The sequence below is a fragment of the Streptomyces sp. NPDC029836 genome, assembly GCF_055574495.1.
The window spans coordinates 2,518-58,825 of sequence record NZ_JBVHZI010000012.1 but is presented as its reverse complement, the minus strand read 5'-3'; the positions used below and the strand labels follow the sequence as shown (position 1 = coordinate 58,825).

The window sequence follows — 56,308 nt, the reverse complement described above, 5'->3', positions numbered from 1 at the left end:
CGTTCGGCGGGACGAACATGCCGGGGTCGAGGAAGGTGGCGTCGCCCTCGCCCTGGTAGCGCTGCTGGTATTCCAGCTGGACCCGGGCGTCGAGGTCGACGGCGTGGGGGTGGTCGTAGGCGGCGGTGCGCAGGTGTATCCCGTGAGACATCAGGACATCGTACGGAAGGCTCCGGCTATGGTGCGGGGATGCTCACTGTGACCTCCGTGAATGTGAATGGGATCCGCGCCGCCGCCAAGAAGGGCTTCGGGGAGTGGCTCGCGGGATCCGACGCCGACGTCGTGTGCCTCCAGGAGGTACGGGCCGAGGAAGGGCAGATTCCGGACGAGGTGCGCACGCCCGCGGGCTGGCACACGGTGTTCGCGCCGGCCGCCGCCAAGGGGCGGGCCGGGGTCGCGCTGTACACGCGCCGGGCCCCGGAGCGGGTGCGCGTCGGCTTCGGGAGCGAAGAGTTCGACGCCGCCGGGCGGTACCTGGAGATCGACCTGCCGGGCGTGACCGTCGCCAGCCTCTACCTGCCCTCCGGCGAGGCGGGGACCGAGAAGCAGGACGAGAAGTACCGGTTCATGGACGAGTTCCTCCCCTACCTGGCCGCGCTCAAGGTGTCGGCCGCCGCCGACGGCCGCGAGGTCGTGGTGTGCGGTGACTGGAACATCTGCCACCGGGAGGCCGACCTGAAGAACTGGAAGACCAACCGCAAGAACGCCGGCTTCCTGCCGGAGGAGCGGGAGTGGCTGGGGAAGGTGTACGCGGAGGCCGGTTACGTCGACGTCGTGCGCGAGTTGCACCCCGACACCGAGGGTCCGTACTCCTGGTGGTCCTACCGGGGTCGGGCCTTCGACAACGACGCCGGCTGGCGCATCGACCTCCAGGTCGCGACCCCGGGGCTGGCCGCGAAGGCCGTGAAGGCCTGGGTGGAGCGCGCCGAGACCCACCCGGAGCGCTGGTCGGACCACGCCCCGGTGTCGGTGGCCTACGCGCTCGGGTCCTGATTCGAGGCCGTCAGCCGGTCCATCGCCATGGTGAGCTCCGCCTCGACCACGCTCTTCGCGAGGGGGCGCAGGCGGGGCAGGGACTCCTCGGACAGGTGCGTGGAGATGAGCTCGGTGAAGAGGGCGGCCATGGCGTCCGCGTGCTCGCGTACCCGACGGCCGGTCTCCAGCACGGCCGCCAGCGGTACGCCCTCGCGCACCAGCGCCGAGGAGACGTCCAGCAGGCGGCGGCTGACGTGCACGATGGCCTCGCCGTCGACGGCGAGGTAGCCGAGGTCGAGGGAGGTCGCGAGGTTCTCCGGGGTGACCTCGCCCTCGAAGTGGTCGGCGAGGGCCTCGGGGGTGAGGCGGACCGGGGTCTCCTCGGACCAGCCCATGCCGAGCAGCTCGCCGAGCTGGCCGACATCGCGGCCGTTCTCGAAGGCGGCGATCAGTTCGGCGATGCCGCCCAGCGTGTGACCGCGGTCCAGGAGCGCGGCGATGGTGCGCAGGCGGGCCAGGTGGTGGTCCTCGTACCAGGCGATCCGGCCCTCGCGGCGGGGCGGCGGGAGCAGCTTGCGCTCGCGGTAGAAGCGCAGGGTGCGCAGCGGTATGCCGGCCGCGTCGGCCAGTTCCGCGGTCCGGTATTCGCGTGCCATCGCGGGCCCGTCCTCCGTCGTCACTGCTGTCTCTTCGTGCGCCACACGCGCAGCCTAGGCCGTACATCGGGTCGTACCCGCAGTAACTTTCCCGGCGCGACCCCTACCCATGGGTACGGAGCTGCTCTACTCTCCCGATTGTGCCAGTGATTGCTGGCAGTGTTGCGGTGTGGTGGCTGGGACTGCGGAAGCGGAAGGCGGCGGGCATGGGCGGCATGGCAGAACACGGACGCGAGCACGTACGAGTGGCGGTGATCGGATCCGGATTCGGCGGGCTGGGGGCGGCCGTGAGGCTGCGGCGCGAGGGGATCACGGACTTCGTCGTCCTGGAACGGGCCGACTCCGTCGGCGGCACCTGGCGCGACAACAGCTATCCGGGGTGCGCGTGCGACGTCCCCTCGCACCTGTACTCCTTCTCCTTCGCGCCCAACCCCGACTGGCCGCGGACCTTCTCCGGGCAGCCCGCCATCCGGGAGTACCTGGAACACGTCGCCGACGTGTTCGGGCTGCGCCGCCACATCCGACTGAACCACGAGGTCGAGATGATGCGCTGGGACACCGAGGAGCTGCGCTGGGAGATCGAGACCTCCGCCGGCGCGCTCACCGCCGACGTGGTCGTCTCCGCGACCGGGCCGCTCTCGGAACCGAAGCTGCCGGAGATCCCCGGGCTCGCCGAGTTCCCGGGCAAGGTCTTCCACTCCGCCCGCTGGGACCACGACTACGACCTGCGCGGCAAGCGCGTCGCGATGATCGGGACCGGAGCCTCCGCGATCCAGATCGTGCCGGCCATCGCCCCCGAGGTGGAGCGCCTCACGCTCTTCCAGCGGACCCCGCCGTGGGTCATGCCGCGCACCGACCGGGCGATCGGCGGCGTCGAGCGGTGGCTGCACCGTCAGCTGCCCTTCACCCGCGCCGCGCGCCGCGGGCTGCTGTGGGGGATCCGCGAGCTCCAGGTCAGCGCCTTCACCAAGCGGCCGAACCAGCTCGGGCTGGTCGAGTCGCTGGCCAAGGCCAACATGGCGCGCTCCATCAAGGACCCGGAGCTGCGGGCCAAGCTGACGCCCTCGTACCGGATCGGCTGCAAGCGGATCCTGCTGTCCAACGCGTACTACCCGGCGCTGGCCCGGCCCGACGTGGACCTGGTGGCCTCCGGGCTGGCCGAGGTCCGCGGTTCGGTGCTGGTGGCGGCCGACGGGACCGAGACCGAGGTCGACGCGATCATCTTCGGCACCGGCTTCCACGTCACGGACATGCCGATCGCCGACCGGGTCGTGGGCGCGGAGGGGCGGACCCTCGCGGACACCTGGAAGGACGGCATGCAGTCGCTGCGCGGCGCGACCGCGGCCGGCTTCCCCAACTGGATGACGATCATCGGTCCCAACACCGGGCTGGGGAACAGCTCGATGATCCTGATGATCGAGTCGCAGCTGAACTACATGGCCGACTACATGCGTCAGCTGGGCGTGCTGGGCGGGCGCACCGCGCTGTCCGCGCGGCCCTCCGCGGTGAACAGGTGGAACCGGAACGTGCAGGCCCGCATGGAGCGGACCGTGTGGAACACCGGCGGCTGCACCAGCTGGTACCTGGACGCCCAGGGCCGCAACACGACCGTCTGGCCGGGCACGACCGGCGAGTTCCGCAAGGAGACGCGGACCGTCGACCTGTCCGAGTACGAGGTCATCCGGGGGCGGGACCGCGAGCGGGTCCCGGCGGTCGCCGTCGCCGTCGCCGCCCCCGCAGCCGCCCCCGTGGGAGCGGCCGAGCCGCGCCGGGGCGCGAAGGCCGCCGCGGAACCCGCCCCGGCCGCCGCCGAGGAGGGGGCGGCGTGAGCCGGCCCGCGTACGTCACCACCGGGCGCTGGGCGCCCCCCGTACCGGCCCGGGTGGTGGCCGTGACCTCCGCCGACGGGGCCCGCCTGCACGCCGAGGTGCACGGAGCCGAGGGCGCCCCGGCCGTGGTCCTGGCGCACGGCTGGACCTGCTCCACCGCCTTCTGGGCGGCGCAGGTGCGCGACCTGGCGAAGGACCACCGCGTCATCGCCTACGACCAGCGCGGCCACGGCCGCAGCCCCGCGGCCCGCGCCTACGGCACCGACTCCCTCGCCGACGACCTCGCCGCGGTACTGGGGGCCACCCTCGCCCCCGGCGAACGGGCCGTCGTCGCCGGGCACTCCATGGGCGGCATGACCGTCATGGCCGCAGCCGGCCGGCCCGCGTTCACCGAGCACGTCGCGGCCGTCCTGCTGTGCAGCACCGGCAGCTCCGGGCTGGTCGCGGAGTCGACCGTACTGCCGCTGCGCGCCGGACCGTTGCGGACCCGCGCGACCCGGGGGGTGCTCGGCGCGCGCGCCCCCCTCGGGCCCGTCACGCCGGTGGCCCGCGCCCTGCTCAAGTACGCGACGATGGGCCCCGGATCGGCGCCGGACCGGGTGGAGGCCTGCGCCCGCATCGTGCACGGCTGCCCCAGCGGGGTACGGCACGCCTGGTCGCGGGTGCTGGCCGCCCTCGACCTGGACGCCGAACTGGCCCGGCTGACCGTCCCCACCGCCGTGATCGGCGGCACGGCCGACCGGCTCACCCCGATCCGGCACGCCCGGGCGCTGGCCGCCGCGCTGCCGAACTGCGTGGGCCTGACCGAACTCACCGGGGCGGGCCACATGACGCCCATCGAGGCGCCGGAGGCCGTCTCGGCCGCCCTGCGCGAACTCACCGCCCGCCACCTGCCCGCACGACAGGCCGCCCCGGCCGCGGGAACCGCCGCGGCCGCAGAGGCCGAGAAGGAGAAGACGCCGTGAGCCGCAGCAGTCTCGAAGGACAGGTCGCCGTCGTCACCGGAGCCGCCCGCGGGGTGGGCGAGCTGCTCGCCCGCAAGCTCTCCGCGCGCGGCGCCAAGGTCGCCCTGGTGGGCCTGGAGCCGGAGGCCCTCAAGGAGGTCTCCGAGCGCCTCCACACCGACAGCGCCCACTGGCACGCCGACGTCACCGACCACGAGGCGATGGCGCGGGTCGCGCGGGAGGTCAAGGAACGCTTCGGCAAGGTGGACCTCGTCGTCGCCAACGCCGGCGTCGCCGCCGGCGGGCCGTTCGTCGACTCCGACCCGGTGGCCTGGCGCCGCGTGATCGAGGTCAACCTCATCGGCGGGGCCGTCACCGCCCGCGCCTTCCTGCCCGTCCTCACCGAGAGCCGCGGCTACTTCCTCCAGATCGCCTCGCTCGCCGCGATCACCCCGGCCCCGATGATGACGGCGTACTGCGCCTCCAAGTCCGGCGTCGAGGCCTTCGCGCACTGCCTGCGCGCCGAGGTCGGCCACAAGGGCGTCAAGGTCGGCGTCGGCTACCTGTCCTGGACCGACACCGACATGGTGCGCGGGGCCGACCAGGACGAGGTCATGCGCGACCTGCGCCGCAGCCTGCCGTGGCCGGCGAACCGCACGTACCCGCTCGGACCGGCCGTCGACCGGATCGTGGCGGGCATCGAGCGGCGCTCGGCGCACGTCTACGCGCAGTGGTGGCTGCGCGGCATGCAGGGCACGCGCGGCTACCTGCCGGGGATCATCGCGGCGGTCGGGCAGCGCGAGATGCGGCGGTTCGAGCCGCGGCTGTCCGGCGTCTCCACGGGACTCGTCGGCGCCGGCGGGGCGGCCGACGAGAAGGAACGCACCTACCACGGATAGACCGGAATGCGAGGAACGTCCCCTCGTGCCAGGCTGGTCGGCATCACGCCCCACCCTTTCCAGGAGGGAACAGCATGGGTCTGAGGGACCAGTTCCAGGACAAGGCGAGACGGCTCGCGGAGCAGGCCGAGGCGCGGGCCGCCGCGCAGGGCGCCGAGGCGGAGGCCGGCCGGGCCCCGGCCCCGGCGCGGGAGGCGGGGTCACCGACCGGCCAGGTCCGTGACGCACTGGACGACGCGCTCGACAGGTAGCGCGTCCCGACACCGAGGGGCGCGGTCCGCACCACGCGGGCCGCGCCCGTTTCGCGTGCCGGCCCGCCTACTCCCGCGGCGGCAGCTTCGGGCGGCGCCGGTCCGGGACGTCCGTGTAGCCGGGCGGTACGGCCGCCGGGTCCTGTTCCAGTAGCTCCAGCGCCAGGTGGACGGCGTCGTCGAGCTGGGCGTGCCGGCCCTCCGCCCAGTCCAGCGGGGTCCGCAGGATCGAGAGGTCGGGCTCGACGCCGTGGTTCTCCACCGACCAGCCGTACTCCGGGAACCAGGCGGCGTTCATCGGCACCGTGATCACCGTCCCGTCGCCCAGGGTGTGCCGGCCGGTCATGCCGACGACCCCGCCCCAGGTGCGCTGGCCCACCACCGGTCCCAGGCCCAGCAGTTTGAACGCGGCGGTGATCATGTCCCCGTCGGAGGAGGTCGCCTCGTCGGCCAGGGCCACGATCGGGCCGCGGGGGGCGTTGGAGGCGTACGAGACCGGCTGGGCGTCCCGGGTCAGGTCCCAGCCGAGGATCGAGCGGGTCAGCTTCTCCACGACCAGCTCGCTGATGTGTCCGCCCGCGTTGCCGCGCACGTCGACGATCAGGGCGGGCCGGGACATCTCCATCCGCAGGTCCCGGTTGAACTGCGCCCAGCCGGAGCCGCCCATGTCGGGGATGTGCAGGTAGCCGCAGCGCCCGCCGCTGACCTCGCGGACCACGGCCCGCCGCTTGGACACCCAGTCCTGGTAGCGCAGCGGCCGGTCGTCGACGAGCGGTACGACGGCCACCCGTCGGGCCCGGCCGGACCCCTCGGCCGGCTCGAAGGTGAGCTCGACGGTGGTGCCGCCGGCCGCCGCGAGCAGCGGGTAGGGGCCGGTGACCGGGTCGACGGGGCGGCCGTCGACGTGGGTGAGCACGGCGCCCTCGCGGATGCCGGTGCCGGCGAGGGGGGAGCGGGCCTTGGAGTCGGAGGATTCGCCGGGCAGGATCCGGGCGAGCATCCAGGCGCCGTCCCGGGGCACGAAGTTGGCGCCGAGCAGCCCGATGGCCCGCTGGTAGTGCGGCGGGCCCTCGTTGCGGCGGGCGGGGGAGACGTAGGCGTGCGAGGTGCCGAGTTCGCCGAGGACCTCGCGCATCAGGTCGGCGAACTCGTCGGGGGAGGCGACCCGTTCGACCAGCGGGCGGTACTGGCGAAGCACCGCGTCCCAGTCGATCCCGCACATGCCCGGGTCCCAGAAGTAGGCGCGGATCAGTCGGCCCGCCTCCTCGAAGGCCTGGCGCCATTCGGCCGCCGGGTCCACCTCGTGCAGGATGCGCCGCAGGTCCAGGTAGACCGTCGAGTCCCCGTCGCCGGACTCCGTCGAGGGGACCGCGCGCAGGTCGCCGTCGTCGTTGACGACGAGGCGGGTGCCGTCGCCGCTGACGGCGAACCAGTCCAGTCCGGTGGCCAGTTCGGCCTTGCGGGCCTTGGTCATGTCGAAGTGCTCCAGCGTCGGCTTGCCGCTGGTGTCGGCCGGGTTGGCGAAGGTCTCGCCGAGCGCGCCGGAGATGGGCCAGCGCAGCCACACCAGCCCGCCGCCGCTGACGGGGTACAGGGCCGAGTACTTCGACGCGGACACCGGGAAGGGGGTGACCCGGCTCTCCAGCCCCTCGACCTCCACGGTCACCGCGCCGTCGCCGGACTCCGAGTCCCCCTCGGCCGGGTCGAGTCCGCCGGCCGCCGGGCGTCCGTCGGGGGAGAACGCGAAGGGGGAGTTCGTCGCGGAGGACAGCGGCACCAGGTACGGGCGGCAGCCCAGCGGGAAGGAGAGGTCGCCGGTGTGCACGTCGTAGACGGGGTCGAAGCCGCGCCAGGACAGGAAGGCGAGGTAGCGGCCGTCGCGGGTGAAGACCGGGTTCTCGTCCTCGAAGCGGCCGTTGGTGACGTCGACGACGGTGTGCGGGCCGGGGCCGGCGATCTTCGCCATCCTGATCTGCCGCAGTGAGCGCCCGATGCCGGGGTGCGACCAGGTCAGCCAACAGCCGTCGGGGGAGAAGGCCAGGTCGGTGACGGGCCCGTTGATCGACCGGACCAGCTCGGTGACCTCGCCGTTGGACTCCTCCGTCGCGTCGAGGAGCAGCAACCGGCCGTCGTTGGAGGCGATCGCGAGGCGTTCCCCGTCGGGATCGGACAGCAGCTCCAGGACGCGGCCCACCGCGCCCGAGGCCAGCCGTCGGGGTTCGCGTTCGCCGGAGGCGCGGGGGAGGTAGGCGATCTCGATCGCGTCCTCGCCCTCGGCGTCGGTGACGTAGGCGACCTGGCCGCCGCTGCCGAGCATCTCGGGCAGCCGGACCCGCACGCCCGGGGTGTCGGCGATGGTGCGGGCGGGCCCGTCGCGGTGGGTCAGCCAGTAGAGGCTGCCGCGTACGACGACGGCGCTGGCCCGGCCGGTGGCGTCGACGGACAGCGAGTCGACATGGCTGGCGGCCGGCACCTGGTACGGACGGCGCCCCGCGCGCGGCCCGCCGAGGCGGACCCGGAGCTTGCGCGGGGAGGCGCCCGGGGCGAGGGAGTCGACGAGCCAGATGTCGCCGCCGCACTGGTAGACGACCCGGGAGCCGTCGCTGGAGGCGTGCCGGGCGTAGAACTCGTCGTGATCGGTGTGCCGGCGCAGGTCGGTGCCGTCCGGCAGGCAGGAGTAGAGGTTGCCGATGCCCTCGTGGTCGGAGAGGAAGGCGATCCGGCCGTCGACGAACACGGGGGAGTCGAGGTGCCCCTCGATGTCCTCCAGCAGCCGTTTGCCGTGCAGCCACAGCCGGCCGGTGGCGCCGCCGCGGTAACGCTTCCAGGCGGCGGGCTCGTGCGGCGGCTTGCCGGTCAGCAGCAGGCTGCGCCGCTCGCCGTCCGGCCCCTCCTGGACCTGTAGGTCGGAGACGGGCCCCCAGGGGAGGCGGCCGCCGGGGCTGCCGTCGGTGGGCAGGCTGTAGGCCCAGGCGAAGTAGGAGAACGGTTGGCCGTGCGAGGACACCGCCAGGATGTCGCTGCGGCCGTCCTCATCGGGCGGGGTCCAGCCGCAGACGCGCGTGTCGGTGGCGCCCCAGTGGCTCAGCTGCCGGGCCGGCCCGCCGTCCACGGGGACGAGGTGGATCTCTGGGTCGAGGCTGCGCCAGGTGGTGAAGGCGATGTGTCGGCCGTCGGGGGAGAACCGCGGGTGGCTGACCCGGGTCCGGTCGACGGTGATCCGCCAGGCCCGGCCGGGGCTGGCTCCTTCGGGGGCGAGGGGGGCGACCCAGAGGTCGTCCTCGGAGGCGAAGCACAGCAGGTCGTCGTGCAGGTGCGGGAACCGGAGGTACGCGACGTCGTGACTCACCCCCCAATGCTTTCCGCGACGGGGGGCCGCGGCAACTCGTACAGGTGATCCCCTTCGAGGGATTCGGGGCGTTCGCCGGTCGGGTGACCGACGCCACTCCCCCCAACGAAACGGAACGGTTTCGTTCCCTTGAGGGTGGAGGTATCGTCTTAACGGTACGGAACAGTTTCGCTCGGGCAGGGGGCACGGAGATGACCGAAGAGGCGTCGGAGACGTCGGCACGGCGTACCCGGATCACCCCCGAGCGGCAGGCCGAACTCCACGAGGCGGTCCTGGACCTCCTGCGCGAGGTCGGCTACGACGCGTTGACCATGGACGCGGTCGCCGCCCGTACGAAGTCCAGCAAGGCCACCCTCTACCGCCAGTGGGGGAGCAAGCCGGAGCTGGTCGCCAAGGCCCTGCGATGTACCCAGCCGGTCTCCCTCGGGGAGATCGACACGGGGACGCTGCGGGGGGACTTCGCGCTGATGGTGGCGCACTCCGATGACGCGCAGATGGCCAAGGACACCGCGCTGATGCGGGGTCTGGCCCATGCGGTCCACGAGAGCCCGGAGCTCCACAAGGCGCTGCGGGACCTACTGGTCGACCCGGAGATCAACGGGCTCCAGCAGATGCTGCGGCGCTCCGTGGACCGGGGTGAGATCCGGTCGGACTGTCCGGCCCTGGATTTCGTGCCGCACATGCTCATCGGAGCGTTCATCGCGCTCCCGCTGATCGAGGACCGGTCCGTCGACCGGGCCTTTCTCGGCGAATTCATCGACGCCGTGGTCTTCCCCGCCCTCGGCGTCTGACTCCCTCCCCACCAGCGTTCCGCACCGCCCGCTGCTCCTGACACGCCGCTCTCGTCGTCGGGCCGGCTTTCCACGCCCTGATCCGTCCCGGATCCATCCCACGACCTGAACGGGAGAACCACCCTCGTGGCCACCTTCCTCTACCGGCTCGGCCGCGGCGCCTTCCGGCGCCGCCGCCTCGTCGTCCTCGCCTGGGTGGCGCTGCTGTTCGCCGCCGTCCTCGGCGCCGCGACGGCCTCCGCGCCCACCTCCGGCTCGTTCTCGATACCCGGCACCGAGGCCCAGCGGGCCTTCGACCTGCTGGACAAGAAGTTCCCGGGCATGGCCGCCGACGGCGCCACGGCCCGGATCGTCATCAAGGCGCCCGAAGGTGCCAAGGTCACCGACCAGAACATCAAGACCGAGGTCGAGAAGGTCATCACCGGCCTGAAGACCGGCCCCGGCGCCGCCGAGGTCGCCTCCGTCGACGACCCGTACACGACGCAGGCGGTGAGCCAGGACGGCTCCACCGCCTACGTCAGCGTGAAGTACAAGGTCAGCGGGATGGAGCTGGAGGACGCCACCCGCGACGCGCTCAAGGAGTCCGGCCAGGACGCCCGGGCGCAGGGTCTCGGCGTCGAGATCGGCGGCGACGCCCTGATGGTGGCGCCCGAGACGGGCTCCGGCGAGATCATCGGCATCCTGGTCGCCGCGATCGTCCTCGTCATCACCTTCGGCTCGCTGATCGCGGCCGGCCTGCCGCTGCTGACCGCGCTGATCGGCGTGGGCATCGGCGTCTCCTCCATCACCGCGCTCGCCAACGTGCTGGACCTCGGCTCCACCACCTCCACCCTCGCGATGATGATCGGCCTCGCGGTCGGCATCGACTACGCCCTCTTCATCGTCTCCCGCTACCGCGCGGAGCTCGCCGAGGGCCGCGCACGGGACGAAGCCGCCGGCCGCGCCGCCGGAACCGCTGGTTCCGCCGTCGTCTTCGCCGGTCTGACCGTGGTCATCGCCTTGGTGGGCCTGGCCGTCGTCAACATCCCGATGCTGACCAAGATGGGCGTCGCCGCCGCCGGCACGGTGGTCATCGCGGTGCTCGTCGCCCTCACGCTCGTCCCGGCGATCCTCGGCATCGCGGGCAAGAGGGTGCTGCCCGCCGGCGAGAAGAGCAAGCTGTTCGGCAAGGGCAGGGCCAAGAACCCCGCCGACACCGACGCCAAGCCCAAGCCCAACGGCGGCACCCGCTGGGCCCGCTTCGTGCTCCGCCGCCCCGTCATGGTGCTGCTCGCCGGCGTCATCGGCCTCGGCATCATCGCCATCCCGGCGAGCAAGCTGGAGATGGGCCTGCCGGACGACGGCGCGCAGCCGGTGTCCACCACGCAGCGCAAGGCGTACGACCTGATGTCCGACGGCTTCGGCCCCGGCTTCAACGGCCCCCTGATGGTCGTCGTCGACGGCGACAAGGCGCTCGCCGACAGCACCGCCGAGCGGATCAAGGGACTGCCGGGCGTGGCCGCAGTGGCCCCGCCGATGCAGAACGAGGCCAAGGACGCGGCGATCGTCAGCGTCATCCCCAAGGACCGGCCCTCCTCGCACGCCACCGAGGAACTGGTCCGCGACATCCGCGACGGCAGCGGGGACGACGTGCTCGTCAGCGGTCAGACCGCGATGAACATCGACTTCTCGCAGAAGATGAACGACGCGCTGCTGCCCTACCTGGCGCTCGTGGTCGGTCTCGCCTTCCTGCTGCTGATGCTCGTCTTCCGCTCGATCCTGGTTCCGCTCAAGGCGGCCCTCGGCTTCCTGCTGTCGGTCGTCGCGGCCCTCGGCGCCGTCGTCGCGGTGTTCCAGTGGGGCTGGCTCGCCTCGGTCTTCGGGGTGGAGCAGACCGGTCCGATCATGTCGATGATGCCGATCTTCATGGTGGGCGTGGTCTTCGGCCTGGCCATGGACTACGAGGTCTTCCTGGTCACCCGCATGCGGGAGGCGTACGTCCACGGCGAACGCCCGGGCCAGGCCGTCGTCACCGGCTTCCGGTACAGCGCCCGCGTGGTCGTGGCCGCCGCCGTCATCATGATCGCGGTGTTCGCCGGCTTCCTCGGGGCCAGCGACCAGATGGTCAAGATGATCGGCTTCGGCCTGGCCATCGCCGTCCTCTTCGACGCCTTCGTGGTCCGCATGGCCATCGTCCCGGCGGTGCTCGCGCTCCTCGGGCGCAAGGCCTGGTGGCTGCCGAAGTGGCTCGACCGGATCCTGCCGAACGTCGACGTCGAGGGCGAGAGCCTGCGCAAGCACCTCGGCGAGGACTCCGGCCCCGCGGACGGCCCGGACAAGGACCGCGAGCTGGTCAACGCCTGACACCCGCGCCCGCGCGTCGCCCCGGCCCCGCACCCCTTCGAGGGTGCGGGGCCGGGGCCTTTTTCGTACCCGGCCGCTGCGCCTAACGGGTGGCGGGGGCGGCGGGGGCGTACGTACGGCGCAGGAAACGGCGCAGCGCGGCGATGTCGAACTGGACGACGGCGACCCCGTCGGGGGAGTGGAACTCCACGACCGCCTGCACCCGGCCGCACGGCCAGACGCGGACGTCCCCGGTGCCGGTCGGGGAGCTCAGGCCCGCCTCCAGCAGGGCGCGGGGGAAGACCCACTCGTTGTCGGTGCCCTCGGGGGACAGCTCGGCGGGGAAGACGATCCGTACGGCCAGCGGTTCGTCGGGGGCGAAGCGCAGCGCGACCGGGATCGTCCGGTAGAGGGGGTCGTCGGTGATCACGCGGGCGCGCACCCGCTCCTCGACGGCGGTCGTGTCTGCGGTCGCTGCTGGATTCTCCGCGGTGGCTGACATCGACAGGGCTCCTCGAAATCGGAACATTTGCGTCCGTTTGTCCGTCCAGACTCGCACATTCCAACGAAACCGCGCGCCACCATTTGTGACGTGACCGCTCTTGCCAACGATTTGCAACTGGGCACTATTCTTGAACGGTTAAAGATTTTGTGAGGTAAACAGGAAGCGGAGCCACTCCATGCATGTGCCCGACGGATTCATCAACGCACCCGTGTCGGTGGCCGCCGGAGTGGTGGCCGCGGCCGCCGTCGCCGTCAGCCTCCGCGGCGCCCGCCGCGAACTGGACGAACGCACCGCCCCGCTGGCGGGCCTCGTCGCCGCCTTCATCTTCGCCGTGCAGATGCTGAACTTCCCCGTCGCCGCGGGCACCAGCGGCCACCTCCTCGGCGGAGCGCTCGCCGCGATACTCGTCGGCCCGTACACCGGCGTGCTGTGCGTCTCCGTCGTCCTGCTGATGCAGGGCATCCTGTTCGCCGACGGGGGCCTGACCGCCCTCGGCGTCAACATCACCGTCATGGGCGGCGTCACCGTCGTCGTCGCGTACGCCGTCTTCCGCGGCCTGCTCAAGGCGCTGCCGGCCACCCGCCGGTCCGTCACCGTGGCCGCCTTCTGCGGGGCCCTGCTCTCCGTACCGGCCGCCGCGGCCGCCTTCACCGCCCTGTACGCCCTCGGCGGGACCACCGACGTCCCGATCGCCAAGGTGTTCACCGCGATGGTCGGCGTGCACGTCCTCATCGGCATCGGCGAGGCCCTGATCACCGCCGCGACCGTCGGAGCCGTCCTCGCCGTCCGGCCCGACCTCGTCCATGCCGCGAGCGGCGTGAGCACCCCGCTGAAGCTGCGCGTCAACGGCGAACTCGTCGACGCCCCGGCGCCCGCGCCCGCCGCGCCCGTCGCCGCCCGCTCCACCCGCGCGGTGTGGCTGACCGGGCTGGCCACCGCCCTCGTCCTGGCCGGTGTCGTCTCCTTCTACGCCTCGGCCGACCCGGACGGACTGGAGAAGGTCGCCGCCGACAAGGGCATCGACGCCAAGGTCGAGGACCACGCCGCCGCGGACTCCCCGCTCGCCGACTACGGCGTCAAGGACGTCGAGGACGCCCGCCTGTCCGGCGGCCTCGCCGGGGTCATCGGCGTCGGCGTCACCGTCGTCGTCGGCACCGGGATCTTCTGGAGCGTGCGTCGCCGCCGCGCCGAGGACCTGACCGCCACGTCCACGGCAGCGCCGTCGGCCCCGTCGGCCCGCTGACATGGGAGCCGGGCACGCGCACAAGCTCTACCGGCACGGGCACTCGCCCGTCCACGCGCTGCCGCCGCACTGCAAGATCGCCGCGGTCTTCGCCTTCGTGGTCGTCGTCGTCTCGACGCCGCGCGAGGCGATGTGGGCCTTCGGCGCGTACGCCGTCCTGGTCGCCGCCGTCGCGGCGGCGGCCCGGATCCCGGCCGGATTCCTGCTGCGCCGGCTGCTGATCGAGGTGCCGTTCGTGGCCTTCGCCGTCCTCATGCCCTTCGTGGCCGAGGGCGAGCGGGTGGAGGTGCTCGGCATGTCGCTGAGCGTCTCCGGACTCTGGGGGGCCTGGAACGTACTCGCCAAGGGCACCCTCGGCGTCGCCGCCTCCGTCATCCTCGCGTCCACCACCGAACTGCGGTCCCTGCTGCTGGGCCTGCAACGCCTGAAGCTGCCGCCGCTGCTCGTCCAGATCGCCTCCTTCATGATCCGCTACGGCGACGTCATCACCGGCGAGCTGCGGCGCATGTCCATCGCCCGCCGCTCCCGCGGCTTCGAGGCCCGCGGCATCCGGCACTGGGGCGTCCTCGCCAAGACCGCGGGCGCCCTGTTCATCCGCTCCTACGAACGCGGCGAACGCGTCTACCTCGCGATGGTCAGCCGCGGCTACACCGGCTCCATGCCGGTGATCGACGACGTGTCGGCCACCCGCGCCCAGTGGGCGTACGCGGCGGTGCTCCCGGCGGCGGCCCTCACGGTGTGCCTGCTGGGGTGGACGCTGTGACGGCGCGGGGCAGGGTCGGGGTGGGCGTGGGCGTCGGCGTCGTCGTCCCGCCGGCCGGGGTGGGCGCCGTGACCTCCTGCTGCGGGGCCGATGCCGTCAGCCCGTCCCGTGCGACGGGTACCCCGACCGCTCTGATGGGATGGACACCGTGACCGCTGCTTCCGCTTCCTCCGCCCCCTCCTCGCCCGCGGCCGTGCCCTCCCTGGAGGTGTCCGGTGTGGCGTACGCCTACCCGGACGGGCACCAGGCCCTCTTCGGGGTCGACCTCACCGTCGGCCACGGCGAGCGGGTCGCCCTGCTCGGGCCCAACGGCGCGGGCAAGACCACCCTGGTCCTGCACCTCAACGGCATCCTCGGCGGCGGCGTCGGCACGGTGACCGTGGCCGGACTGCCCGTCGAGAAGCGGCACCTCGCCGAGATCCGCCGCCGCGTCGGGATCGTCTTCCAGGACCCCGACGACCAACTGTTCATGCCGACCGTCCGCGAGGACGTCGCCTTCGGCCCCGCCGCCGCCGGGATGCGCGGCGCCGAGCTGGAGGCCCGGGTCCGCGAGGCCCTGGAACAGGTCGGCATGGCGGCCTTCGCCGACCGGCCGCCGCACCACCTGTCCTTCGGCCAGCGCCGCCGGGTGGCGGTGGCGACCGTCCTGGCCATGCGCCCGGAGATCCTCGTCCTCGACGAGCCCTCCTCCAACCTCGACCCGGCCTCCCGCCGCGAACTGGCCGACATCCTGCGCTCCCTGGACGTCACCGTCCTGATGGTCACCCACGACCTGCCCTACGCCCTGGAGCTGTGCCCCCGCGCGGTCATCCTCAGCGAGGGCGTCATCGCGGCGGACGGCCCGACCCGCGACCTGCTCTGCGACGAGGAACTGATGGGCGCGCACCGCCTGGAACTCCCCTTCGGCTTCGACCCCCGCGCCACCGCCGCCCCGGGCCGCCGACCCCGCTGAGCCCCGGCCCCCGCCCCCGGCCCGGACGGGAAGCAGGACCGGCCGGGCGGCGTTGCATCCTGGTGGGCGGCCCCGCACGGGGGCCGACGGAGCAGGCGAGCAGCACGCGAGGAGTCGGCCGTGGAGGTCCAGGGGACGGTGACGGAGGGCTTCGAGGCCGTCCGGGAAGCGTTCGTACGAAACTTCGAGGCCCGGGGCGACCGCGGCGCGGCCGTCGCCGTGTACCGGGACGGACGACGGGTCGTCGACCTGTGGGCCGGCTCCCGGGACGCCGACGGGCCGGCCGCCGAAGGCACGGCCGGCGGGGGCTCCGGGGCGTGGCGGGCCGGTACCGCCCAGGTGGTCCGCTCCGCCACCAAGGGCGTCGCGGCGGCCGTGCCGCTGCTGCTGCACCAGCGGGGCCTGCTGGACCTGGAGGCGCCGGTCGGGGCGTACTGGCCGGAGTTCAAGGCGGGCGGCAAGGAACACGTACGGGTCCGCGACCTGCTCGCCCACCGCGCGGGCGTACCGGCGCTGGAGCGGGGTCTGAGCCCGGCGGAAGCGGTCGACGGGGTGTCCGGGCCGCGCGCCGTCGCCGCGCAGGCCGCCCTGTGGGAGCCCGGCACCGCGCACGGGTACCACGCCCAGACCTACAGCTGGCTGCTGTCGGAGCTGGTGCTGCGCGTCACCGGCGTCTCCCTGGGGAGCTGGCTCGCGGAGCAGGTCACCGGGCCGCTGGGGCTGGACTTCTGGATCGGCCTGCCGGACGCGGAGGCGGGCCGGGTGGGTCGCGTGGCCCCCGTGGACCCGCCGGAGCGTGCGGGCGCGCTGAAGGTCCGCCCGCGCAGGAACGTTTCCGAAGCCTGGGCCGACCCGCACTCCCTCACCCGGCGCGCCTTCGCCGCGATCGACCCGCTGCCCGACGAGAACGCCCCCGCCTACCGGGCGGCGGAGCTGCCGGCCTCCGCCGGCATCGGCACCGCCCGGGCGCTGGCCGGCTTCTACGCGGCGCTGATCGGCGACACCGAGGACGGCGCCCGTCTCTTCGACCCCGCGACCACCGCGCTCGCCGGGACGGAGCTCTCCGCCGGGGCGGACCGGGTCCTGGTCGTCAACACCCGCTTCGGCCCCGGCTACATGCTGCACGGCCCGGCGTCACCGCTGCTGTCCCCGGCGTCCTTCGGGCACCCCGGGCGGGGCGGATCGTTGGCGTTCGCGGACCCGGAGGCGGGCATCGGCTTCGGCTACGTCACCAACGGCCTCGCCAAGTCCGTCACCGCCGACCCGCGCGCGCAGGCCCTCGTACGGGCGGTGGGGGCAAGCCTGTAGGGCCGGGCCGGGCCGGGCCGGGCCGGGCGGGGGTCGGGTCGGGCGGGCGCCCGGGGGCCTCGTCAGTCCCGTTCGCGTACGTCGGCCACGGTGGCCCCGGCCTGCTCGACGAGCTCCTTCGGGGCCATCGGGAACACCGAGTGCGGGGTGCCGGCGGCCGCCCACACCACCTCGTGGTCCAGCAGGCCGGGGTCCGCCAACACCCGGGTCCGGGTGCGGTGGCCGAAGGGCGGGACGCCGCCGATCGCGTAGCCGGTGGTCTCCCGGACCAGCGCCGCGTTCGCCCGCGTCACCTTCCCCGCGCCCAGCTCCCGCCGTACGGCCTCCATGTCGACCCGCGAGGAGCCGTCCATCAGCACCAGAACCGGGACCCCGTCGGCGGCGAAGATCAGCGACTTCACGATCTGGCCGAGCTCGCAGCCGATCGCGGCGGCGGCATCGGCCGCGGTCCGGGTCCCCTCGGGGAAGGTCCGGACGGGAAGGTCGAGGCCCAGCCGGGCCAGGGCCTCGGCGAAGAGGGGATGCGTCGTCGTCATGCGGGGACGCTAGCCGCCACTGGCAGCCGGGGCGAGCGCGTTTCGCCCCGTGGACCGGACGGGCGCTCGGGTTTCGCGGGCCCCGGGTACGGCCCCCGGGCCCCCGCCCGCGCCGACGTACGCGCACGAGGGAGCGTCGGCGCGGGCTGCGCACCCGGGGGCCGGGACGGGCGTTCGAAGGGGCAGCCGTCAGGAGGTGAGGACCCCGGCGACGATCCGGCCCGCCGAGTCGCCGCCGTGGCCGCCGCCCTCGACCATCGCGGCGGCGGCCAGGTCGCCGCTGAAGCCCGTGAACCAGCTGTCCGGGCTGCTCGCGCCGTCGACCTCCGCCGAACCGGTCTTCGCGCCCTTGTCGGAGCCGGGGACCGAGGCCATCGCCGCGGCCGCGGTGCCGCCGGGGGCGGCCGTCTGCTTCATCATCCTGACCAACTGCGCCGATACGCCCGGCTGGAGCGGCCGCGAGGCCGTGGCCAGGGTGCGCCCGTCCAGCGAGGCCTTGACGACCACCGGCTGACGGAACACCCCGGTCCGGGCGGTGGCGGTGATCGAGGCGAGGTTCAACGGGTTCATCTGGATCGTGCCCTGGCCGATGTACTCGGCGGCGGCCGCGGGGCCCGAGGTCACCGGGACGGACCCGTCCTGGGTGACGACGCCCGCCTTCCAGTCCAGACCGATGCCGAAGACGTCCTTCGCCTCGCGCGGCAGCGCGCCGTTGTCGTCGACCTGGTCGATCAGGCCGATGAAGGCGGTGTTGCAGGACCGGGCGAAGCTCGTGGAGAAGTTCTGGTTCTGCAGGCTGAAGCCGTTGAGGTTGCGGAAGGACTTGCCCTCCCACGACACGGTCGGCGCGCACTCCGCCGGCTTGTCCGCCGCCACCAGGCCCTTCTCCAGCAGCATCGCCGCCGTCACGATCTTCATCGTCGAGCCGGGCGCGCGCCGGCCCTGGAGCGCCGCGTCGAATCCGTCCTTGCGGTGGTTGGCGACGGCCAGGATGTCCCCGGTGCTGGGCTTGACCGCGACGACCGAGGCCTCGGCGTACGAGGTCACGGCCTTCTCCGCGGCGGCCTGCACCTCGGCGTCCAGCACGGTCCTCATCTCCCCGGGCTTGCCCTCCACCAGGGTCAACAGGGTCCGCTTGGGGGCGTCCGCGGCGGTCGGCTCGATCCACAGCTCGACGCCGGGGGTGCCGCCGGTCTTCTCCCCGTACGCCTTGCGGAGCTGGTCCAGCACCGTGCGCAGCGAGGGGTACAGCTCGGCCGTCAGCTCCTTGCCGTTGCGGTCGAGGGCCTTGACCGGCGGGCTCGACGGGGTGCCGGTGCGCAGCGCCTCGCCCTTCCGAAGCTGCGGGTGCACCACCGATTCCTGCCAGTCGACGAGCGGCTTGCCGCTGTTGACGCCGCGTACGACGGTCAACCGGGAGTCGTAGACGAGGGGCTTGGTCGAGCCCTCGTACGTCACCTCCGCCTCGACCTTGAACGGCACGGTGGTGCCGTTGGGGGTGCCTGGGGTGATCACCGTCCTGGCGACGTGGGCCTTGGTGCGGTAGTCGCCGACCGCCGTCCGCGCGGCCTGGGCGTTGTTGGTCAGTTCGGCCGCCGCGCCGTCGTCGCCGGCCGCCCACGCGGCGAGGAAGGCCTTCGCGGTGGCGGCGGCGTCCTTCTCCCCGACCGGCCCGGACCCCTTGGGCGCGGGGGCGGCCTTGCCACCGACCTCGGCCCCCTTGGCGCCGCCGCTCTCGTCCGCCACCAGCGTCCAGGCGCCGTACCCCGCCCCGCCGATCATCGCGAGGAACACCCCGCCGATGATGGCGCCCTTTGTCGCCCCGTTCATCCTTCGTCCTCCCCCGTGACCCCAGTTCCCTGAACATGTTCAAAGAACCCCTGGTGCGGACCTTACTCTGCGCGAACGGGTGAGGTACGTGTTGTTACCCGACCGGAACGTGGACGCGGGGACTCCGGATCCGCGCTCGGGGGGGGTGTCCGGGTCGGGGAAACGCGACGGGCCCGACACCGCGCGGTGCCGGGCCCGTCGTTCGCGCCGCTAGATCCAGGTGTCCAGCCACATCCTGTTGCGCCAGGAGTCCATCGGGAGGGTCTGGCCCGTGTAGATGGGCCAGAAGTAGATGAAGTTCCAGACGATCAGCAGGACCAGGACGCCCGCGCCGATCGCGCCGAGCGTGCGGCGGCGTTCCGTGGAGCCCGCCGGGCCCAGGAGGGCGCCGATCATCATGGCCACGGCCAGGCACAGGTACGGGACGAAGACCACCGCGTAGAAGTAGAAGATCGTCCGCTCCTGGTAGTTGAACCAGGGCAGCAGCCCGGCGGCCAGCGCGCACGCGATGGCGCCCGCCCGCCAGTCGCGGCGGAAGAACCACCGCCACAGCACGTACAGCAGCGCGAAGCAGCCCACCCACCACAGCAGCGGCGTGCCGAGCGCCAGGACCTCGCGGGCGCACTTGCCCGCCTCGGTCGCCGGGCAGCCGTCGGTGCCGGGGTCGGGGGACTCGTAGAAGTAGGAGACGGGCCGACCCAGGACCAGCCAGCTCCACGGATTGGACTCGTAGGTGTGGCCGGAGGTCAGGCCGACGTGGAACCTGTAGACCTCCGTCTCGTAGTGCCACAGGCTGCGCAGCCACTCCGGCAGGAAGGACAGCGAGCTGCCTCGGTCGTTCTTGGCGGCCCAGTCCCGGAAGTAGCCGCCCTTGCCGTTGTCGGGCGAGAGGATCCAGCCCAGCCAGGACATCAGGTAGACGCCGATCGCCACCGGGACCGTCGACAGGAAGGCCGGCAAGGCGTCGCGGCGCAGCATCGACGCGTACGGGGAACCCGCGCCGGCGGTGCGGCGCGCGGCCGCGTCCCACACGACGGTCAGGACCCCGAAGAACGCCAGCACCACGAGGCCGTTCCACTTGGTGCCGAACGCCAGGCCGAGGCAGACGCCCGCCAGGATCCGGTACGGGCGCAGGCCCAGCCGCAGCGTCTCGGCGATCTTGAGGTCGGGTCGCGTGCGGCCCTCCTCGTCCACCGGTAGGGCCGCCGCGAGCCGGGCCCGCGCCCGGTCCCGGTCGACGAGCAGCGCGCCGAAGGCCCCCAGCACGAAGAACATCAGCACCAGGTCGAGGAGCGCGGTGCGGCTCATCACCAGGTGCAGGCCGTCCACGGCGAGCAGGGCGCCCGCCAGGCAGCCGAGGAAGGTCGAGCGGAAGAGTCGGCGGCCGATCCGGCACAGCATCAGCACCGACAGGGTGCCGAGCACCGCCGTCATGAACCGCCAGCCGAACGGGTCGAAGCCGAACATCCACTCGCCGAGGCCGATCACCCATTTGCCGACGGGCGGGTGCACGACGTAGCCGGGATCCGTGGGCAGCGCGACGCCGTCGGGGTTGGCGAGGATCGCCTTGTCGATGTCCTTCGGCCAACTGGCCTCGTAGCCCTGCCGGATCGTGGCCCAGGCGTCCTTGGCGTAGTACGTCTCGTCGAATATCACCGCCTTCGGGCTGCCGAGGTGGGTGAACCGGAGTACCCCCGCCACCAGCGTCACCAGCAGCGGACCGGCCCAGGCCATGACCCGCTGCCAGGTCTGCGTCGCGGACGGCGCGACGCCGAGCGCCGTCCACAGCTGGGCGGACGGGCGGGCGTACGGGGGCACGAGCCGCGTACGGACGTCCGCGCGCGCCCCGCCCTGGGCGGGGCGCGGCGCGTATCCGAAGCCGCGCAGTCGGCGCAGCCAGACGGGCGACCCCTGTTCGAGGTCGCGGTCGCCGGTCGGCTCGGGCGGGGCCCCCGCGGGGCTGGGCGGCGGCGTCGCGGTACTGGTCACCGGGTCATCGTAGGGAACACCCCTGTGCGCACCCCAGCCCCCACAGGCGCGGCTCCGCCCGAACCCACCCGAAACTCCCGTCCCGCGCACACCGTTCGCGGTCCGGTACCCGGTCCGGGACTCCGTCCGCGCCCCGGGGGCGCGGGGACCCAATGAGAGGATGGTGGCGTGACTGATCAGCCCCGTTCTGCCGATGCCCCCTCCTCCGCAGGCGTCCTCGTCCTCGCCGGTACGCCCATCGGGGACCTCGCCGACGCCCCGCCACGCCTGGGCGCCGAGCTGGAGCGGGCCGATGTGATCGCCGCCGAGGACACCCGGCGGCTGCGCCGCCTGACGCAGGGCCTCGGCGTGCACACCACCGGGCGGGTGCTCTCGTACTTCGAGGGCAACGAGTCCGCCCGCACCCCGGAGCTGGTGGAGGCCCTGGAGGCCGGCAAGCGGGTGCTGCTGGTCACGGACGCCGGGATGCCGTCGGTGTCCGACCCCGGCTACCGGTTGGTGGCGGCGGCCGTGGAGAAGGACATCAAGGTGACGGCCGTGCCCGGGCCGTCCGCCGTGCTCACCGCGCTGGCCCTGTCGGGACTGCCGGTCGACCGGTTCTGCTTCGAGGGCTTCCTGCCGCGCAAGGCCGGCGAACGCCTGGGCAAGCTCCGCGAGGTGGAGGGCGAGCGGCGAACGCTCGTCTACTTCGAGGCGCCGCACCGGCTGGACGACACCCTGGCGGCCATGGCCGAGGTGTTCGGCGCGGACCGCCGGGCGGCCGTGTGCCGCGAGCTGACGAAGACGTACGAGGAGGTCAAGCGCGGCGGGCTCGGCGCGCTGGCTCTCTGGGCGGCCGAAGGCGTGCGCGGGGAGATCACGATCGTGGTCGAGGGGGCTCCGGCGGCGACCCCAGGAGACGTGGACGCCGAGGAGCTCGTACGTCGCGTGCGGGTGCGCGAGGAGGCCGGGGAGCGCCGCAAGGAGGCCATCGCGGCGGTCGCGGCCGAGGTCGGCGTACCCAAGCGCGAGGTATTCGACGCGGTGGTGGCGGCAAAGAACGCGGCACAAAAGGTGCCGTAAGTCGGTAAAGAGCTAACCTGAAAGGCAAAGCTCAGACCGCGCACCGGGCGCTTTGGGCATGAGTCGCCCAAGGACCGTCCAACACTCGACAGGGCCTGATGCGCTCCCGCCCGAAGAGGCGTCCACTGGCAGTGGCACCAGTGGAACAAGAGGAGCTGGCATGAGTGAGATCGCAGACACCCCGGCACCCGCCCCCGTGCACGTCCCGGTCGCACCGACCGTGCCGACCGTGCGCGAGGCGTACTCCTTCGCCTGCATGAAGTGCGGGTACGGCTGGGAGCAGGCCTACGAGATAGAGCACCACGTCGACGGCAGGGGCGAGGCGTTCATCGTCTACCGGGCGAACAGCGAGCGGGTGCCGTCGCCGCTGTCCAACCCGACCTGCCTGAACTGCGACGGCCACGTCGTACGGATCATGCGGGAGGGGCAGGTCTCGTCGGTGACCGGGATGCTCGACAAGCTCTACCACCACCCCGTCGCCCCCGGCATCGCCGGACCGGTTCCGGCGGGCGCCTCCCTGCCGCGCACGCCCCGACCGCGCGGGGCGAGGCCGCCGAAGGCGGCGGCCGCGAAGGCGCCGCAGCCGGCGCACGACGCGCCCGGGCCCGTGGCCGTGGACCCCGAGGAGGGGCGCGGCCCGATCGCCCGGCTGATGGGGTTGTTCCGCCGGTCATAGGATCGGACGCATGAGCCCCAGCCCTTCCTCCTCCGCCGCCGCCAAGGACGTCAAGGACGCCAAGGACACCCCGCCTCCGCTGCCCGAACCGCTCCGGGTGGCGGTGGCGGATTCGCACACCCACCTCGACATGCAGTTCGGCACGGTCGAGGAGGGCCTCGCGAAGGCCGCCTCGGTGGGCGTGACCACCGTCGTCCAGGTGGGGTGCGACGTGAAGGGTTCCCGGTGGGCCGCCGAGACCGCGGCCGCCCACCCGAACGTCCACGCGGCGGTGGCCCTGCACCCGAACGAAGCGCCCCGCATCGTGCACGGCGACCCCGACGGCTGGTCCCGGCAGGGCGCCCGGCCCGGCGGCGGCGACGCGGCCCTGGACGACGCCCTCGCCGAGATCGAGGCGCTGGCGGTGCTGGACCACGTGAAGGCGGTCGGCGAGACCGGCCTCGACTTCTTCCGTACCGGCCCCGAGGGGATGGCCGCGCAGGAGCGTTCCTTCCGGGCCCACATCGAGATCGCGAAGCGGACGGGCAAGGCGCTGGTCATCCACGACCGCGACGCCCACGCGGACGTGCTGCGCGTGCTGCGGGAGGAGGGCGCACCCGAGCGGACGGTCTTCCACTGCTACTCCGGGGACGCCGACATGGCCCGCGAGTGCGCGGCCGCCGGCTATTACCTGTCCTTCGCCGGGACCGTCACCTTCAAGAACGCCGCGCCGCTGCGCGAGGCCCTCGCGGTGGCCCCGCTGGACCTCGTGCTGGTCGAGACGGACGCCCCGTTCCTCACCCCGGCGCCCTACCGCGGTCGGCCCAACGCGCCGTACCTCATTCCGCTGACGGTACGGGCGATGGCCGCGGTCCGCGGTCTGGACGAGGACGCGATGGCGACGGCCCTCGCCGCGAACACGGCCCGCGTCTTCGGGTACTGACCCGCCCGCTCGCCCGTCCTCCACGCACCCCCACCCCTCGCTTCGCACGTCCGTTCGTTCGACACGCTGGGTAGTCGAACGACTTTGAAGCGTGACGCCCGCTCCGGCTAGGGTGCCCTGCCCCGACCACCTGGGGCCGGACCAGTGGAGCGAGCGACGTGAGCGAAACACAGGGCAGTCACCGCCGTGTCTCCTGGCCGGGGACCGAGCCGGACGCCGGTCCGGCCCCGGCCCCCGACCGCGCGCTCGACCTCGAACTCGACCCCGCGCTCGACCTCCCCCTCGACCCCGAGCTCGACTTCGCCCCCGACCGGGACCCGGACCCGGAGCTCGACCTCGCCTCCGCGCTCGGCCTCGTCGCCGACGGCGGACCCGACGGCGGGGTCCCGGCCCCCCGCGGCGAAGGCCGCCGGGGGGCGCGGCGGCGGGGTGCGCCGATCGTCCCCACCCCCGGGACCGGCCTGCGCCCCACCGGCCGCCGCCGCGCCTCGGACCCGGCGCCCCCGCCCCCGCTGCCGACTCCGGACGCGGACGCCCCGCCGGCCGGCCGCGCCGCCGGTCGGCGCCGGGCCGGGGACCCGGACGCGGAGGCCCCCTCGGGCGGCCGCAGCGCCGGTCGGCGCCGGGCCGGGGACCCGGTCCCCCCACCTCCGCTGCCGGGGCCCGACGGCGACGCCCCCGCCGGGCGGCGGCGGGCCGCGGATCCCGGGCCGGGGGCCGGTGTGCCCGGGACGCGTCGGCCCACCGGACGCCGTCGGGCTGCGGACCCCGTACCCCCGCCCCCGCTGCCGGGGCCGGACGGGGACGACCCGGACACCGGGCGGCGGCGGGCCTCCGTCCCCGCCCAGGGCGGCGGCGGGTCCGGGCAGCGGGCCGCCGCCCGCGGCCGGCGGGGCGCGGCGGCCCGCGGCAGTTGGCGGCGGATCGTCCCGCAGGCCCTCGTCGTGGCCGTCCTGGCCGGCGGCACCACCGCCTTCGTCGCCGCCGACAAATCGGTGCGGCTCACCGTCGACGGAGCGCCCCGCAGCCTGCACACCTTCGCCGGGAGCGTCGACGCCCTGCTCGCCGCCGAAGGACTCGGCGTCGGCCCCCACGACCTCGTCGCCCCCGCCCGCGGCTCCGACCTCGCCGACGGCGAGGAGATCGTCGTCCGCTACGGCCGCCCGCTGGAACTGACCCTCGACGGCCGCACCCGCCGACTGTGGACCACCGCCCGCACCGTCGAGAGCGCCCTGCGCCAGCTCGGCGTCCGCGTCGAGGGCGCCTTCCTCACGCTGCCCCGCACCGCCGCCGTCCCGCGCGCCGGCCTGACCCTGGGCGTGCGCACCGAACGCGGCGTCACCTTCATGGCCGACGGCCGCGAACGCACCATCCGCACCAACGCCGCCACCGTCCAGGAGGCCCTGGACCAGGCCGGCATCACCCTCGGCGGCCAGGACACCACCTCGGTCCCGCCCGGCGCGTTCCCGCGCGACGGGCAGGTCGTCACCGTGCTGCGCATCACCGGCACCCGCGAGGTCCGCGAGGAGCGCATCCCCTTCACGACCGAGCGCGTCCAGGACGGCGACCTGTTCGCCGGGACCGAGGTCGTCGAACGGGCCGGCCGGCCCGGCGCCCGCCGGGTCACGTACAGCCTGCGCACCGTCAACGGGGTCCGCCAGCAGCCCCGCCGGATCGCCGAGGAGGTGGTCCGCGAGCCCGTCGGACAACTCGTGAAGGTCGGGACGAAGCGGCTGCCGAACTCCGTCGCCGGCGCGGACGGCCTCGACTGGGGCGCGCTGGCCCAGTGCGAATCGGGCGGCCGGGCCTCGGCCACCGACCCCTCGGGGACCTACGGCGGCCTCTACCAGTTCGACGTGCGCACCTGGCAGGGCCTCGGCGGCAGCGGTCGCCCGCAGGACGCGTCGGGCTCGGAGCAGACGTACCGGGCCAAGAAGCTCTACGTGCAGCGGGGGGCGAGTCCGTGGCCGCACTGCGGCCGTAGGCTTTACCGGTGAGCACCGCAGAGCAGCAGCCCCACGAGACCCCTTCCGACGCCCTCCTCGGGCCGGCCGACATCCGGGAACTGGCCGCCGTACTCGGCGTCCGGCCGACGAAGCAGAAGGGCCAGAACTTCGTCATCGACGCCAACACGGTCCGCCGCATCGTCCGCACCGCGGAGGTGCGCCCGGACGACGTGGTCGTCGAGGTCGGTCCGGGACTCGGCTCGCTGACGCTCGCGCTGCTGGAAGCCGCCGACCGGGTCGTCGCCGTCGAGATCGACGACGTCCTGGCCGCCGCCCTGCCCGCCACCATCGAGGCCCGGATGCCCGCGCGGCAGGACCGGTTCACGCTCGTCCACTCCGACGCCATGCTGGTCAAGGAGCTGCCCGGACCGCCGCCGACCGCGCTCGTCGCGAACCTGCCGTACAACGTGGCCGTTCCGGTGCTGCTGACCATGCTGGACCGGTTCCCGACCATCGAGCGGACCCTCGTCATGGTCCAGGCCGAGGTCGCCGACCGGCTCGCCGCCGAGCCCGGCAACAAGGTGTACGGGGTCCCCTCCGTCAAGGCCAACTGGTACGCGCACGTCAAGCGCGCCGGGTCCATCGGCCGCAAGGTGTTCTGGCCCGCGCCGAACGTCGACTCCGGTCTGGTCTCACTGGTGCGCCGCACCGAGCCGATCCGGACCACGGCGTCCAAGGCCGAGGTCTTCGCGGTCGTCGACGCCGCCTTCGCGCAGCGCCGCAAGACCCTGCGCGCCGCCCTGGCCGGCTGGGCCGGTTCGGCCGCCGGCGCCGAGACCGCGCTCGTCGCCGCCGGGATCTCCCCGCAGGCGCGCGGCGAGTCCCTCACGGTCGAGGAGTTCGCGGCGATCGCCGAGCACAAGCCCGCCGCGGAGAGGCCCGCCCTGTGAGCGTGACCGTACGGGTCCCCGCAAAGGTCAACGTGCAGCTCGGGGTGGGCGCCGCCCGCCCCGACGGCTTCCACCCCCTCGCGACCGTCTTCCTCGCCGTCTCCCTGTTCGACGAGGTCACGGCCACCCCCGCCGCGGCACTGACCGTCACCTGCGAGGGCCCCGACGCCGACCAGGTGCCCCTGGACCGCACCAACCTCGCCGCCCGGGCCGCCGAGGTCCTCGCGGCGCGGGCCGGCATCGAGCCGGCCGTCCACCTCCACATCGCGAAGAACATCCCCGTCGCCGGCGGCATGGCGGGCGGCAGCGCCGACGGCGCGGCCGCGCTGCTGGCCTGCGACACCCTGTGGGGGCTGGACACCCCGCGCACGGAACTCCTCGACCTGTGCGCCGAACTGGGCAGCGACGTCCCCTTCAGCCTGCTCGGCGGCGCCGCCCTCGGGACCGGTCGCGGCGAACTGCTCACCCCGGTCGACGCGGGCTCCTTCCACTGGGTGTTCGCGGTGGCCGACGGGGGCCTGTCCACCCCGGCCGTGTTCCGAGCGTTCGACCGGCTGACCGCGGGGACCGCCGTCCCGGAGCCGCAGCCCTCCCCGGAAATCCTCGCGGCCCTCGCCTCGGGGGACCCCGACCGGCTGGCGCCCGCCCTGTCCAACGACCTCCAGGCGGCCTCGCTGTCGCTGCGCCCGGCGCTGGCCGACACCTTCGCGGCGGGCACCGGAGCCGGCGCGCTGGCCGCGCTGGTCTCCGGCTCCGGGCCGACGACCGCCTTCCTGGTCCGGGACGAGGAGGGCGCCGCCAAGGTCGCCGCCGCGCTGGAGGCCTCCGGTACCTGCCGCACCACCCGGACCGCCTCGGGGCCCGTCCCGGGCGCCACGGTCCTGCGGGGCTGACCCCGGAACCCGGCCGGGTACCCAGCGGGATCTGAGTATCCGTACCCTGTCGCGGCGGCCGCCCCGCCGCGACCGTGGTGGACATGACAGTCACCGCACGCGACCTGGCCGCCGCGACCCCCGCCACCAGGGACCGCTGGGTCGACCTGCTGCGGGTCGCCTCGCTCGGCACGGTCGTGCTCGGCCACTGGCTGATGGCGGCCGTCGCCGGCGACGGCATCGGGAACCTGCTCGCCCTCGTGCCCCCGCTCCAGGTGCTGACCTGGGGGCTCCAGGTCATGCCGGTGTTCTTCTTCGTCGGCGGGTTCGCGCACGCCCTCTCGTACCGCTCCCTGGCCCGCAGGGCCGACGGGCCGCTCTACGCCGCCTTCCTGCGGGCCCGCCTCCAGCGGCTGCTGCGGCCCACCCTCGTCTTCGTCCTGGTGTGGACCGCCCTCGCACTGGCCGTCCAACTCGCCGGCCTCGACGGCGGCCGGCTGACCGGCGCCGCGCTGCGGCTGGTCACGCAGCCGCTGTGGTTCATCGGGATCTACCTCGCGATGGTCGCCTTCACCCCGCCGCTGCTGAGGCTCCACGAACGCCACGGCTGGGCCGCCTTCGCCGCGCTCGCCGGGGCCGCCGCGCTGGTCGACGTCCTGCGCTTCGCCTTCGGCGTCCCGTACGTGGAGTTCCTGAACTTCGCCTTCGTGTGGTTGGCCGTGCACCAACTCGGCTTCCTGCGCGCCGACGGCCGCATCACCCGACCGGCCGTCCTGGCCGCCGCCGGGCTCGCCGGGGCCGTCCTGCTCGTCGCGGCCGGCCCGTACCCGCTGTCGATGGTCGGGATGCCCGGCGAGAAGGTGTCCAACATGGCCCCGCCCACCCTCGCCCTGCTCTGCCACGGCCTGTGGCTGGTCGGCGCCGTCCAGCTGCTCGCCCGGCCCGCCGCGGCCCTGCTGGAGCGGCCCCGCGTGTGGCGGCGGGTCGTCGCCGCCAACGGCGTCGCCATGACCGCGTTCCTGTGGCACCTCACCGCCATGCTCGGCGTGTACGCCGCCCAGCTCGCCCTCGGCCTCGCGCTGCCCGAGCCGGCCACCGCCGCCTGGTGGGCGCAGGTCCCGCCGCGGATCCTGCTCGCGGCGCTGGTGACGGCCCTGCTCGTCGCCTGTTTCCGCCGCTTCGAGGCCCCCGTACCGGCCGCGCCGACGCGGGGGAGCGGACCCGTCGCCGCCCTCGGGATCACCCTCGCCCTGCTCGGGATCCTCGGCCTCTCCCTGACCGGCCTCGGCGGGATCCTGGACGGCCACGGCGCCACCCTGATCGTCCTGCCGCTGACCGCGCCCGCCGCCATCGGCATGGCCCTCGCCGGCGCCCTGCTGGTGGATCGGTCGGGGTCGGCCCGGAGGGTCGGCGCTATTGGTCCTTCAGTTCACCCCTGTGAGTGATGGTGCGTTGGGGTGGGTGTCGTTACGGTCGGGTGCATGGACCCGAAGGAGAGGGCGAAGGCGCGGGGGTGTGCATCCGCAGACCGCGTATCGCTGGTTCCGTGAGGGCGTGTTGCCGGTCCCTGCCCGGCGGGTGGGACCGCCGCTCCGCGAACAGGCGGGCGACGAAGGCAGGGGAAGCGGCGGCTGCCGATGACTGAGCAGCCCAAGAAGCAGCAGCTACGCACCATCGACGCGCCCTTCGTGGCGTTGGGCCCGTCCGGTGTGGCGATACGCGACCGTCTCAAGAACTTGAGCGTCGAGGACGACAAGGTGTTGCGCCTGGTGGGCGAGCACCTGGGGCGTCTGGCGTCCCTCGACCTGGCGGCCCGGTGCGGGGATGGTAAGGGCCATGACGCGCAGAGGTGGGCGGCCCGCAAGCAGGGCCTGACCGCCTCGTCGTCGTCCCGTTGGGCCGGGAGCATCACGAGGGCCACCCACGATCAGTGGGCGCTCTCGCGCCGTTGTCAGTTCGCGCACATCCGAAACCTTGAGGCGGGCGTCCGTACGCTGATCGACCGGCTGTCCCGGCCGATCGGGCAGAAGGGCACGAAGCGGGCGCCGGGTGGATACCGCTCCAAGCATGAGTGGTTCCACAAGACACGGCGTCTGCACATCCTGGAGCACCGTCTCGACACAGCCCGAGCCGACCGGGACGAGGGTGTTGTGCACGTGGTGCGCGGCGGCAGAAAGCTCCTCAACAGCCGGCACAACCTCGAAGAGGCGCGGCTCACCGAGGACGAGTGGCGCCGGCGGTGGGAGGCGGAACGCTGGTTCCTGGCCGCTGATGGCGAGTCGGGCAAACGCTTCGGCAACGAGACGATCCGCGTCACCGCGGACGGTGAGGTGTCGATCAAAGTTCCCGCGCCGCTTGCGTACCTGGCGAACGCGAAGCATGGCCGGTACGTCCTGACCTCCCGCATCGCTTTCGCGCACCGGGGCGCCGAGTGGCGGGACCGGATCGACAGCAATCGGGCCGTCGCCTACCGCATCCACTACGACGCCGCGCGCGGGCGTTGGTACCTCACCGCCTCCTGGCAGCGCCCCGTCGTCCGGACGGTCCCGCTGGAGACGGCACGGGCCAAGGGCGTGATCGGCGTTGATACGAACGCCGACCACTTCGCCGCCTACCGCCTCGACACCCACGGCAATCCGATGGGTGAGCCCCACCGGTTCTTCTATGACCTGTCGGGCACCGCGGACCATCGGGACGCGCAGATCCGGCACGCCATCACCCGAGTTCTGCACTGGGCCGGGCGCGCCGGCGTCGTCGCCATCGCGATGGAGGATCTGGACTTCACCGCCGAGAAGACCCGCGAGAAGCACGGCAGGCAGAAACGGTTCCGGCAGCTCATCTCCGGTATGCCCACCGGCAAGCTCAAGGCCCGACTGGTCTCCATGGCCGCTGACGCCGGTCTGTCGATCGTCGCGGTCGATCCGGCCTACACCTCCCAGTGGGGCGCCCAGCATTGGCAGGAACCGCTGGTCACCCCGCGACGCAAGATGTCCCGTCATGATGCCGCCGGTATCGCGATCGGGCGACGCGCCCTCGGGCACCCGATCCGGCGTCGGACGGCACCGCCCCCGCAGCACCGGAGTGATGCTGCGGGGCATCGGACCGTCCAGGCCGGCCGTGGTACCCCAGGACGTGAGGGAACCCGCCGCCTCGTCACGGAGCGTGCGCACGATGCACGTGCCCGAGCGGGGACACCACGAGGAACGCGGGAGACCAGTGCATCCAAAACCGTTCGGGATGCGCGCAGTGCCAGGACGTGGGTCCACGTCTCACTCCTGCTCACTGATGAGGAACGGTTAGGCTGAGGGGCTGATCCACACCCCTTCCCTGGAGCGCGTCTGATGGCCGTCAATCTGGTCAATGTCGAGGCAGTCAGCAAGGTGTACGGCACCCGTACCCTGCTCGACGGCATCTCCCTCGGCGTGTCCGAGGGGGACCGGATCGGTGTCGTCGGCCGCAACGGCGACGGAAAGACCACCCTCATCCGGATGCTCGCCAAACTGGAGGAACCCGACACCGGCCGGGTCACCCAGAACAGCGGCCTGCGCATGGGCGTCCTCACCCAGCACGACTCGCTCGACCCCTCCGCCACCATCCGGCACGAGATCATCCGCGACATGGCCGACCACGAGTGGGCCGGCAACGCCAAGATCCGCGACGTGCTCACCGGCCTCTTCGGCGGACTCGACCTGCCCGGCTTCGGCCAGGGCCTCGACACCGTCATCGGCCCGCTCTCCGGCGGCGAGCGCCGCCGCATCGCGCTCGCCCAGCTGCTCATCGCCGACCAGGACCTCCTCGTCCTCGACGAGCCCACCAACCACCTCGACGTCGAGGGCATCTCCTGGCTGGCCAAGCACCTCCAGGAACGCCGCTCCGCGCTCGTCTGCGTCACCCACGACCGGTGGTTCCTCGACCAGGTCTGCACCCGCATGTGGGACGTCCAGCGCGGTGACGTCCACGAGTACGAGGGCGGCTACAGCGACTACGTCTTCGCCCGCGCCGAGCGCGACCGGATCGCCGCCACCGAGGAGTCCAAGCGGCAGAACCTGATGCGCAAGGAGCTGGCCTGGCTGCGCCGCGGCGCCCCCGCCCGGACCTCCAAGCCGCGCTACCGCATCGAGGCCGCCAACGAGCTGATCGCCGACGTGCCGCCGCCGCGCGACACCTCCGAGCTGATGAGGTTCGCCAACGCCCGCCTGGGCAAGACGGTCTTCGACCTGGAGGACGTGACCGTCCAGGCCGGCCCCAAGACCCTCCTCAAGCACCTCACCTGGCACCTCGGCCCCGGCGACCGCGTCGGCCTCGTCGGCGTCAACGGAGCCGGCAAGACCTCGCTGCTGCGCGCCCTCGCCGAGGCCGCCCGTACCCAGGGCGACGTCCAGCCCGCCGCGGGCAAGGTCAGCGTCGGCAGGACGGTGAAGCTGGCCTACCTGTCCCAGGAGGTCGGCGAGCTCGACCCCTCGCTGCGCGTGCTGGAGGCCGTCCAGCGGGTGCGCGACCGCGTCGACCTCGGCAAGGGTCGCGAGATGACCGCGGGCCAGCTGTGCGAGCAGTTCGGCTTCACCAAGGAGAAGCAGTGGACCCCGGTCGGGGACCTGTCCGGTGGGGAGCGGCGGCGGCTGCAGATCCTGCGGCTGCTCATGGACGAGCCGAACGTCCTCTTCCTCGACGAGCCCACCAACGACCTCGACATCGAGACCCTGACCCAGCTGGAGGACCTCCTCGACGGCTGGCCCGGCTCGATGATCGTGATCTCCCACGACCGGTTCTTCATCGAGCGCACCACCGACACGGTGATGGCGCTGCTGGGCGACGCCTCCCTGCGGATGCTGCCGCGCGGACTCGACGAGTACCTGGAGCGCCGGCAGCGCATGATCGAGGCCGCCGCCCCGGCGGCCCCGGCGCCCGTCGCGAAGTCCTCCGCCTCGGGTGACTCGCGGGCCGCGAAGAAGGAGCTGCAGAAGATCGAGCGGCAGCTCAACAAGATGTCCGACCGCGAGTCGAACCTGCACGCGCAGATCGCCGAGAACTCCACCGACTACGACAAGGTGGCCAAGCTCGACGCCGAGCTCCGGGAACTGATTTCCGAGCGCGACGAGTTGGAGATGCGCTGGCTGGAACTGGCCGAAGACGCCTGATTTCGGACAGATTTGCACAGTGTCCGGTCGGATAACGACCGAGTCACGGGCCGGTCCTCCCTTGGGAACAGGGGTCGGACCGGCCCGTCGCATGTCGGCCACGAGTGATAGAAAGGGTCGTTCTCCCGACCGACTTACCGCCTGACGCCGAAGGTATGCGCTGATGACCGAGCCGCCCCAGCCGCCGAACCAGCCGCCGTCACCTTCCGGTTACGGCCACCTGCCGGGACCCCCGCAGCAGGGGTACGGATTCCCGCCCCAGGGGCCCAATCCGTACGCCCAGCAGCCGCCGACCGTCCCGCAGCCGCCCGTGCCGAACGGCGGCTACGGATTCCCGCCGCCCCCGCAGGGCATGCCGCCGGTCCCGCCGCGGCCCGGCCGCAACAAGGCCCTGGTCCTGATCGCCGCCGCCGTCGCCGGGGTGCTCGTACTCGGCGCGGGCGGCTGGTTCCTCCTCGCGGGGGACGGCGACGACAAGGCCGCCAAGGAGCCCGTCGCGCAGAGCTCCGCGCCCACCGACGACAAGCCCTCCCCCTCGGCCTCCGTGGACAAGGGCGACGGCAACGGCGCCGGCGGCGCGTACCCGACCGACCTCAACTCCGGCCGCAAGACCGGCGAGGACAAGGCCCTCTGGCTCAAGACCGTCAAGATGGAGGGACCCGGCGCCGGGATCCCGGCCAAGGGCCAGTGGGTGGTCGGCGACGCCGTCGTCAAGACCGTCGACAAGTCCGTCGTGGCCTACGCGGTGACCGACGGCAAGGAGAAGTGGAAGCTCGACCTCCGTACGGAGATCTGCGGCATCACGGGTCAGACCACCCCCGACGGCCGGACCGTCATGGTGGTCAAGAACGACGACGACTCCAACTGCAACCAGATGAAGCTCGTCGACCTCAAGGGCGGCAAGGAGCTCTGGACCAAGGAAATCGTCATGGAGGGTCTTTTCAAGACCGCCTCCGAGACCACGGTCACCTTCACCGGGGACACCGTCGCCCTCGGCTGGATGGGCGGCCAGAGCGTCCACCGCCTGAGCACCGGCGACAAGCTCTTCTCCGACGCCGGCCCCGAGGGCTGCAAGCCCACGGACTACGCCGCGGGCAACGGCAGGCTGATCGCCGTCGCCATGTGCCTGGACGCCGACAAGACCGTTGAGATCCAGGACGCCGACCCGAACACCGGCAAGAAGACCTGGGCCTACAAGCTTCCCAAGGGCTTCCAGGTCAAGGCCGTCTACTCCGTCAGCCCGACCGTCATCGACGCCCAGAACCGCGAGACCAAGCAGCGCGGGATCATCGTCCTCGACGACAAGGGACAGAAGCGCAACTCGCTCTCCGGCGACGGCAACTTCGTGATCAACTGCGGCGGCGGCAGCAGTAGCGAGGGCCTCCAGAACTGCGGGAACTCCGTCGTGGACGGTGACACCATCTACCTGGGCACCGGGGCGGAACTGGACACCGCGAGCGCGGAGATCGTCGCCTTCGACCTCAATACCGGCAAGGTCAAGTGGCGCACCAAGGCCGGCGACAAGCAGACCTTCGTCCCGCTCAAGGCCGCGGGCGGCCGGCTGACCGCCTACCGCACGGGCGCCGGCCTCGACGAGCCCGGCGAGATCGTGTCCCTGCCGGCCGCCGACGGCAAGCCCACGGTGCTCCTGAAGATGCCCTCGGGCCCCGCCGCGAAGATCGAGGGCTCCTTCATGTTCTCCCGCACCGCCTACGAGGACGGACGCTTCTTCCTCTCCGTCACCAACCTGCAGGGCGACGGCAAGGACGAGAAGCTCCTGATGGCCTTCGGCAAGTGAACGAGTCCACCGAGCCGCCCACCGAGAGGCAGTAGCACGTCATGAGTACCCCGCCGCCCCCGCAGCAGCCCCCGTCGGGAGGCTTCGGCGCGCCCCAGCCGGTCCCGCCGCCCCCGCCGATGCCCCCCACCGCCCCGCAGCCGCCGGCCCAACAGCCCGGCTACGGCTACCCCCAGCAGCAGCCCGGCTACGGCTACCCCCAGCAGCAGCCCGGCTTCGGGCACCCGCAGCAGCCGGCCACCCTCCGGACCCCGGCGCGGCCCGCCGCGGGCGGCGGCAACGTCGTCCGCACCCAGCTGATGATCGTCGGCTCCGCGCTGGTGGCGATGGCCCTCATCATCGGCGGCGGCTTCTGGTACGTCTCCGGCGACGACGAGGGCGGCGGCGGCACCACCACCGCCGAGGGCGGCACCCCCAGCGGCTCGACCGACCCCAAGGCCCCCGCGGCCCCCGGCGGCACCGAGAAGGTCCCGACCAACACCAAGTCGAAGACGCTGGTCAACGTCCCGAGCCCGCAGCCCGCCGACGTCATCTCCGTCGACGGTTCCTGGCTGACCGACTCCACCTACGTCAAGTCCGACGTCGCGAAGGTCGTCGGCTACAACCTGGTCGACGGCGGCAAGAAGTGGGAGCTCCCGCTCCCCGCCCACATCTGCGGCGCGACCAAGCACATCAGCGACAACAAGTCGGCGATCCTCTTCCAGGAGGCCCTGCCGACCGAGGACAAGAAGTACCCGCAGTGCAACCAGGTCGGCGTCATCGACCTGAACGCCGGCAAGCTGCTGTGGTCCGGCTCCGCCAAGTCCGCCACCGGCGGCGACAAGCCCGTCGCCTTCAACGAGGTCACCATCAGCGGCCAGACCGTCGCCGCCGGCGGCCTCAGCGGTGGCGCCGCCTGGAACCTCGCCGACGGCAAGTCCCTCTGGACGCCCAAGGTCGACGCCGAAAGCTGCTACGACCTCGGCTACGCGGGCGGCGAGGCCCTCGCCGTGCTGCGCAAGTGCGGCCGGATCCCCAACCAGAGCCTGATCGCCCAGGTCCTCGACCCGGTCACCGGCGCGCCGAAGTCCGCGTACAAGCTGTCCCCGGGCATCGAGTGGGCGGGCATCATCTCCACGAAGCCGCTCATCGTCGCCGCGGACGTCGGCGACACCGCCAAGAACGCCACCGGCGTCAGCGACCTCTTCGTCGTCGACGACGCCGGCCAGCTCAAGAGCCGCATCTCGCTCGCCGCCGGCACCTGGGCACCCGAGTGCCCCGCCACCGAGGTCGAGCAGTGCTCGAAGATGGTCGTCGGCAACGGCAAGGTCTACCTGCCGACCTACGAGCACCAGGGCTCGGGATCCTCCGTGGGCCGCACCAACGAGCTCGTCTCCTTCGACCTGGAGACCGGCAAGGCCACCAGCGACCGGGCCGACGCGGGCGAGAGCTACACCATCACCCCGCTGCGCATGGACGGCTCGAACGTCATCGCCTACAAGTCGCCCCCGTACAACAAGGGCGGCCAGATCGTCAGCATCGACAGCAAGACCATGAAGGAGACCGTCCTCATGGAGAACCCGCCGGAGAAGACGGGCCAGCGCGCCGAAGCCCAGTTCTCGGCGGACCACTCCGAGTTCCGCTACCACAACGGCAAGTTCTTCATCTCCCGCACCACGGTCCGCAAGCCGTACTCGGAGAAGAGCGACCCGGAGTACCTCTTCGTCTCCTTCACCGCGAGCTGACCTGCGAAGGCCCGCCGCACCGCACGCCCCGAAGCCCCCGGAAGGTCCGCCCTTCCGGGGGCTTTCGCGCTGTATCGGGCACGCCCCGTCGAACAAGCGTGTAGCTTGCCGGGTCAGAAGGATCTGGGGTGGGAGCCTTGATGGGCGTACGGGTCGTGGTGGTCGACGAACACCGGCTACTGGCCGAGGCGCTCGCCTCGGCCCTCAAACTGCGCGGGCACCGGGTGCTCGCGGCCGCCGCACCGACGGCCGGCGCCGCCGAGCTCGTCATCGGCCGCGCCCCGGAGGTCTGCCTGTTCGGCACCGCCACCCCCGCGGCCCCCGGGATCTTCGAACCCGTCGCCCGGATCAAGGGCGAGCGCCCGCAGATCGCCGTGGTCGTGCTGGGCCCGGTGCCCAGCCCGCGCGGCATCGCCGCCGCCTTCGCCGCCGGTGCCTCGGGCTACGTACGCCACGACGAGCGCATCGAGGGAGTGGAACGGGCCCTGGCCAAGGCCCGGGTCGGGGAGGTGGCGATCGCCCCGCAGCTGTTGCAGGGGGCCTTCGCCGAGCTGCTCAACCCCGCCGCCCAGCCCGACGACGAGGGCAGCCGCCTGCTGCGCCTGCTGACCCCGCGCGAGGTGGAGGTGCTGGTCCGGGTCGCCGAGGGCGAGGACACCCGGCTCATCGCCGCGGGCATGGCCATCGCGCCGAGCACGGCCCGCACCCACGTCCAGCGGGTGCTGATGAAACTCGGCGTGGGATCGCGGCTGGAGGCCGCCGCGCTGGCCGCGCGCACCGGTCTGCTCGACCGGGCCGCGGGGCCGGGACTCCTCGCGGAATGAGCCGTCCCGTCCGGTGACGATTTCCCCGGGCGATTTCCCCGGGAGCGCGGAATCCGGTATGCCAGATACCAGCACGCGCGTTCGCGTGCGTCCGCGAGAGCTTGGAGTGCGAGTGAGTAAGTACCTGGTCACCGGTGGCGCCGGATACGTGGGTGGCGTCGTCGCGGCCCACCTCCTGGAAGCCGGCCACGAGGTAACCGTCCTCGACAACTTCTCCACCGGCTTCGGTGCGGGAGTCCCGGCCGGAGCGACCCTGATCGACGGCCGGATCCAGGACGCCGCCGACCACCTGGACGCCTCCTACGACGCGGTCCTGCACTTCGCGGCCTCCTCGCAGGTCGGCGAGTCCGTCGTCAACCCCGGCAAGTACTGGGACAACAACGTCGGCGGCACCCGCGCCCTGCTCGACGCGATGCGCGGGGCCGGCGTCCGCAAGCTCATCTTCTCCTCGACCGCCGCGACCTACGGCGAGCCCGCCGACGGTCCGCTCACCGAGGACTCGGTGACCGCGCCGACCAACCCGTACGGCGCCTCGAAGCTGGCCGTCGACCACATGATCGCGGGGGAGTGCACGGCGCACGGCCTCGCGGCGGTCTCGCTGCGCTACTTCAACGTGGCCGGCGCCTACCGGGAGTTCGGCGAGCGGCACGACCCCGAGACCCACCTGATCCCGCTGGTCCTCCAGGTCGCCCTGGGGGAGCGCGAGTCCATCTCGATCTTCGGCGAGGACTACCCGACCCCCGACGGCACCTGCGTGCGCGACTACATCCACGTCGCCGACCTCGCGGACGCCCACCTCGCGGCGCTGGAGACGGCGGCCGAGGGCGAGCACCTGATCTGCAACCTGGGCAACGGCAACGGCTTCTCGGTCCGCGAGGTCATCGAGACCGTCCGCAAGGTCACCGGCCGGGAGATCCCCGAGACCGTCGCCGCCCGCCGCGCCGGCGACCCGGCGGTGCTCGTCGCCTCCGCGGAAGCGGCGCGCGTGCGCCTCGGCTGGACCCCGACCCGCTCGGACCTGACCAACATCGTGACGGACGCCTGGAACTTCGCCCGCGAACAGCGCGCCTGACGCGAACGTCCGGCGTCTGACGCCCGACGGGTCCGCCGCAGTCGGCGCGGCTCCGCACCACGCCCACCCCACGCCCCTCGCACCCCGACCGGTGCGGGGGGCGTGCGCGTGCGCGGCGAGCGCGGTGGACGGGCGCTCTGCGCGGGCGCCCGGCGCGCGTACGCCGGGTGAAAGCCCCCTCGTGCAACTGCCGATGGCACACTCCGGTCGGGAAATCAGCTTCCGGGCCGCCCGGACCGTCGAAATCAAGCCACGACACCACGCCTGCGGGACCGCCCCACCGGAAAATCGCTCGAAAAACTTCTGCTATTCGGCCAACCGCGAGACGGCCCCGGGCCTACGCTGAAGCGTGACGCCGGTGGGGGCCGGTGTTGATTCAGGGGTCGAGACACGCCGGGTACGGCGTCCGGTCCGGGGTAGTGCACAGAAGTCACGGCGGCGGCTGCGACGGCCTGTGGACCTCCTGGTCCGGGCGTCGTACCCGCAGTCGTCCGTTCCCCGACCCTTGGGGGTTTTGTGGTTCGCATCCGGGTTCTGGTGGTCGACGACCACCGCATCTTCGCCGAGTCCCTCGCGGCCGCGCTCGCGGCCGAGCCGGACGTGGACGTGTCCGCGGCCGGCAGCGGTCCCGCGGCCGCGCGCTGCCTCGAACGCGCGGCGGCGGAGGGCCGCCGCTTCGACGTCCTGCTCGTCGACGCCGACCTCGGCGCCGCCGCCGGGACCGTACCCGCCCCGCGGGAACCGGGCTCCGGGCCACCGCCCGGCCCGGACGGGATCGCGCTGGTCGCCGGGGTGCGCGTCGCCCATCCCGGGGTGCACACCGTGGTCCTCGCCGAACGGGACGACCCCCGCCGGGCCGCCCTGGCCCTGCAGGCGGGCGCCTCCGGGTGGGTGGCGAAGGACTGCTCCCTGTCCCGGCTGCTCGCCGTCATCCGGGGGGTGCTGCGCGAGGAGACCCACCTGCCGCCCGCGCTGCTCACCGGGGTGCTGCGGGAACTCACCGCCGCCCGCAAGCACCGTACGGACAGCGAACGGCTCGTCGAGTCCCTCACCCCGAGGGAGCACGAGGTGCTGCGCTGCATGGTGGCGGGGCTGGGCCGCAAGGACGTGGCGGCCAGGCTGTTCCTGTCCCCGCACACCGTCCGCACCCACATGCAGAACGTGCTGGGCAAGCTGGGCGTGCACTCCACCCTGGCGGCCGTGGCCCTGGCCCGGCGGGCGGGCGTACGGCCCGCCGAACTGGCGGGTCTACCCGGGGATGTTGTCGAACGGAGCGGTCAACTGGCGTAGCAGCCCGGCGAGGTCGCCGCGCTGCCCCGTCGAGAGCTGGGCCAGGATCGCCCGTTCCTGGGCCAGCAGACCCGCGAGGGACTGGTCGGCGCGGTCGCGGCCCTCCGGCGTCAGCCGGACCAGGACGCCCCGACGGTCGTTGGGGTCGGGCAGCCGCTCGACGAGGCCCTTCTTGGCGAGCCGGTCGATGCGGTTGGTCATGGTGCCCGAGGTGACGAGCGTCTGGGTCAGGAGTTGCCCGGGGGACAGCTGGTAGGGCGCGCCGGCGCGCCGCAGCGAGGTCAGGACGTCGAACTCCCACGGTTCGAGCCCGTGCTCGGCGAAGGCCAGCCTGCGGGCGCGGTCGAGGTGGCGCGCGAGCCGGCTGACCCGGCTGAGCACCTCAAGTGGTTCCACGTCGAGGTCAGGGCGCTCTCGCCGCCATGCCGCGACCAGTCGGTCGACCTCGTCCTCCATGCCGATCAGTGTAAGGGGTCTGTCGATATGAAGTCTCTTGAAACCAAGAATCTTGACATCGAGATATATTTTGGCCGACCATGGGGCATGGAGGTGGCCGGAACGGATTCCGCTTCCAATCGCCCCACCCATGGGAAGGCTCGAACATGCATTCCGATATCGCGCCGGCCGTGCGCCCCCCGGCCCTGGACGGTTCCGCCCCGTCCGCACCCACCTGGGACCCCCAGCAATACCTCCGGCACGCGGGACACCGAACCCGTCCCTTCCTCGACCTGCTGACCCGCATATCCGAGCTGCCCACGCCCGCCGCGCACTCCGACGAGGGCCCCGGCCCGCGCATCGCCGACCTCGGCTGCGGACCCGGCAACGTCACCGCCCTGCTCGCCGAACGCTGGCCCGACGCCCGGATCACCGGCTTCGACCTGTCGCCCGAGATGCTCGCCCGCGCCACGGCGGAGCACGCCGGACCCACCGCGGGCGGCGGCCGGCTCGACTTCCGGCACGGTGACATCGCCGACTGGATGCCCGAGGAGACGTACGACCTGATCGTTTCCAACGCCGCCCTGCAGTGGGTTCCCAGCCACCCCGGGTCCTTCGCGGCCTGGCTCCACGGGCTGCGGCCCGGCGGCACCTTCGCCTTCCAGATCCCCGGCAACTTCGGCGCCCCCAGCCACCGGCTGCTGGCCGAGCTCTGCGACACCCCGCGCTGGCACTCCCGGCTCGCCGGCCACGGCGCCCGCTACGTCCACCTCCTCGAACCCGCCGAGTACCTCGCCCGATTCACCGAGCTCGGGTGCGCCGTCGACGTGTGGGAGACCACCTACCACCAGCTGCTCCAGGGCCCCGACCCGGTGCTCGACTGGGTCAAGGGCACGGCCCTGCGGCCCGTCCTGACCGCCCTCGGCGACGACCGGGAGGCCGTCGAGAGCTTCCTCGCCGAGTACCGCGAGGCGCTGCGCGAGGCCTACCCGCCCGGCCCGCGCGGCACCGTCTTCCCCTTCCGGCGCATCTTCGCCATCGCCCGCAAGGAGGACGGCCCGTGCTGACCGCCGTCGACCACGTGCAACTCGCCGCGCCCCCCGGCTCCGAGGACGCGCTGCGCGCCTACTACTCGGACGTCCTCGGCATGCGGGAGCTGTCCAAACCGCCCCTGCTCGCCGCCCGGGGCGGTTGCTGGTTCGCCCTCGGCGCCGTCCAACTGCACCTCGGCGTGGACGAGGACTTCCGTCCCGCGCGCACGGCGCACCCCGGGCTCAGGGTGAACGGCATCCAGGAGTACGCGCGCAGACTCCAGGAGCGCGGGGCGCGGGTCGTGTGGGACGGCGACCTGCCGGGCCACCGGCGTTTCTACTCCGAGGACCCGGTCGGCAACCGGCTGGAGTTCCTGGAGCCGCACGGCCCGGACGCCGGCGGTGCGGACGTCGGGCGTCCGGACGGGAGCGGCCCGGACGGGGGCGACCCCGGCGGGGACCGTCCGTAAGGAGCGCGACGCGACGGCGCCCCGTCACCGGATCTCCGGTGACGGGGCGCCGTCGGGCGGTCCGCCGTGCGGACCGTGGCCGCCGAGGCCGGGCGCCGGCCGTCAGCTCTTGCGGTGTCCCACCAGTCGGGGCCTGGCCTCCAGGTTCTCCAAGCCGTGCCAGCACAGGTTCACCAGGTGCGCGGCGACCTCGGCCTTCTTCGGCTGCCGGGTCTCCAACCACCACTGGCCGGTCAGCGCCACCATCCCGACCAGCGCCTGCGCGTACAGCGGCGCCAGCTTCGGATCGAACCCGCGGGCCTTGAACTCCAGCCCCAGGATGTCCTCGACCTGCGTGGCGATGTCGCTGATCAGCGACGCGAAGGTGCCCGTCGACTGGGCCACGGGGGAGTCCCGGACCAGGATCCGGAAGCCGTCCGTATAGCTCTCGATGTAGTCGAGCAGCGCGAACGCGGCCTGTTCCAGGAGCTCCCGCGGGTGCCCCGCCGTCAGGGCGCCCGTCACCCCGTCCAACAGCTGGCGCATCTCGCGGTCGACCACCACCGCGTACAGGCCCTCCTTGCCGCCGAAGTGCTCGTACACCACCGGCTTGGACACCCCGGCCTTGGCCGCGATCTCCTCCACCGACGTGCCCTCGAAGCCCTTCTCGGCGAACAGGGCGCGGCCGATGTCCAGCAGTTGCTGACGCCTCTCGGCGCCCGTCATCCGGACCCGACGGCCTCGCCGGGGCTTGTCGCTGCTGGAACTGCTGCCGTCGATCGCCACGTCCCCCATCATGCCGGGTTCGTCATCTTTTCCTGGCGCCGGGCAGCGATCCGGTCGGCTGACGGCCACCGCACGTCCGACGCCCATCCCAGCTGCTCGAACCAGCGGATCAGCCGCGCGCTCGAATCGACCTGCCCGCGCAGCACGCCGTGCCGCGCCGACGTCGGGTCGGCGTGGTGCAGGTTGTGCCAGGACTCACCGCACGACAGCACCGCCAGCCACCACACGTTGCCGCTGCGGTCCCGGGACTTGAACGGCCGCTTGCCCACCGCGTGACAGATCGAGTTGATCGACCAGGTCACGTGGTGCAGCAGCGCCACGCGCACCAGGGAGCCCCAGAAGAACGCGGTGAACGCACCCCACCAGGACATCGTCACCAGACCGCCCACCAGCGGCGGGACGGCCAACGAGAACATCGTCCAGTACACGAAGTCGCGCGAGATCCGCCGGATCGCCGGGTCCTTGATCAGGTCCGGGGCGTACTTCTGCTGGTCGGTCTGCTCCTCGTCGAAGAGCCATCCGATGTGCGCCCACCACAGGCCCTTCATCAGGGCCGGCAGCGTCTCGCCGAACCGCCACGGCGAGTGCGGGTCGCCCTCGTGGTCCGAGTACTTGTGGTGCTTGCGGTGGTCGGCGACCCAACGCACCAGCGGACCCTCCACCGCCATCGAACCCATGATCGCCAGGGCGATCCGGAGCGGCCGCTTCGCCTTGAAGGAACCGTGCGTGAAGTACCGGTGGAAGCCGATGGTGATGCCGTGGCAGGCCAGGAAGTACATGAACACCATCAGGCCCACGTCCAGCCAGCTCACCCCCCAGCCCCAGGCCAGCGGGATCGCCGCCAGCAGCCCGATGAAGGGGACGGTGATGAACAGCAGCAGAGCGATCTGCTCGATGGACCGCTTGTTCTCGCCGCCGAGCGTGGCGGACGGCGCGGACGCGGAATCGCCACCGCGCACGGAGGACGACGTCGCGCCCTCGGTCAGATCCGGACTGGTGGTCATGGGGGTTCCCCCGGGGGTGAGGAGTCGGCAGGCGCCGGGCGCAGACCTACGGGTCCGTAACCTACGGCGTCGTAAGTATGGCAAAAGTCCCGCATCCGGCAAGAGGAGCACGCCCGCGACCTCACCGACCCGCACGCCGCCCCGCCGCGCCCGTCCACTGGACGGTCACCCTGGCGGCGCACCGGCACGGGCCACCTATCCTGGTGTCGTCGGACAGCGCGGTCCGCACGGGCAGCCCGAGCTGCGCATCAGGACGCGGCACCGCCGCGCGCACCCGGGAGCCCCCCGCCCAGTAGCGCTCGAACACTGCAAGGAGCCGCACCTGTGAGCAGTGCTGACCAGGCCCCCGTCAACTCCGTCTCCGCGACCGCCGCGGACACGGCCAACGCAGAGCTGCGTGCGGACATCCGCCGCCTCGGTGACCTCCTCGGGGAGACCCTCGTACGCCAGGAGGGCCAACACCTCCTCGACCTCGTCGAACGCGTCCGCGCGCTGACGCGCACCGACGGCGAAGCCGCGGCCACCCTCCTCGGCGACACCGACCTGGAGACCGCCGCCAAGCTGGTGCGCGCCTTCTCCACCTACTTCCACCTCGCCAACGTCACCGAGCAGGTGCACCGCGGCAAGGAGCTGCGCGCCCACCGCGCCGCCGAGGGCGGGCTCCTCGCCCGCACCGCCGACATGCTCAAGGACGCCGACCCCGAGCACCTGCGGCAGACGGTCAAGAACCTCAACGTGCGTCCCGTCTTCACCGCGCACCCCACCGAGGCGGCCCGCCGCAGCGTCCTGAACAAGCTGCGCCGCATCGCCGCCCTCCTGGAGGAGCCGGTCTCCGGCGCCGGTGAGCGCCGCCGGCACGACCTGCGCCTCGCCGAGAACATCGACCTCGTGTGGCAGACCGACGAGCTGCGCGTGGTCCGCCCCGAGCCCGCCGACGAGGCCCGCAACGCCATCTACTACCTCGACGAGCTGCACGCCGGCGCCGTCGGCGACGTCCTGGAGGACCTCGCCGCCGAGCTCCAGCGCGTCGGCGTCGAGATCCCCCCGGGCACCCGCCCGCTGACCTTCGGCACCTGGATCGGCGGCGACCGCGACGGCAACCCCAACGTCACGCCCGACGTCACCCGCGACGTACTGATCCTCCAGCACGAGCACGGCATCACCGACGCCCTCGAACTGATCGACTTCCTGCGCGGGCTGCTGTCCAACTCGATCCGCTACACCGGCGCCACCGAGGAACTCCTCACCTCCCTCCAGGCCGACCTGGAACGCCTCCCCGAGATCAGCCCCCGCTACAAGCGGCTGAACGCCGAGGAGCCGTACCGGCTGAAGGCGACCTGCATCCGGCAGAAGCTCGTCAACACCCGCGACCGCCTCGCCAAGGGCACCCCGCACGAAGAGGGGCGCGACTACCTCGGCACCGCCGAGCTGCTCACCGACCTCACCCTCATCCAGACCTCGCTGCGCGAGCACCGCGGCGCCCTGTTCGCCGACGGCCGCATGGACCGCACCATCCGCACGCTGGCCGCCTTCGGCCTCCAGCTGGCGACCATGGACGTGCGCGAGCACGCGGACGCCCACCACCACGCCCTCGGCCAGCTCTTCGACCGGCTCGGCGAGGAGTCCTGGCGCTACGCCGACATGCCGCGCGACTACCGGCAGAAGCTCCTCGCCAAGGAACTGCGCTCCCGGCGGCCGCTGGCCCCCACCCCGGCCCCGCTCGACGCGGCCGGCCAGAAGACCCTCGGCGTCTTCGGCGCGATCAAGGACGCCTTCGAGAAGTTCGGCCCCGAGGTCATCGAGTCCTACATCATCTCGATGTGCCAGGGCGCCGACGACGTGTTCGCCGCCGCCGTCCTCGCCCGCGAGGCCGGCCTCCTCGACCTGCACGGCGGCTGGGCCAAGATCGGCATCGTCCCGCTCCTGGAGACCACCGACGAGCTGCGCGCCGCCGACGTCATCCTCGACGAAATGCTCGCCGACCCCTCCTACCGACGCCTCGTCTCGCTGCGCGGCGACGTCCAGGAAGTCATGCTCGGCTACTCCGACTCCTCCAAGTTCGGCGGCATCACCACCTCCCAGTGGGAGATCCACCGCGCCCAGCGCCGGCTCCGCGACGTCGCCCACCGCTACGGGGTGCGCCTGCGCCTCTTCCACGGCCGCGGCGGCACCGTCGGCCGCGGTGGCGGCCCCTCGCACGACGCGATCCTCGCCCAGCCCTGGGGCACCCTGGAGGGCGAGATCAAGGTCACCGAGCAGGGCGAGGTCATCTCCGACAAGTACCTCGTCCCCTCGCTGGCCCGCGAGAACCTGGAACTGACCGTCGCGGCCACCCTGCAGGCCTCCGCCCTGCACACCGCGCCCCGCCAGTCCGACGAGGCCCTCGCCCGCTGGGACGCGGCCATGGACATCGTGTCCGACGCCGCACACGGCGCCTACCGCGCGCTGGTCGAGGACCCGGACCTGCCGTCGTACTTCTTCGCGGCGACCCCCGTCGACCAGCTCGCCGACCTGCACCTGGGCTCCCGTCCCTCGCGCCGTCCCGACTCCGGCGCCGGCCTCGACGGGCTGCGCGCCATCCCGTGGGTCTTCGGCTGGACCCAGTCCCGCCAGATCGTCCCCGGTTGGTACGGCGTCGGCTCCGGCCTCAAGGCCCTGCGCGAGGCCGGCCAGGACGCGGCCCTCGGCGAGATGGGGGAGCGCTGGCACTTCTTCCGCAACTTCCTCTCCAACGTCGAGATGACGCTGGCCAAGACGGACCTGCGCATCGCCCGGCACTACGTCGACACGCTCGTCCCCGAGAACCTCAAGCACGTGTTCGCCCGCATCGAGGCCGAGCACGAGCTGACCGTCCGCGAGGTGCTGCGCATCACCGGCGGCGAGCGGCTCCTGGACTCCAACCCGGTCCTCCAGCAGACGTTCGCCGTCCGCGACGCCTACCTGGACCCGATCTCCTACCTCCAGGTCTCCCTGCTGGCCCGCCAGCGCGCGGCCGTCGCCCGCGGCGAGGAGGCGGACCCGCTGCTGGCCCGCGCCCTGCTGCTCACCGTCAACGGCGTCGCCGCCGGCCTGCGCAACACCGGCTGACCCGTACCCGCACGCGCGAAGGCCCCCGCCGCCGGATTCCTCCGTCGGCGGGGGCCTTCGCGTACGCCCTACGAGTTGTACGTCGACTGCGCCCGCTCCAGGCCCTCCTGGATCAGCGACTCCACGGCGTCCGCGGACCGGTCCACGAACCAGTCCAGCTCCTTGCGCTCGGTCGAGGAGAAGTCCTTCAGCACGAAGTCGGCGACCTGCATCCGACCCGGCGGCCGGCCGATGCCACAACGGACCCGGTGGTAGTCCGGACCCATCGCCTTCGTCATCGACTTCAGGCCGTTGTGCCCGTTGTCCCCGCCGCCCAGCTTCAGGCGCAGCGTCGGGTAGTCGATGTCCAACTCGTCGTGGACGGCGACGACGCGCTCCAGCGGGACCTTGTAGAAGTCGCGCAGGGCCGTCACCGGGCCGCCCGACAGGTTCATGAACGACATCGGCTTGGCCAGCACCACCCGGCGGTTCGCCGGTCCCGGCGGGCCGATGCGGCCCTCGACCACCTGGGCCCGCGCCTTGTGCGCCTTGAACCTGCCGCCGATCCGCTCGGCCAGCAGGTCGGCCACCATGAACCCGATGTTGTGGCGGTTGCCCGCGTACTCAGGCCCGGGATTGCCCAGGCCGACGACCAGCCAGGGCGCCGCGTCGTCCGACATCAAAAGCTCCTTCGCGTTGAGCCCGTACACGAGAACGACCGCCGTCCCGCTCCAGTGGAGCCGGACGGCGGTCGGTCAACAACTGCTGAGGGGGTGGGGCGAGGCTCAGGCCTCGGTGCCCTCGGCGTCGGCGGCCGGCTCCTCGGCCTGCGGGGCCACGACCTGGAGGACGGCGATGTCACCGTCGACGGCCAGGGTGGTGCCCTTCGGGAGGACCAGGTCCTTGGCGTGGATGGTGTCGCCGGCCTGGAGACCCGCGATGGAGACGGTGACCTCGGTCGGGATGTGCGTGGCCTCGGCCTCGACGGAGATGGTGTTCTGGAGGGTCTCCAGCATGTTGCCGCCGGCGGCCAGCTCGCCCTCGGTGACGATCGCGACGTCGACGGTGACCTTCTCGCCCTTCTTGACGATCAGGAAGTCGACGTGGGAGATCGAGCGCTTCAGCGGGTGCTTCTGCACGGCCTTGGGGATGACCAGCTCGGTGCCGGCGTCGCCCAGGTCCAGGGAGAGCAGGACGTTCGGGGTGCGCAGCGCCAGCTGGAGGGCGTGGGCGTCGACGTTGACGTGCTTCGGCTCGGTGCCGTGACCGTAGATGACACCGGGGGTCAGGGCGTCGCGACGGGCCTGGCGGGCGGAGCCCTTGCCGAAGGAGTCACGGATCTTGGCGGAAAGCTTGACCTCGGACATGCTCACTCCTCGTGGGGTGACGGAAATGGACGACAGTCACCCGGCCGGAACGGCCTGCTACGAAGAGCGCGTCGATAACGGAGTGTCCGGACCCGAAACGGGTACGGCCTCCCTCGCCGAGCAACTCGTGGAGTGTACCCGGGCGGGGGAGGCCGCACCAAAAGGATCTAGCGGGGAACGGTTACTGCTGTTCCTCGAACAGGCTCGTCACCGAACCGTCCTCGAAGACCTCGCGCACCGCGCGGGCGACCATCGGGGCGATCGACAGCACGGTGATCTTGTCGAGCTCCAGGTCGGACGGGTCCGGCAGGGTGTTCGTGAACACGAACTCGCTGACCTTGGAGTTCTTCAGGCGGTCGGCGGCCGGGCCCGACAGGATGCCGTGCGTGGCCGTCACGATGACGTCCTCGGCGCCGTGCGCGAACAGCGCGTCGGCGGCGGCGCAGATGGTGCCACCGGTGTCGATCATGTCGTCGACCAGGACGCAGACGCGGCCGCGGACCTCACCGACGACCTCGTGGACGGTCACCTGGTTGGCGACGTCCTTGTCGCGGCGCTTGTGCACGATGGCCAGCGGCGCGTCCAGACGGTCGCACCAGCGGTCGGCGACGCGCACGCGGCCGGCGTCCGGGGAGACGATCGTCAGCTTGGTGCGGTCCACCTTGGCGCCCACGTAGTCCGCGAGGACCGACAGGGCCGACAGGTGGTCGACCGGGCCGTCGAAGAAGCCCTGGATCTGGTCGGTGTGCAGGTCGACCGTGAGGATGCGGTCCGCACCCGCGGTCTTCAGCAGGTCCGCGACCAGACGGGCCGAGATCGGCTCGCGGCCCTTGTGCTTCTTGTCCTGACGGGCGTAGCCGTAGGACGGGACGATCACGGTGATGGAGCGTGCCGACGCGCGCTTCAGCGCGTCGATCATGATCAACTGCTCCATGATCCACTTGTTGATCGGAGCCGTGTGGCTCTGGATCAGGAAGCAGTCCGCGCCGCGGGCCGACTCCTGGAAGCGGACGTAGATCTCACCGTTCGCGAAGTCGAAAGCCTTGGTCGGCACGAGGCCGACTCCCAGCTGGTGTGCGACCTCCTCGGCCAGCTCGGGGTGGGCGCGGCCGGAGAAGAGCATCAGCTTCTTCTCGCCGGTCGTCTTGATCCCGGTCACAGCACAGTCTCCTCAGACGTCTGAAAGCTGCTCGCTCCCGCGTGCGTCCGTCCCGCACACGGTCAGCCAGCCGAATTGCGTGCACCTATCACGGTACGCCGTCACGGGCGCACCTGTTTCCGGCCAGTTCACCTCACGGGCGGCCGGAGTCCTTGTCCGCCGTCGACTGCGCGGCCGTCGCCGCCGCGCTGCCGGGACGCTTGCGGGCCACCCAACCCTCGATATTCCGCTGCTGGCCGCGGGCCACGGCCAGGGCGCCGGGCGGCACGTCCTTGGTGATCACCGAGCCGGCCGCCGTGTAGGCACCGTCCCCGATGGTGATGGGAGCCACAAACATGTTGTCGGATCCCGTCTTGCAGTGTGAGCCGACGGTCGTGTGGTGCTTGTGTTCGCCGTCGTAGTTCACGAACACGCTGGCCGCGCCGATGTTCGTGTAGTCGCCGATCGTCGCGTCGCCCACGTACGACAGGTGCGGCACCTTGGTGCCCTCGCCGATCGTCGCGTTCTTCATCTCGACGTACGTACCGGCCTTGGCCTTGAGGCCGAGGTTCGTGCCCGGCCGCAGGTACGCGAACGGGCCGACGGTCGCCGACTCCCCGATGACGGCCGTGTCCGCCACCGTGTTGTCCACGCGTGCGTGCGGCCCCACCCGGGTGTCCTTCAGGCGGGTGTTCGGGCCGACCTCGGCCCCCTCGGCGACGTGCGTGTTCCCGAGCAGCTGGGTGCCCGGGTGGATCAGGGCGTCCTGCCCGAAGGTCACCGTCACGTCCACGAAGGTGCTCGCCGGGTCCACGACCGTCACGCCCGCGAGCATCGCCCGCTCCAACAGGCGCGCGTTCAGCAGCGCCCGCGCCTCGGCCAGCTGGACCCGGTTGTTGATGCCGAGGATCTGCCGGTGGTCCGCGCCGACGGCCGCGCCGACGCGGTGGCCCGCCTCGCGCAGGATGCCGAGGACGTCCGTGAGGTACTCCTCGCCCTGGCTGTTGTCCGTGCGGACCTTGCCGAGGGCGTCGGACAACAGGGACCCGTCGAAGGCGAACACCCCGGAGTTGATCTCGCGGATCGCGCGCTGCGCGTCCGTGGCGTCCTTGTGCTCGACGATCGCGGTCACGGCGCCGCTGGCCGCGTCGCGGACGATGCGCCCGTAGCCGGTGGAGTCCGGGACCTCGGCGGTGAGCACGGTGACGGCGTTGCCGTCCGCCTCGTGCGTGGCGACCAGGGCGCCGAGGGTCTTGCCGGTCAACAGCGGGGTATCGCCGCAGACCACGACCACGGTGCCGGCGACCGGTCCGCCGAGCTCTTCGAGCGCCATCCGGACGGCGTGCCCGGTGCCGTTCTGCTCGTACTGGACGGCGGTGCGCACGTCGGCGTCGATCGCGGCGAGGTGCGCGGTGACCTGCTCACGGGCGTGCCCCACGACGACCACGAGGTGCGTGGGGTCCAGTTCGCGGGACGCGGCGACCACGTGACCGACGAGCGAGCGCCCGCTGATCTCGTGCAGAACCTTGGGAGTGGCCGACTTCATGCGGGTGCCTTCACCCGCTGCGAGTACGACGACGGCTGCCGGGCGGGTTGCGCTCACGGGTGTGCCCTTCGGCTTCGGGTGGTGGACGCACGAAGGATACCGGTGGGCAGGGTGGCGGAAACGAAGCCGGGTCCCGACCGTGGAGGTCGGGACCCGAATGTGCGAAGCTCCCCCGCCAGGACTCGAACCCGGACATAAGGCACCAAAAGCCTCAGTGCTGCCAATTACACCACAGGGGATGGCAATCTAGTCTAAAGCGGACACTCGGCTGTGCCGTCTCAACTGGACGCCCCTACTATGCCGTACCACCAGCCCTCGATGCGACGGTAAAGTTCCGTGCCCTGTAGGACGCGTACGGACAGGCAGCCGTGGTAACCCTCGCCGGTGTTCTTCCGGTTGGTGCGCGGGTTGTGCTGTTTCAGGGACGTCTTGCCGAACTGTCTACGGTCCATGCCGACCACGTCCACCCAATACCGCTCTGCCGCCTCGACGTCGGCGGACTCGTGGATCTGGAGGAAGAACCGGAGCCGCCCCGTGTCCACCTTGAGAAGGCGAAGCCAGGCGAGGAAGGTGCGGATCATCGCCTGGTCGCTGTTGGTGAAGTTGATGTAGGGCTGCGGTCGGGCCTTGGCCCCTTCCGCCCAATACAGGGCGACGCCGACGAGGAACAGTTCCCGCTCGCTGAGCGTTCCGATCTCTTCCTGTGCCCGTCGCCGAGTCTCCGCCTGCTCTTCGGCGCGGCGCTCCGCAGCCTGCCGACGCCCTTGCTGCGCCGGCGAACCGGCCCCCGAATGGACAGAACGCCCCAACGCGAAGGACGACCTCCGCGCGCGGGCCCGCAAACTCCGCCTCCAGGGCCTGACCTACGACGAGATCCAACTCGAACTGGGCTGCTCGAAGAGCTCGATCTCCCTCTGGGTCCGCGACCTCCCGAAACTCGCGGCGGAGGGTGACGGCCTGTTCGCGCAGGCCTTCGAAGGTCGCGGCCCCGGTGCGGAGGCCGCCGGTGCCGTCGCCGGGGCGACGTCGGATTTCGGTCATGTCGCCAATGTCGTCCGGAATATGGGATTCAGGTACCGAATGACGGTCAATTCCATCGTGCGTGCGATTACCGGGGGTTTATGGGAAATTCGCCGGCGGGTGTGCTGAGGCCCCTGCGTACGCTGGTCGGCATGACCGGTACGGGGGAAGAGCGGGGCGGGGTCGGGCGGGACGGGCCCTGGTGGTGGGAGCGGCGGCGGGGGGCCGTCCTGGACGTGGGGTTGGGGGTGGTGTCCGCCGTCGAGTGCGCCCTGGAAGGGGTGCCGACCGCTCGCGAGGCGGGCGTACCCGTGGTCGTCGGGGTGCTGTTCGGGCTCGTGGTGGGGTCCACGCTGGTGCTGCGGCGCCGCTGGCCCATCGCGGTGGCCCTCGTCGGCATCGCCGTGACCCCGGCGATGATGGGCTTCCTGCTGGGGGTGGTCGGGCTCTACACGCTGGCCGCCTCCGAGGTGCCCCGACGGATCGTGGGGACGCTGGGCCCGATGGCGCTCGCCGGGACGTTCGTCGTGACGTACGTGCGCACCCGGGGCGACATCGAGGCGGACGGCACGCTCGTGTTCGTGCTGTCCGCGTTCATGGCGGTGGCGCTGACCGTGCCGCCCGTGCTCCTCGGGCTGTACGTGGGGGCCCGGCGCCGGTTGATGGAGAGCCTCCACGAGCGCGCGGACTCGCTCGAGCGGGAGCTGTCGCTGTTGGCGGACCGGGCGGAGGAGCGGGCCGAATGGGCCCGTACGGAGGAACGGACCCGGATCGCGCGCGAGATGCACGACGTCGTGGCGCACCGGGTGTCGCTGATGGTGGTGCACGCGGCGGCGCTCCAGGCCGTCGCGCTGAAGGACCCGGAGAAGGCGGTGCGCAACGCCGCGCTGGTCGGGGACATGGGCCGGCAGGCCCTCACCGAGCTTCGGGAGATGCTCGGGGTGCTGCGGACCGGCGCGGCGAAGCCGGTGGCGCCGGCCCCGGTGGCGTGCCCGCCGGTGGGGGGCTTCGAGGAGGGGCCCTCCTTGGAGGAGCTGGAGGCGCTGATCGGGCAGTCCCGGGCGGCCGGGATGGTCGTCGAGCTGCTGGTGCAGGGGGAGGGGCGGGAGGACCCGTACCCGGCGGAGGTGGAGCAGACGGCGTACCGGGTGGTGCAGGAGGCGCTGACCAACTGCCACAAGCACGCGCCGGGGGCGCGGGTCGTCGTACGGCTGGCCCACCGCGACGGGGAGGTGGCCATGCAGGTGGAGAACGGTCCCTGCGCGGCCGACGTGACCCGGCCCGGGCTGCCCAGCGGGGGCAACGGGCTGGTCGGGATGCGGGAGCGGGTCGTCGGCCTCGGCGGGGTCTTCGTGTCGGGGCCGACGGACGCGGGCGGCTTCCGGGTCTCGGCGGTGCTGCCGCGCGAGCGGGCGGCGTAGGACGGCGCACGGCGGCGCGGGCCGCCGCCGCGCGACGGCGTGCGGGTGGGCGGGGGGTGCCGGGGTCCCCGCCCGCGTGCGTTGTGGGCGGGGGCGGCGCGGCCTCAGGGTTCCGTGCTGAGGCGGGTCGGTTGCAGGCCGGTCAGGAGCAGGGTCAGGGCCTCGTCGAGGCCGCCGCCCAGGTACCAGTCGCCGGTGTGGTCGATGCCGTAGACGCGGCCCTCGCGGTCGATCGCCAGGTGGGCCGAGCCGTCGTAGTCCACGCCGAGCGGGCAGAGCTGGGTGGACAGGGCGCGGCCGAGGTCGGCGAAGGTGCGGGCCAGGTGCAGGCCCGTGAGCGGGTCGAGGCGGATCGGGGTCGGGGCTATCTGGCGGCCCGGTCCGGGTGCGGACACGACGAGCCCGCCGAACTCGGCCCAGGCTTCGACGGCCGCCGGGAAGACGGTGTGGCGGTGTCCGGCCGGGGTGGTGTGGTCGCGCAGCGCGTCCGCCCAGTACTCGGCCTGCTTGATGTCCCAGCGGCCGGGCTCCCAGCCGGCGGTGCGCAGCGCGGAGTCCACGACGCCCGGGAAGCGGGTGGCCGAGGAGCGGTCGTAGGAGGCGGAGGAGGCCGCGGAGGCCGAGGCGGTGGTCATGGTGGCTACTCGGGGTGGGTGAGGTCGACGGGGCGTACGCCGAAGTGGTTGAGGAGCGCGTCGCAGGAGCGGCAGGGCGGTGCGTAGCTGCCGTGGAGCGGGTCGCCGTCCTCACGGATGCGGCGGGCGGTGATCCGGGAGTGCTTGAGGGAGCGGCGGGCCTCACCGGCGGTCAGCGGCTTGCGGGACGCGCGCCGGCTGCGGGCACCTTCCACGGCGGCGAGGTGGCGGGAGAGCAGGATCGCCTCCGGACAGCGGCCGGTGAAGCGTTCGCGCTGGCCGCTGGTGAGGGTGTCGAGGAAGTCCTGGACGAGCGGGTGCAGTACGGGTGGCTGGTCGGCCTTGCCCGCGGTGCCGGTGAGCGTCTCGCCGCGTACGGAGAGCGCGGCGGCGACGGTCGGCAGGATCCCGTCGCGGCGGAAGCGCAGGACGGGCGCGGAGGCGCCGGCTGCGCTGCTCCAGCGCAGCCGGGGATCACCGCCGGCGCCGGTGTCCGTGGGTTCCGCCCGGTCGGTGCGGGTTGCCGTGTTTCCTGGTGTCGCGGTCTGCATGGTCGCGCCTTCCCTCCCGTGGCGGCGGTGGTGGCCGCTGTCGCGCACGCCCCCGTGCTGCGGGGACAGCCTGTCAAATGTCACCTGCAGTGTGGAAGCGGGGTCGAATATTCGTATCAATTCGGATGTTCCTGCCTGGTGCGCGTGCGCACTGGGTAGGGACGGGTGTCGCTCTTGCCCGAACGCTTAGGCTGTGGCGAACCAGCCAGATCCAGCAGGGGGCTACCGCCATGACGACAGGTCGGCTCGGGCAGCAGGCCGCGCCACCCAACGCCGCTTACTCGGGGCAGGTCGTGCACTTCCCGGACCCGGTCCGGGCCGCCCGCCATCCCCACGGAGTGCGGATGGACGGGGACGGTCATCCCGATTTCTCGCGCTACGCGCGGGCCGCGGTGGAGATCGCCGAGCCGCCCGAGGGCTTCGGCGTCGACGAGCTGCGCCTGACGGACTGCGTCTCCGCGAACGCGGCGATGCGGGTGGCGGGCCACGAACTGTGGGACACCGTCGGACCCGTGGCGACCCCGCACGGCTGGACCTGGCACCACGTCGCCGGGACCCGCCGGATGGAGCTGGTCCCCGTCGAGGTCAAGGCGCTGCTGCGGCACCACGCCGGCCTCGCGACGGCCCCGGTCGACCACGACAAGCGCGGTACCCGCCCGCTCCAGGAAGTGCGTCCGGCGCACCTGGAGCTGCCCAAGACGCTGGTGTCGGTGTCCGAGCAGCAGGTGCAGGGCGTCGAGGAGGACCTCGGCTACCGGCTGCCCGAGGCGTACCGGTCCTTCCTGAAGGCGGCGGGCGGTTGTGCCCCCGTGGGCGCCGGCCTGTTCGTGGAGCTGGGCCTGCTGGTCGACCAGCCGTTCTTCACGGTGCGCGAGGAGGCGGCGGTCAACGACCTCGTCTACGTCAACAAGTGCCTGCGCGACCACCTGACGAAGGACTACCTGAGCGTGGCCTTCGTACAGGGCGGGTTGATCGCGGTGAAGGTGAAGGGCCAGGGGATCGGTTCCGTCTGGTTCTCCCCGTTCGACGACGCGCGCGACCGGGACGGCTGGTCGGTGCAGGAACGGGTGGATCAGCTGCTGCTGCCGTGCGGTGCCGATTTCGATGCCTTCCTGGAGCGCCTGGCGGGAAACCCGCCGGAGCTGGAGACGGTGGCCGGTCTGATGGTGGACGGCGGATTCGCACGTTCGGTTCCGGTGTCCGCGCCGGGCATGGGAGGTTGATCGGGCTGTGGTGACGTTCGCGCAGGCGCAGGAGCGCGCCGAGGAATGGATCAACGGGGACGTTCCCGCGTACCAGCACCGGGAGGTGCGCGTACGGGAGTTCGGACTCGGGTTCGTCGTGTGGGCCGAGGACCGGCCCACCGGTCCGGTGTCCGGCGGCGGCCGGCAGCGGCTGGTGATCGCGCGGGACAGCGGCGAGGTGACGCTGTGGCCGGGGCTGCCGGTCGGCGAGGTCATCCGGCGCTACGAGGAGGAGTACGGAGCCGGGGCCGCCGCAGCCCCGGCCGAACCCTCGGTGCCGCAGCCGCGGATCGACTCCGAGATGACCTCGTTCATGCTGAGTCCGCCGGAGTGGCTCCAGGAGGCGGCGGACCGGGCGGGGATTCCGCGGGATCCGTCGTCGTCCTCGTCGTCGTCTTCGCCCTCTGCGATGTCGTCGTCGTCTTCTTCCGCTCCGTTGCCGGCCTCCGCTGTTTCGATGGATCCGGCTCCGGTTCCGGTTCCCGTCGCGGAGGCCGCTCCGGCCCCGGGCGGGGTCGGGGAGCCGGTGCCGCTGCGGCGCGGGGGCGAGGTTCCGTACGAGCCGACCGCGAACGACGGGGTGCCGGCCGGGTCCACGCCGTGGGCCGGGACCGATGTGAACTCCGGTGCGGACGAGGCCTCCGTACCCCTGCCCGCGACGGTGTTCGCGCCGCCGCTGTCCGGATCGGACGAGGAGGAAGGGCCCTCGTCCTCCGGTGTGGCACCGGAGGCGAAGACCACGCTGATGGCCGGTGGTAGCCAACTGCCGCGGACGGCCGTGGTTCCCGCGGTGGGGCTGCGCCCGGAGGCGGCGGACATCGCCGACGCGCCGACCAGCAAGGCGCAGGTGTCCCGGCCGGGTGCTCCTGCGGGTGGCTCCGCGGGTGGCTCCGCCGGTGGTGCGGGTGCGGCCGGTGGGCCCCCGCAGCCGCCCGGGCCGCCCAGCGCCCCCGGTGTGCCCGGTGGCTCGGTCGGGCGCGGGCTCGACCATGCCGCGACGATGTTGGCGGGTCCGGCCGTGGGCCGTCCGCCGCAGCCGCCCGGTCCGCCCGGTGCTCCCGGTGGCGGACAGCAGCCCGCGCCTCCCGGTCCTCCCGGTCCTCCCGGTGGCTCGGTCGGGCGCGGGCTCGACCATGCCGCGACGATGTTGGCGGGTCCGGCCGTGGGCCGTCCGCCGCAGCCGCCCGGTCCGCCCGGTG

Annotated in this window: 47 protein-coding genes, 1 tRNA gene and 2 pseudogenes (1 of these 50 cut by a window edge); 32 read left to right on the top strand and 18 right to left on the bottom strand. The window is 72.6% G+C overall.

Features of this window, described 5'->3' with window-relative positions; translation table 11 throughout:
- Positions 1–151 carry the beginning of a GNAT family N-acetyltransferase gene (locus ACZ4XJ_RS28870; protein ID WP_362877694.1) on the bottom strand. The gene continues 344 nt to the left of window position 1, outside the view, so only the first 151 of its 495 coding nucleotides appear in the window; the start codon lies at positions 149–151; the stop codon falls past the left edge of the window.
- 38 nt (positions 152–189) lie between these two features.
- On the opposite strand from ACZ4XJ_RS28870, the gene ACZ4XJ_RS28865 reads away from it, so the two are divergent.
- Positions 190–993, top strand: coding sequence for an exodeoxyribonuclease III (locus ACZ4XJ_RS28865; RefSeq protein WP_468497914.1), 804 nt, complete (start codon positions 190–192; stop codon positions 991–993).
- Here the strand turns inward: ACZ4XJ_RS28865 and ACZ4XJ_RS28860 are convergent.
- A complete protein-coding gene (locus tag ACZ4XJ_RS28860; RefSeq protein ID WP_362877734.1) occupies positions 975–1,631 on the bottom strand; it encodes a MerR family transcriptional regulator in 657 nt (218 codons plus the stop codon). The two genes, ACZ4XJ_RS28865 and ACZ4XJ_RS28860, sit on opposite strands and share 19 nt — an antisense overlap.
- Before the next feature lie 215 nt (positions 1,632–1,846).
- On the opposite strand from ACZ4XJ_RS28860, the gene ACZ4XJ_RS28855 reads away from it, so the two are divergent.
- From ACZ4XJ_RS28855 to ACZ4XJ_RS28840, 4 genes are all read left to right on the top strand, one after another.
- Complete coding sequence (locus tag ACZ4XJ_RS28855) at positions 1,847–3,460, top strand: flavin-containing monooxygenase (RefSeq protein WP_362877733.1); 1,614 nt, start codon at positions 1,847–1,849, stop codon at positions 3,458–3,460.
- Positions 3,457–4,425 carry an alpha/beta fold hydrolase gene (locus tag ACZ4XJ_RS28850; protein ID WP_468497913.1) on the top strand — a complete coding sequence of 323 codons (969 nt, stop codon included), beginning with the start codon at positions 3,457–3,459 and terminating at the stop codon, positions 4,423–4,425. The genes ACZ4XJ_RS28855 and ACZ4XJ_RS28850 overlap by 4 nt, the downstream gene beginning before the upstream one ends.
- Entirely contained in the window at positions 4,422–5,303 is an 882-nt protein-coding gene (locus tag ACZ4XJ_RS28845; protein WP_362877691.1) for an SDR family oxidoreductase, read from the top strand. The genes ACZ4XJ_RS28850 and ACZ4XJ_RS28845 overlap by 4 nt, the downstream gene beginning before the upstream one ends.
- A gap of 74 nt (positions 5,304–5,377) precedes the next feature.
- Positions 5,378–5,554, top strand: coding sequence for a hypothetical protein (locus tag ACZ4XJ_RS28840; protein WP_362877690.1), 177 nt, complete (start codon positions 5,378–5,380; stop codon positions 5,552–5,554).
- A 67-nt stretch (positions 5,555–5,621) separates the two neighbouring features.
- Here ACZ4XJ_RS28840 and ACZ4XJ_RS28835 read toward each other — a convergent pair whose 3' ends face one another.
- Positions 5,622–8,903, bottom strand: a complete 3,282-nt coding sequence (locus ACZ4XJ_RS28835; RefSeq protein ID WP_362877689.1) for a S41 family peptidase — start codon at positions 8,901–8,903, stop codon at positions 5,622–5,624.
- Between the two features lie 191 nt (positions 8,904–9,094).
- On the opposite strand from ACZ4XJ_RS28835, the gene ACZ4XJ_RS28830 reads away from it, so the two are divergent.
- Together ACZ4XJ_RS28830 and ACZ4XJ_RS28825 are read left to right on the top strand one after the other, a co-directional pair.
- Positions 9,095–9,694: a TetR/AcrR family transcriptional regulator gene (locus tag ACZ4XJ_RS28830; protein ID WP_362877688.1), complete on the top strand. Its 600-nt coding sequence runs from the start codon at positions 9,095–9,097 to the stop codon at positions 9,692–9,694.
- A 126-nt stretch (positions 9,695–9,820) separates the two neighbouring features.
- Positions 9,821–12,037 (top strand): MMPL family transporter, encoded by a 2,217-nt coding sequence (locus ACZ4XJ_RS28825; protein ID WP_468497912.1) that lies wholly within the window; start codon positions 9,821–9,823, stop codon positions 12,035–12,037.
- An 82-nt stretch (positions 12,038–12,119) separates the two neighbouring features.
- Here the strand turns inward: ACZ4XJ_RS28825 and ACZ4XJ_RS28820 are convergent, their stop codons facing one another.
- Positions 12,120–12,518: an SsgA family sporulation/cell division regulator gene (locus ACZ4XJ_RS28820; protein WP_362877686.1), complete on the bottom strand. Its 399-nt coding sequence runs from the start codon at positions 12,516–12,518 to the stop codon at positions 12,120–12,122.
- A 178-nt stretch (positions 12,519–12,696) separates the two neighbouring features.
- On the opposite strand from ACZ4XJ_RS28820, the gene ACZ4XJ_RS28815 reads away from it, so the two are divergent.
- The 4 genes from ACZ4XJ_RS28815 (at position 12,697) to ACZ4XJ_RS28800 (ending at position 16,787) form a co-directional block, all read left to right on the top strand.
- Positions 12,697–13,764 carry an energy-coupling factor ABC transporter permease gene (locus tag ACZ4XJ_RS28815; protein WP_468497911.1) on the top strand — a complete coding sequence of 356 codons (1,068 nt, stop codon included), beginning with the start codon at positions 12,697–12,699 and terminating at the stop codon, positions 13,762–13,764.
- 1 nt (position 13,765) lies between these two features.
- Complete coding sequence (gene cbiQ, locus ACZ4XJ_RS28810) at positions 13,766–14,527, top strand: cobalt ECF transporter T component CbiQ (RefSeq protein ID WP_468497910.1); 762 nt, start codon at positions 13,766–13,768, stop codon at positions 14,525–14,527.
- 139 nt (positions 14,528–14,666) lie between these two features.
- Positions 14,667–15,479 (top strand): energy-coupling factor ABC transporter ATP-binding protein, encoded by an 813-nt coding sequence (locus ACZ4XJ_RS28805; protein ID WP_468497909.1) that lies wholly within the window; start codon positions 14,667–14,669, stop codon positions 15,477–15,479.
- 120 nt (positions 15,480–15,599) lie between these two features.
- Positions 15,600–16,787, top strand: a complete 1,188-nt coding sequence (locus tag ACZ4XJ_RS28800) for a serine hydrolase domain-containing protein (RefSeq protein ID WP_468497908.1) — start codon at positions 15,600–15,602, stop codon at positions 16,785–16,787.
- Positions 16,788–16,849: 62 nt separating this feature from the next.
- On the opposite strand, the gene ACZ4XJ_RS28795 is transcribed toward ACZ4XJ_RS28800, so the two are convergent.
- The 3 genes from ACZ4XJ_RS28795 to ACZ4XJ_RS28785 form a co-directional block, all read right to left on the bottom strand.
- Complete coding sequence (locus ACZ4XJ_RS28795; RefSeq protein WP_362877681.1) at positions 16,850–17,323, bottom strand: YbaK/EbsC family protein; 474 nt, start codon at positions 17,321–17,323, stop codon at positions 16,850–16,852.
- Between the two features lie 189 nt (positions 17,324–17,512).
- The gene (locus tag ACZ4XJ_RS28790; RefSeq protein WP_468497907.1) at positions 17,513–19,153 is read right to left on the bottom strand and encodes a penicillin-binding transpeptidase domain-containing protein; all 1,641 of its coding nucleotides are present in this window, start codon (positions 19,151–19,153) and stop codon (positions 17,513–17,515) included.
- A 210-nt stretch (positions 19,154–19,363) separates the two neighbouring features.
- Entirely contained in the window at positions 19,364–21,142 is a 1,779-nt protein-coding gene (locus ACZ4XJ_RS28785; RefSeq protein ID WP_468497906.1) for a dolichyl-phosphate-mannose--protein mannosyltransferase, read from the bottom strand.
- Positions 21,143–21,310: 168 nt separating this feature from the next.
- Here ACZ4XJ_RS28785 and rsmI point away from each other — a divergent pair, with 168 nt between their 5' ends.
- From rsmI to ACZ4XJ_RS28715, 14 genes are all read left to right on the top strand, one after another.
- A complete protein-coding gene (gene rsmI / locus ACZ4XJ_RS28780) occupies positions 21,311–22,204 on the top strand; it encodes a 16S rRNA (cytidine(1402)-2'-O)-methyltransferase (RefSeq protein ID WP_468497905.1) in 894 nt (297 codons plus the stop codon).
- A 160-nt stretch (positions 22,205–22,364) separates the two neighbouring features.
- Positions 22,365–22,880, top strand: coding sequence for a hypothetical protein (locus ACZ4XJ_RS28775; RefSeq protein ID WP_468497904.1), 516 nt, complete (start codon positions 22,365–22,367; stop codon positions 22,878–22,880).
- Positions 22,881–22,890: 10 nt separating this feature from the next.
- Complete coding sequence (locus ACZ4XJ_RS28770) at positions 22,891–23,802, top strand: TatD family hydrolase (protein WP_468497903.1); 912 nt, start codon at positions 22,891–22,893, stop codon at positions 23,800–23,802.
- A gap of 785 nt (positions 23,803–24,587) precedes the next feature.
- A complete protein-coding gene (locus ACZ4XJ_RS28765; RefSeq protein WP_468497985.1) occupies positions 24,588–25,799 on the top strand; it encodes a ubiquitin-like domain-containing protein in 1,212 nt (403 codons plus the stop codon).
- On the top strand, positions 25,796–26,698 hold the full coding sequence (rsmA, locus tag ACZ4XJ_RS28760) for a 16S rRNA (adenine(1518)-N(6)/adenine(1519)-N(6))-dimethyltransferase RsmA (protein WP_383995132.1): 903 nt from the start codon (positions 25,796–25,798) through the stop codon (positions 26,696–26,698). Before ACZ4XJ_RS28765 ends, rsmA begins: the two co-directional genes overlap by 4 nt.
- Positions 26,695–27,591 (top strand): 4-(cytidine 5'-diphospho)-2-C-methyl-D-erythritol kinase, encoded by an 897-nt coding sequence (locus tag ACZ4XJ_RS28755; protein WP_362877676.1) that lies wholly within the window; start codon positions 26,695–26,697, stop codon positions 27,589–27,591. The genes rsmA and ACZ4XJ_RS28755 overlap by 4 nt, the downstream gene beginning before the upstream one ends.
- Before the next feature lie 83 nt (positions 27,592–27,674).
- Positions 27,675–29,015 carry an acyltransferase family protein gene (locus ACZ4XJ_RS28750; protein WP_468497902.1) on the top strand — a complete coding sequence of 447 codons (1,341 nt, stop codon included), beginning with the start codon at positions 27,675–27,677 and terminating at the stop codon, positions 29,013–29,015.
- Between the two features lie 192 nt (positions 29,016–29,207).
- The gene (locus ACZ4XJ_RS28745) at positions 29,208–30,875 is read left to right on the top strand and encodes an IS200/IS605 family accessory protein TnpB-related protein (protein WP_468497901.1); all 1,668 of its coding nucleotides are present in this window, start codon (positions 29,208–29,210) and stop codon (positions 30,873–30,875) included.
- Between the two features lie 36 nt (positions 30,876–30,911).
- On the top strand, positions 30,912–32,708 hold the full coding sequence (locus ACZ4XJ_RS28740) for an ABC-F family ATP-binding cassette domain-containing protein (RefSeq protein WP_468497900.1): 1,797 nt from the start codon (positions 30,912–30,914) through the stop codon (positions 32,706–32,708).
- A 163-nt stretch (positions 32,709–32,871) separates the two neighbouring features.
- Positions 32,872–34,506, top strand: coding sequence for an outer membrane protein assembly factor BamB family protein (locus ACZ4XJ_RS28735; protein WP_362877674.1), 1,635 nt, complete (start codon positions 32,872–32,874; stop codon positions 34,504–34,506).
- A 41-nt stretch (positions 34,507–34,547) separates the two neighbouring features.
- Positions 34,548–36,230 (top strand): PQQ-binding-like beta-propeller repeat protein, encoded by a 1,683-nt coding sequence (locus tag ACZ4XJ_RS28730; RefSeq protein WP_362877673.1) that lies wholly within the window; start codon positions 34,548–34,550, stop codon positions 36,228–36,230.
- A 140-nt stretch (positions 36,231–36,370) separates the two neighbouring features.
- The gene (locus ACZ4XJ_RS28725; RefSeq protein ID WP_468497984.1) at positions 36,371–37,054 is read left to right on the top strand and encodes a response regulator transcription factor; all 684 of its coding nucleotides are present in this window, start codon (positions 36,371–36,373) and stop codon (positions 37,052–37,054) included.
- A gap of 58 nt (positions 37,055–37,112) precedes the next feature.
- The gene (gene galE / locus ACZ4XJ_RS28720) at positions 37,113–38,126 is read left to right on the top strand and encodes a UDP-glucose 4-epimerase GalE (protein WP_362877672.1); all 1,014 of its coding nucleotides are present in this window, start codon (positions 37,113–37,115) and stop codon (positions 38,124–38,126) included.
- A gap of 516 nt (positions 38,127–38,642) precedes the next feature.
- The gene (locus tag ACZ4XJ_RS28715; protein ID WP_362877671.1) at positions 38,643–39,416 is read left to right on the top strand and encodes a response regulator transcription factor; all 774 of its coding nucleotides are present in this window, start codon (positions 38,643–38,645) and stop codon (positions 39,414–39,416) included.
- Here the strand turns inward: ACZ4XJ_RS28715 and ACZ4XJ_RS28710 are convergent.
- The gene (locus ACZ4XJ_RS28710; protein ID WP_362877670.1) at positions 39,375–39,872 is read right to left on the bottom strand and encodes a MarR family winged helix-turn-helix transcriptional regulator; all 498 of its coding nucleotides are present in this window, start codon (positions 39,870–39,872) and stop codon (positions 39,375–39,377) included. The genes ACZ4XJ_RS28715 and ACZ4XJ_RS28710 overlap by 42 nt on opposite strands.
- A gap of 146 nt (positions 39,873–40,018) precedes the next feature.
- On the opposite strand from ACZ4XJ_RS28710, the gene ACZ4XJ_RS28705 reads away from it, so the two are divergent.
- On the top strand, positions 40,019–40,918 hold the full coding sequence (locus ACZ4XJ_RS28705) for a trans-aconitate 2-methyltransferase (RefSeq protein ID WP_468497899.1): 900 nt from the start codon (positions 40,019–40,021) through the stop codon (positions 40,916–40,918).
- Positions 40,912–41,352: a VOC family protein gene (locus tag ACZ4XJ_RS28700; RefSeq protein ID WP_468497898.1), complete on the top strand. Its 441-nt coding sequence runs from the start codon at positions 40,912–40,914 to the stop codon at positions 41,350–41,352. Before ACZ4XJ_RS28705 ends, ACZ4XJ_RS28700 begins: the two co-directional genes overlap by 7 nt.
- 102 nt (positions 41,353–41,454) lie before the next feature.
- Here ACZ4XJ_RS28700 and ACZ4XJ_RS28695 read toward each other — a convergent pair whose 3' ends face one another.
- Both ACZ4XJ_RS28695 and ACZ4XJ_RS28690 read right to left on the bottom strand, forming a co-directional pair.
- Positions 41,455–42,129: a TetR/AcrR family transcriptional regulator gene (locus tag ACZ4XJ_RS28695; protein ID WP_362877667.1), complete on the bottom strand. Its 675-nt coding sequence runs from the start codon at positions 42,127–42,129 to the stop codon at positions 41,455–41,457.
- A complete protein-coding gene (locus ACZ4XJ_RS28690) occupies positions 42,126–43,121 on the bottom strand; it encodes an acyl-CoA desaturase (protein WP_468497897.1) in 996 nt (331 codons plus the stop codon). Before ACZ4XJ_RS28690 ends, ACZ4XJ_RS28695 begins: the two co-directional genes overlap by 4 nt.
- Positions 43,122–43,445: 324 nt before the next feature.
- On the opposite strand from ACZ4XJ_RS28690, the gene ppc reads away from it, so the two are divergent.
- Positions 43,446–46,208: a phosphoenolpyruvate carboxylase gene (gene ppc, locus ACZ4XJ_RS28685; protein ID WP_468497896.1), complete on the top strand. Its 2,763-nt coding sequence runs from the start codon at positions 43,446–43,448 to the stop codon at positions 46,206–46,208.
- 68 nt (positions 46,209–46,276) lie between these two features.
- On the opposite strand, the gene pth is transcribed toward ppc, so the two are convergent.
- The 6 genes from pth to ACZ4XJ_RS28655 all read right to left on the bottom strand — a co-directional run bounded on the left by pth (position 46,277) and on the right by ACZ4XJ_RS28655 (position 51,047).
- Complete coding sequence (pth, locus tag ACZ4XJ_RS28680; RefSeq protein WP_384004013.1) at positions 46,277–46,867, bottom strand: aminoacyl-tRNA hydrolase; 591 nt, start codon at positions 46,865–46,867, stop codon at positions 46,277–46,279.
- A 105-nt stretch (positions 46,868–46,972) separates the two neighbouring features.
- A complete protein-coding gene (locus tag ACZ4XJ_RS28675; protein WP_362877664.1) occupies positions 46,973–47,554 on the bottom strand; it encodes a 50S ribosomal protein L25/general stress protein Ctc in 582 nt (193 codons plus the stop codon).
- Between the two features lie 181 nt (positions 47,555–47,735).
- Entirely contained in the window at positions 47,736–48,713 is a 978-nt protein-coding gene (locus ACZ4XJ_RS28670) for a ribose-phosphate diphosphokinase (protein ID WP_362877663.1), read from the bottom strand.
- A gap of 133 nt (positions 48,714–48,846) precedes the next feature.
- Positions 48,847–50,295 carry a bifunctional UDP-N-acetylglucosamine diphosphorylase/glucosamine-1-phosphate N-acetyltransferase GlmU gene (glmU, locus tag ACZ4XJ_RS28665; protein WP_362877662.1) on the bottom strand — a complete coding sequence of 483 codons (1,449 nt, stop codon included), beginning with the start codon at positions 50,293–50,295 and terminating at the stop codon, positions 48,847–48,849.
- A 110-nt stretch (positions 50,296–50,405) separates the two neighbouring features.
- Positions 50,406–50,477 (bottom strand) — tRNA-Gln (locus tag ACZ4XJ_RS28660).
- Between the two features lie 39 nt (positions 50,478–50,516).
- Positions 50,517–51,047, bottom strand: coding sequence for a hypothetical protein (locus ACZ4XJ_RS28655; RefSeq protein ID WP_468497895.1), 531 nt, complete (start codon positions 51,045–51,047; stop codon positions 50,517–50,519).
- Here ACZ4XJ_RS28655 and ACZ4XJ_RS28650 point away from each other — a divergent pair.
- Both ACZ4XJ_RS28650 and ACZ4XJ_RS28645 read left to right on the top strand, forming a co-directional pair.
- A pseudogene (locus ACZ4XJ_RS28650) lies at positions 51,013–51,174 on the top strand (helix-turn-helix domain-containing protein); the annotation flags it as partial. The gene ACZ4XJ_RS28655 and the pseudogene ACZ4XJ_RS28650 overlap by 35 nt on opposite strands.
- Positions 51,175–51,410: 236 nt before the next feature.
- Positions 51,411–52,679: a sensor histidine kinase gene (locus ACZ4XJ_RS28645; protein WP_362877660.1), complete on the top strand. Its 1,269-nt coding sequence runs from the start codon at positions 51,411–51,413 to the stop codon at positions 52,677–52,679.
- A gap of 104 nt (positions 52,680–52,783) precedes the next feature.
- Here ACZ4XJ_RS28645 and ACZ4XJ_RS28640 read toward each other — a convergent pair whose 3' ends face one another.
- Positions 52,784–53,314 carry an SUKH-3 domain-containing protein gene (locus ACZ4XJ_RS28640; RefSeq protein ID WP_362877659.1) on the bottom strand — a complete coding sequence of 177 codons (531 nt, stop codon included), beginning with the start codon at positions 53,312–53,314 and terminating at the stop codon, positions 52,784–52,786.
- Between the two features lie 5 nt (positions 53,315–53,319).
- Positions 53,320–53,865, bottom strand: a complete 546-nt coding sequence (locus tag ACZ4XJ_RS28635; protein ID WP_362877727.1) for a YwqJ-related putative deaminase — start codon at positions 53,863–53,865, stop codon at positions 53,320–53,322.
- Between the two features lie 230 nt (positions 53,866–54,095).
- Here ACZ4XJ_RS28635 and ACZ4XJ_RS28630 point away from each other — a divergent pair, with 230 nt between their 5' ends.
- Both ACZ4XJ_RS28630 and ACZ4XJ_RS28625 read left to right on the top strand, forming a co-directional pair.
- Positions 54,096–55,088 carry an SMI1/KNR4 family protein gene (locus ACZ4XJ_RS28630; RefSeq protein WP_362877658.1) on the top strand — a complete coding sequence of 331 codons (993 nt, stop codon included), beginning with the start codon at positions 54,096–54,098 and terminating at the stop codon, positions 55,086–55,088.
- Positions 55,089–55,095: 7 nt separating this feature from the next.
- Positions 55,096–56,308, top strand: a pseudogene (locus ACZ4XJ_RS28625) (SUKH-4 family immunity protein); the annotation flags it as partial.

Bases quoted from the DNA above. Each gene is read 5' to 3' on its own strand.
- ACZ4XJ_RS28730 (WP_362877673.1), top strand. From the start codon at position 34,548: ATGAGTACCCCGCCGCCCCCGCAGCAGCCCCCGTCGGGAGGCTTCGGC.
- ACZ4XJ_RS28725 (WP_468497984.1), top strand. From the start codon at position 36,371: ATGGGCGTACGGGTCGTGGTGGTCGACGAACACCGGCTACTGGCCGAG.
- ACZ4XJ_RS28710 (WP_362877670.1), bottom strand. From the start codon at position 39,872: ATGGAGGACGAGGTCGACCGACTGGTCGCGGCATGGCGGCGAGAGCGC.
- ACZ4XJ_RS28790 (WP_468497907.1), bottom strand. From the start codon at position 19,153: ATGAACGGGGCGACAAAGGGCGCCATCATCGGCGGGGTGTTCCTCGCG.
- ACZ4XJ_RS28855 (WP_362877733.1), top strand. From the start codon at position 1,847: ATGGCAGAACACGGACGCGAGCACGTACGAGTGGCGGTGATCGGATCC.
- cbiQ (WP_468497910.1), top strand. From the start codon at position 13,766: ATGGGAGCCGGGCACGCGCACAAGCTCTACCGGCACGGGCACTCGCCC.
- ACZ4XJ_RS28775 (WP_468497904.1), top strand. From the start codon at position 22,365: ATGAGTGAGATCGCAGACACCCCGGCACCCGCCCCCGTGCACGTCCCG.
- ACZ4XJ_RS28770 (WP_468497903.1), top strand. From the start codon at position 22,891: ATGAGCCCCAGCCCTTCCTCCTCCGCCGCCGCCAAGGACGTCAAGGAC.
- ACZ4XJ_RS28820 (WP_362877686.1), bottom strand. From the start codon at position 12,518: ATGTCAGCCACCGCGGAGAATCCAGCAGCGACCGCAGACACGACCGCC.
- ACZ4XJ_RS28705 (WP_468497899.1), top strand. From the start codon at position 40,019: ATGCATTCCGATATCGCGCCGGCCGTGCGCCCCCCGGCCCTGGACGGT.
- ACZ4XJ_RS28865 (WP_468497914.1), top strand. From the start codon at position 190: ATGCTCACTGTGACCTCCGTGAATGTGAATGGGATCCGCGCCGCCGCC.
- ACZ4XJ_RS28735 (WP_362877674.1), top strand. From the start codon at position 32,872: ATGACCGAGCCGCCCCAGCCGCCGAACCAGCCGCCGTCACCTTCCGGT.
- ACZ4XJ_RS28690 (WP_468497897.1), bottom strand. From the start codon at position 43,121: ATGACCACCAGTCCGGATCTGACCGAGGGCGCGACGTCGTCCTCCGTG.
- ACZ4XJ_RS28740 (WP_468497900.1), top strand. From the start codon at position 30,912: ATGGCCGTCAATCTGGTCAATGTCGAGGCAGTCAGCAAGGTGTACGGC.
- pth (WP_384004013.1), bottom strand. From the start codon at position 46,867: ATGTCGGACGACGCGGCGCCCTGGCTGGTCGTCGGCCTGGGCAATCCC.
- ACZ4XJ_RS28630 (WP_362877658.1), top strand. From the start codon at position 54,096: ATGACGACAGGTCGGCTCGGGCAGCAGGCCGCGCCACCCAACGCCGCT.
- ACZ4XJ_RS28750 (WP_468497902.1), top strand. From the start codon at position 27,675: ATGACAGTCACCGCACGCGACCTGGCCGCCGCGACCCCCGCCACCAGG.
- ACZ4XJ_RS28805 (WP_468497909.1), top strand. From the start codon at position 14,667: ATGGACACCGTGACCGCTGCTTCCGCTTCCTCCGCCCCCTCCTCGCCC.
- ACZ4XJ_RS28675 (WP_362877664.1), bottom strand. From the start codon at position 47,554: ATGTCCGAGGTCAAGCTTTCCGCCAAGATCCGTGACTCCTTCGGCAAG.
- ACZ4XJ_RS28635 (WP_362877727.1), bottom strand. From the start codon at position 53,865: ATGCAGACCGCGACACCAGGAAACACGGCAACCCGCACCGACCGGGCG.
- ACZ4XJ_RS28695 (WP_362877667.1), bottom strand. From the start codon at position 42,129: ATGATGGGGGACGTGGCGATCGACGGCAGCAGTTCCAGCAGCGACAAG.
- ACZ4XJ_RS28830 (WP_362877688.1), top strand. From the start codon at position 9,095: ATGACCGAAGAGGCGTCGGAGACGTCGGCACGGCGTACCCGGATCACC.
- ACZ4XJ_RS28795 (WP_362877681.1), bottom strand. From the start codon at position 17,323: ATGACGACGACGCATCCCCTCTTCGCCGAGGCCCTGGCCCGGCTGGGC.
- galE (WP_362877672.1), top strand. From the start codon at position 37,113: ATGCCAGATACCAGCACGCGCGTTCGCGTGCGTCCGCGAGAGCTTGGA.
- ACZ4XJ_RS28640 (WP_362877659.1), bottom strand. From the start codon at position 53,314: ATGACCACCGCCTCGGCCTCCGCGGCCTCCTCCGCCTCCTACGACCGC.
- ACZ4XJ_RS28840 (WP_362877690.1), top strand. From the start codon at position 5,378: ATGGGTCTGAGGGACCAGTTCCAGGACAAGGCGAGACGGCTCGCGGAG.
- ACZ4XJ_RS28815 (WP_468497911.1), top strand. From the start codon at position 12,697: ATGCATGTGCCCGACGGATTCATCAACGCACCCGTGTCGGTGGCCGCC.
- ACZ4XJ_RS28860 (WP_362877734.1), bottom strand. From the start codon at position 1,631: ATGGCACGCGAATACCGGACCGCGGAACTGGCCGACGCGGCCGGCATA.
- ACZ4XJ_RS28745 (WP_468497901.1), top strand. From the start codon at position 29,208: ATGACTGAGCAGCCCAAGAAGCAGCAGCTACGCACCATCGACGCGCCC.
- ACZ4XJ_RS28645 (WP_362877660.1), top strand. From the start codon at position 51,411: ATGACCGGTACGGGGGAAGAGCGGGGCGGGGTCGGGCGGGACGGGCCC.